General features: G+C 38.2%; 51 protein-coding genes and 2 pseudogenes (2 of these 53 cut by a window edge). 24 read left to right on the forward strand and 29 right to left on the reverse strand.

The window, feature by feature from the left end:
- On the reverse strand, positions 1-314 hold the beginning of the coding sequence (locus AC0VXV_RS17800) for a CsxC family protein (RefSeq protein WP_475529509.1). 445 nt of this gene lie to the left of the window's left edge; 314 of the gene's 759 nt are visible here — the first part of the coding sequence; its start codon is at positions 312-314; the stop codon falls past the left edge of the window.
- Between the two features lie 156 nt (positions 315-470).
- On the opposite strand from AC0VXV_RS17800, the gene AC0VXV_RS17805 reads away from it, so the two are divergent.
- Entirely contained in the window at positions 471-1,658 is a 1,188-nt protein-coding gene (locus tag AC0VXV_RS17805; protein ID WP_475529510.1) for a ParM/StbA family protein, read from the forward strand.
- A 12-nt stretch (positions 1,659-1,670) separates the two neighbouring features.
- Positions 1,671-2,036 carry a dehydrogenase gene (locus tag AC0VXV_RS17810; RefSeq protein ID WP_475529511.1) on the forward strand — a complete coding sequence of 122 codons (366 nt, stop codon included), beginning with the start codon at positions 1,671-1,673 and terminating at the stop codon, positions 2,034-2,036.
- Positions 2,037-2,091: 55 nt separating this feature from the next.
- On the opposite strand, the gene AC0VXV_RS17815 is transcribed toward AC0VXV_RS17810, so the two are convergent.
- Positions 2,092-2,661, reverse strand: a complete 570-nt coding sequence (locus AC0VXV_RS17815) for a CotY/CotZ family spore coat protein (RefSeq protein ID WP_475529512.1) — start codon at positions 2,659-2,661, stop codon at positions 2,092-2,094.
- A gap of 270 nt (positions 2,662-2,931) precedes the next feature.
- Between AC0VXV_RS17815 and AC0VXV_RS17820 the strand changes: the two genes are divergently transcribed.
- The 3 genes from AC0VXV_RS17820 to AC0VXV_RS17830 all read left to right on the forward strand — a co-directional run bounded on the left by AC0VXV_RS17820 (position 2,932) and on the right by AC0VXV_RS17830 (position 5,008).
- Positions 2,932-3,561 carry a nitroreductase family protein gene (locus tag AC0VXV_RS17820; RefSeq protein WP_475529513.1) on the forward strand — a complete coding sequence of 210 codons (630 nt, stop codon included), beginning with the start codon at positions 2,932-2,934 and terminating at the stop codon, positions 3,559-3,561.
- Positions 3,562-3,701: 140 nt separating this feature from the next.
- Complete coding sequence (locus AC0VXV_RS17825) at positions 3,702-4,130, forward strand: MarR family winged helix-turn-helix transcriptional regulator (protein WP_475529514.1); 429 nt, start codon at positions 3,702-3,704, stop codon at positions 4,128-4,130.
- Between the two features lie 161 nt (positions 4,131-4,291).
- Positions 4,292-5,008 carry a ferredoxin--NADP reductase gene (locus AC0VXV_RS17830; RefSeq protein ID WP_475529515.1) on the forward strand — a complete coding sequence of 239 codons (717 nt, stop codon included), beginning with the start codon at positions 4,292-4,294 and terminating at the stop codon, positions 5,006-5,008.
- 86 nt (positions 5,009-5,094) lie between these two features.
- On the opposite strand, the gene AC0VXV_RS17835 is transcribed toward AC0VXV_RS17830, so the two are convergent.
- Both AC0VXV_RS17835 and AC0VXV_RS17840 read right to left on the reverse strand, forming a co-directional pair.
- A complete protein-coding gene (locus tag AC0VXV_RS17835; protein ID WP_475529516.1) occupies positions 5,095-7,353 on the reverse strand; it encodes a S9 family peptidase in 2,259 nt (752 codons plus the stop codon).
- 298 nt (positions 7,354-7,651) lie between these two features.
- Positions 7,652-7,820, reverse strand: a pseudogene (locus AC0VXV_RS17840) (SDR family oxidoreductase); the annotation flags it as partial.
- Between the two features lie 605 nt (positions 7,821-8,425).
- Between AC0VXV_RS17840 and AC0VXV_RS17845 the strand changes: the two are divergent.
- Positions 8,426-8,845: pseudogene (locus AC0VXV_RS17845) on the forward strand (C39 family peptidase); the annotation flags it as partial.
- Between the two features lie 206 nt (positions 8,846-9,051).
- Here the strand turns inward: AC0VXV_RS17845 and tnpA are convergent.
- Positions 9,052-9,525, reverse strand: a complete 474-nt coding sequence (tnpA, locus tag AC0VXV_RS17850) for an IS200/IS605 family transposase (RefSeq protein WP_475529517.1) — start codon at positions 9,523-9,525, stop codon at positions 9,052-9,054.
- A 1,067-nt stretch (positions 9,526-10,592) separates the two neighbouring features.
- Positions 10,593-11,324 (reverse strand): glucose 1-dehydrogenase, encoded by a 732-nt coding sequence (locus AC0VXV_RS17855; protein WP_475529518.1) that lies wholly within the window; start codon positions 11,322-11,324, stop codon positions 10,593-10,595.
- Positions 11,325-11,856: 532 nt separating this feature from the next.
- On the opposite strand from AC0VXV_RS17855, the gene AC0VXV_RS17860 reads away from it, so the two are divergent.
- Positions 11,857-12,441 (forward strand): TetR/AcrR family transcriptional regulator, encoded by a 585-nt coding sequence (locus tag AC0VXV_RS17860; protein WP_475529519.1) that lies wholly within the window; start codon positions 11,857-11,859, stop codon positions 12,439-12,441.
- A gap of 197 nt (positions 12,442-12,638) precedes the next feature.
- Here AC0VXV_RS17860 and AC0VXV_RS17865 read toward each other — a convergent pair whose 3' ends face one another.
- Positions 12,639-12,986 (reverse strand): MBL fold metallo-hydrolase, encoded by a 348-nt coding sequence (locus tag AC0VXV_RS17865; protein WP_475529520.1) that lies wholly within the window; start codon positions 12,984-12,986, stop codon positions 12,639-12,641.
- Positions 12,987-13,109: 123 nt separating this feature from the next.
- On the opposite strand from AC0VXV_RS17865, the gene AC0VXV_RS17870 reads away from it, so the two are divergent.
- Positions 13,110-13,979 carry a recombinase family protein gene (locus AC0VXV_RS17870; RefSeq protein ID WP_475531492.1) on the forward strand — a complete coding sequence of 290 codons (870 nt, stop codon included), beginning with the start codon at positions 13,110-13,112 and terminating at the stop codon, positions 13,977-13,979.
- Positions 13,980-14,007: 28 nt separating this feature from the next.
- Here AC0VXV_RS17870 and rlmD read toward each other — a convergent pair whose 3' ends face one another.
- Positions 14,008-15,381: a 23S rRNA (uracil(1939)-C(5))-methyltransferase RlmD gene (gene rlmD / locus AC0VXV_RS17875; protein ID WP_475529521.1), complete on the reverse strand. Its 1,374-nt coding sequence runs from the start codon at positions 15,379-15,381 to the stop codon at positions 14,008-14,010.
- 189 nt (positions 15,382-15,570) lie between these two features.
- On the opposite strand from rlmD, the gene AC0VXV_RS17880 reads away from it, so the two are divergent.
- Positions 15,571-17,256 carry a methyl-accepting chemotaxis protein gene (locus AC0VXV_RS17880; RefSeq protein WP_475529522.1) on the forward strand — a complete coding sequence of 562 codons (1,686 nt, stop codon included), beginning with the start codon at positions 15,571-15,573 and terminating at the stop codon, positions 17,254-17,256.
- Positions 17,257-17,464: 208 nt separating this feature from the next.
- On the opposite strand, the gene AC0VXV_RS17885 is transcribed toward AC0VXV_RS17880, so the two are convergent.
- The gene (locus AC0VXV_RS17885; RefSeq protein WP_475529523.1) at positions 17,465-18,391 is read right to left on the reverse strand and encodes a diacylglycerol kinase; all 927 of its coding nucleotides are present in this window, start codon (positions 18,389-18,391) and stop codon (positions 17,465-17,467) included.
- Positions 18,392-18,566: 175 nt separating this feature from the next.
- On the reverse strand, positions 18,567-19,124 hold the full coding sequence (locus AC0VXV_RS17890) for a thioredoxin family protein (RefSeq protein ID WP_475529524.1): 558 nt from the start codon (positions 19,122-19,124) through the stop codon (positions 18,567-18,569).
- 353 nt (positions 19,125-19,477) lie between these two features.
- Here AC0VXV_RS17890 and AC0VXV_RS17895 point away from each other — a divergent pair, with 353 nt between their 5' ends.
- The 5 genes from AC0VXV_RS17895 to AC0VXV_RS17915 all read left to right on the forward strand — a co-directional run bounded on the left by AC0VXV_RS17895 (position 19,478) and on the right by AC0VXV_RS17915 (position 25,078).
- Entirely contained in the window at positions 19,478-21,097 is a 1,620-nt protein-coding gene (locus AC0VXV_RS17895; protein ID WP_475529525.1) for a peptide ABC transporter substrate-binding protein, read from the forward strand.
- Positions 21,098-21,244: 147 nt separating this feature from the next.
- Positions 21,245-22,174 (forward strand): ABC transporter permease, encoded by a 930-nt coding sequence (locus AC0VXV_RS17900; RefSeq protein ID WP_008405519.1) that lies wholly within the window; start codon positions 21,245-21,247, stop codon positions 22,172-22,174.
- Positions 22,174-23,106, forward strand: coding sequence for an ABC transporter permease (locus tag AC0VXV_RS17905; RefSeq protein WP_475529526.1), 933 nt, complete (start codon positions 22,174-22,176; stop codon positions 23,104-23,106). Before AC0VXV_RS17900 ends, AC0VXV_RS17905 begins: the two co-directional genes overlap by 1 nt.
- Positions 23,107-23,120: 14 nt before the next feature.
- Positions 23,121-24,167, forward strand: a complete 1,047-nt coding sequence (locus AC0VXV_RS17910; RefSeq protein ID WP_475529527.1) for an ABC transporter ATP-binding protein — start codon at positions 23,121-23,123, stop codon at positions 24,165-24,167.
- A gap of 2 nt (positions 24,168-24,169) precedes the next feature.
- Positions 24,170-25,078, forward strand: a complete 909-nt coding sequence (locus AC0VXV_RS17915; protein WP_079523726.1) for an ABC transporter ATP-binding protein — start codon at positions 24,170-24,172, stop codon at positions 25,076-25,078.
- A gap of 87 nt (positions 25,079-25,165) precedes the next feature.
- Here the strand turns inward: AC0VXV_RS17915 and pruA are convergent, their stop codons facing one another.
- Positions 25,166-26,710 (reverse strand): L-glutamate gamma-semialdehyde dehydrogenase, encoded by a 1,545-nt coding sequence (pruA, locus tag AC0VXV_RS17920; protein ID WP_475529528.1) that lies wholly within the window; start codon positions 26,708-26,710, stop codon positions 25,166-25,168.
- 168 nt (positions 26,711-26,878) lie between these two features.
- Here pruA and AC0VXV_RS17925 point away from each other — a divergent pair, with 168 nt between their 5' ends.
- From AC0VXV_RS17925 to AC0VXV_RS17945, 5 genes are all read left to right on the forward strand, one after another.
- The gene (locus AC0VXV_RS17925; protein ID WP_475529529.1) at positions 26,879-28,174 is read left to right on the forward strand and encodes an AAA-type ATPase lid domain-containing protein; all 1,296 of its coding nucleotides are present in this window, start codon (positions 26,879-26,881) and stop codon (positions 28,172-28,174) included.
- Between the two features lie 301 nt (positions 28,175-28,475).
- The gene (locus AC0VXV_RS17930; RefSeq protein ID WP_475529530.1) at positions 28,476-29,450 is read left to right on the forward strand and encodes a proline dehydrogenase family protein; all 975 of its coding nucleotides are present in this window, start codon (positions 28,476-28,478) and stop codon (positions 29,448-29,450) included.
- Between the two features lie 89 nt (positions 29,451-29,539).
- A complete protein-coding gene (putP, locus tag AC0VXV_RS17935; protein WP_475529531.1) occupies positions 29,540-31,024 on the forward strand; it encodes a sodium/proline symporter PutP in 1,485 nt (494 codons plus the stop codon).
- Positions 31,025-31,105: 81 nt separating this feature from the next.
- Complete coding sequence (locus tag AC0VXV_RS17940; protein ID WP_475529532.1) at positions 31,106-31,957, forward strand: helix-turn-helix domain-containing protein; 852 nt, start codon at positions 31,106-31,108, stop codon at positions 31,955-31,957.
- 75 nt (positions 31,958-32,032) lie between these two features.
- Positions 32,033-33,115, forward strand: coding sequence for an ABC transporter ATP-binding protein (locus AC0VXV_RS17945; RefSeq protein ID WP_475529533.1), 1,083 nt, complete (start codon positions 32,033-32,035; stop codon positions 33,113-33,115).
- Positions 33,116-33,170: 55 nt separating this feature from the next.
- Here AC0VXV_RS17945 and AC0VXV_RS17950 read toward each other — a convergent pair whose 3' ends face one another.
- The 12 genes from AC0VXV_RS17950 to AC0VXV_RS18005 form a co-directional block, all read right to left on the reverse strand.
- Complete coding sequence (locus AC0VXV_RS17950) at positions 33,171-34,031, reverse strand: ROK family protein (protein WP_475529534.1); 861 nt, start codon at positions 34,029-34,031, stop codon at positions 33,171-33,173.
- 150 nt (positions 34,032-34,181) lie between these two features.
- Positions 34,182-35,354, reverse strand: a complete 1,173-nt coding sequence (gene nagA, locus AC0VXV_RS17955) for an N-acetylglucosamine-6-phosphate deacetylase (RefSeq protein ID WP_475529535.1) — start codon at positions 35,352-35,354, stop codon at positions 34,182-34,184.
- A gap of 137 nt (positions 35,355-35,491) precedes the next feature.
- The gene (gene gatB, locus AC0VXV_RS17960) at positions 35,492-36,937 is read right to left on the reverse strand and encodes an Asp-tRNA(Asn)/Glu-tRNA(Gln) amidotransferase subunit GatB (protein ID WP_008409014.1); all 1,446 of its coding nucleotides are present in this window, start codon (positions 36,935-36,937) and stop codon (positions 35,492-35,494) included.
- A 1-nt stretch (position 36,938) separates the two neighbouring features.
- The gene (gene gatA, locus AC0VXV_RS17965; protein WP_475529536.1) at positions 36,939-38,402 is read right to left on the reverse strand and encodes an Asp-tRNA(Asn)/Glu-tRNA(Gln) amidotransferase subunit GatA; all 1,464 of its coding nucleotides are present in this window, start codon (positions 38,400-38,402) and stop codon (positions 36,939-36,941) included.
- A 17-nt stretch (positions 38,403-38,419) separates the two neighbouring features.
- Positions 38,420-38,710, reverse strand: a complete 291-nt coding sequence (gatC, locus tag AC0VXV_RS17970; protein ID WP_079523753.1) for an Asp-tRNA(Asn)/Glu-tRNA(Gln) amidotransferase subunit GatC — start codon at positions 38,708-38,710, stop codon at positions 38,420-38,422.
- Between the two features lie 292 nt (positions 38,711-39,002).
- Entirely contained in the window at positions 39,003-40,178 is a 1,176-nt protein-coding gene (locus AC0VXV_RS17975; RefSeq protein ID WP_475529537.1) for a CamS family sex pheromone protein, read from the reverse strand.
- 18 nt (positions 40,179-40,196) lie between these two features.
- Positions 40,197-42,194, reverse strand: a complete 1,998-nt coding sequence (gene ligA, locus AC0VXV_RS17980) for an NAD-dependent DNA ligase LigA (protein WP_475529538.1) — start codon at positions 42,192-42,194, stop codon at positions 40,197-40,199.
- Positions 42,195-42,206: 12 nt separating this feature from the next.
- On the reverse strand, positions 42,207-44,465 hold the full coding sequence (pcrA, locus tag AC0VXV_RS17985) for a DNA helicase PcrA (RefSeq protein ID WP_475529539.1): 2,259 nt from the start codon (positions 44,463-44,465) through the stop codon (positions 42,207-42,209).
- Between the two features lie 35 nt (positions 44,466-44,500).
- A complete protein-coding gene (gene pcrB / locus AC0VXV_RS17990) occupies positions 44,501-45,190 on the reverse strand; it encodes a heptaprenylglyceryl phosphate synthase (RefSeq protein WP_475529540.1) in 690 nt (229 codons plus the stop codon).
- 166 nt (positions 45,191-45,356) lie between these two features.
- Entirely contained in the window at positions 45,357-45,671 is a 315-nt protein-coding gene (locus AC0VXV_RS17995) for a YerC/YecD family TrpR-related protein (protein ID WP_008408714.1), read from the reverse strand.
- Between the two features lie 18 nt (positions 45,672-45,689).
- Positions 45,690-46,748 carry a DUF3048 domain-containing protein gene (locus AC0VXV_RS18000; RefSeq protein ID WP_475529541.1) on the reverse strand — a complete coding sequence of 353 codons (1,059 nt, stop codon included), beginning with the start codon at positions 46,746-46,748 and terminating at the stop codon, positions 45,690-45,692.
- A gap of 27 nt (positions 46,749-46,775) precedes the next feature.
- Entirely contained in the window at positions 46,776-48,509 is a 1,734-nt protein-coding gene (locus AC0VXV_RS18005) for an adenine deaminase C-terminal domain-containing protein (protein WP_475529542.1), read from the reverse strand.
- Between the two features lie 313 nt (positions 48,510-48,822).
- Between AC0VXV_RS18005 and AC0VXV_RS18010 the strand changes: the two genes are divergently transcribed.
- Positions 48,823-49,053 (forward strand): YgaP-like transmembrane domain, encoded by a 231-nt coding sequence (locus AC0VXV_RS18010; RefSeq protein ID WP_079523760.1) that lies wholly within the window; start codon positions 48,823-48,825, stop codon positions 49,051-49,053.
- A gap of 126 nt (positions 49,054-49,179) precedes the next feature.
- Here AC0VXV_RS18010 and AC0VXV_RS18015 read toward each other — a convergent pair whose 3' ends face one another.
- Both AC0VXV_RS18015 and AC0VXV_RS18020 read right to left on the reverse strand, forming a co-directional pair.
- Entirely contained in the window at positions 49,180-49,797 is a 618-nt protein-coding gene (locus tag AC0VXV_RS18015; protein ID WP_475529543.1) for an exosporium glycoprotein BclB-related protein, read from the reverse strand.
- 170 nt (positions 49,798-49,967) lie between these two features.
- Complete coding sequence (locus AC0VXV_RS18020) at positions 49,968-50,978, reverse strand: hypothetical protein (protein ID WP_475529544.1); 1,011 nt, start codon at positions 50,976-50,978, stop codon at positions 49,968-49,970.
- Positions 50,979-51,228: 250 nt separating this feature from the next.
- Here AC0VXV_RS18020 and AC0VXV_RS18025 point away from each other — a divergent pair, with 250 nt between their 5' ends.
- The 4 genes from AC0VXV_RS18025 to AC0VXV_RS18040 all read left to right on the forward strand — a co-directional run bounded on the left by AC0VXV_RS18025 (position 51,229) and on the right by AC0VXV_RS18040 (position 53,648).
- Positions 51,229-51,861 carry a BMQ_0737 family morphogenetic spore coat protein gene (locus tag AC0VXV_RS18025; protein WP_475529545.1) on the forward strand — a complete coding sequence of 211 codons (633 nt, stop codon included), beginning with the start codon at positions 51,229-51,231 and terminating at the stop codon, positions 51,859-51,861.
- A gap of 121 nt (positions 51,862-51,982) precedes the next feature.
- The gene (locus tag AC0VXV_RS18030; RefSeq protein ID WP_475529546.1) at positions 51,983-52,555 is read left to right on the forward strand and encodes a hypothetical protein; all 573 of its coding nucleotides are present in this window, start codon (positions 51,983-51,985) and stop codon (positions 52,553-52,555) included.
- Between the two features lie 65 nt (positions 52,556-52,620).
- The gene (locus tag AC0VXV_RS18035; RefSeq protein WP_475529547.1) at positions 52,621-52,863 is read left to right on the forward strand and encodes a hypothetical protein; all 243 of its coding nucleotides are present in this window, start codon (positions 52,621-52,623) and stop codon (positions 52,861-52,863) included.
- Positions 52,864-52,877: 14 nt separating this feature from the next.
- Entirely contained in the window at positions 52,878-53,648 is a 771-nt protein-coding gene (locus AC0VXV_RS18040; protein ID WP_475529548.1) for a multidrug ABC transporter ATPase, read from the forward strand.
- Positions 53,649-53,701: 53 nt separating this feature from the next.
- On the opposite strand, the gene purD is transcribed toward AC0VXV_RS18040, so the two are convergent.
- The 4 genes from purD to purM all read right to left on the reverse strand — a co-directional run.
- A complete protein-coding gene (gene purD / locus AC0VXV_RS18045) occupies positions 53,702-54,952 on the reverse strand; it encodes a phosphoribosylamine--glycine ligase (RefSeq protein ID WP_475529549.1) in 1,251 nt (416 codons plus the stop codon).
- A 371-nt stretch (positions 54,953-55,323) separates the two neighbouring features.
- A complete protein-coding gene (gene purH, locus AC0VXV_RS18050) occupies positions 55,324-56,859 on the reverse strand; it encodes a bifunctional phosphoribosylaminoimidazolecarboxamide formyltransferase/IMP cyclohydrolase (RefSeq protein WP_475529550.1) in 1,536 nt (511 codons plus the stop codon).
- Positions 56,860-56,922: 63 nt separating this feature from the next.
- Complete coding sequence (gene purN, locus AC0VXV_RS18055) at positions 56,923-57,492, reverse strand: phosphoribosylglycinamide formyltransferase (protein ID WP_475529551.1); 570 nt, start codon at positions 57,490-57,492, stop codon at positions 56,923-56,925.
- Positions 57,492-57,671 carry the 3' end of a phosphoribosylformylglycinamidine cyclo-ligase gene (gene purM / locus AC0VXV_RS18060; RefSeq protein WP_475529552.1) on the reverse strand. It continues 876 nt past the right edge of the window, so the window shows 180 of its 1,056 coding nt (coding positions 877-1,056); the start codon falls outside the window, past its right edge; its stop codon occupies positions 57,492-57,494. Before purM ends, purN begins: the two co-directional genes overlap by 1 nt.

Genomic DNA, 57,671 nt, shown 5'->3' on the forward strand with positions numbered 1-57,671 from the left:
CAATCGGGTTCTGTCATTGGGCTCGCATATTGAATATTTTTTCGCACGAACCCTTTTAAAAATAATTTATTTGTTGGCAGAAGCAATCTGCATTGTACTATTTTAATCTGTTTTTTTACATCTTTTATTTCCAAGACAGGCTTAGGAAATTTAATACATGCGTCTAAATTTACTTGTACCGTGAGTTCAGCTAATACTACCGGAACTTTTGTATATATTTTCCCAATACTTGCATGGGGTTTATGAGGTTTATTATCACACTCATTTAAATTTGACGGGAAGTTACATACATCACTTTTTTTATCTTCGTACATCTTGCCCCTCCTAAATATCAACTAGTGCATCATATGCGGGCTAAATGCCCACCCTCTGGGCGAATACCTATTGTGATATTTAGCATGAAATTAAAAAGTACAGGCACGTGTGGGCTATTATTCTGCATACAATTAAAAATGAGAGGTGAGTGAAATATGGAAGGGAAAAACCTTCTTGCGGTAGATTGCGGGAATAGCTGGTATAAAGCTTTATCATCTGATGATGGATATTATCGGGATTATCAGATTCCAAATGCAATCTCTTTATACGATGAGGAGTTCCATGAAAAGCCTTATGATGAGGGAGATATCAAATTTGAAGAAAATCTGGTTGTTGAACTCAAAAGTCATGCCATCATCGATAAAAGGGAAATATTCTATATTGGCAAGGCAGCCACTAAAAAACGTGATGTAAGCTTAACCGGATTCAATAACCAAAAGGTCGAGGAAGATCGCACTTATATTCTCTTATTTGGTTTAGCTGCATTTCATGCTACCTGCGTAAATCCTGAGGAAACCGAAATACACTATCACATTGATCAATTAGCGGTATCACTGCCAACTACTCAATATAAGGAAATGAAAGATAAGTTTAGACAACGGTTGTCAGGGACACATACCGTGATTTTCCATAAGGTACCAGGTGTTATTGAACCGAAAGAAATAACAGTTAAATTATATGTAGAAGATGTCATTATCGGAGCGGAAGGTGCCTGTGCTTACCTTGGATTAACACGAGATCAAGAGACACTGGGAATCAAAGACGATGAGCTAGTTAGGGATTCACAGAAAGGGATTATTATCGGGGATTTAGGAGGAGATTCTGTTGATTTTGTCGGAATTAAGAATAATAAACCAGTTGCTTCTGTAGAAGGAGAAACATTTGGCATTAATCAATTCCTCGATAATATTATTCAAAAGGTCAGTAAAAATGAATTATATAAATTTGATTCTCGTGCAGAATTAGAGGAAAAATTGGCTGCCGGACAATCAGAATGGTATGTGGAGCCTTTTGCAGGTGTTAGAAAAGATATAAGTAAATATATTGTTCCACAATTAAAATCACTGGCCATCAAATACTTGGAATATTTTGATCGGATCAGAAGCAGTTCTAGTGAAATCAAGGGAGCTACGCGGTATATCGCAGTCGGAGGTGCTGCCAAACTAGCACAGAAGCAAATTCAGGAGGTTGCTATTCGTTGGGCTGATAGAGGACGTCCAATTCAATTGACATTCCCCGAAAACATGGAGAAATTAAATGTTCATGGTCTGATGATTCTTGCGAAAATGAAGCAGCTCAAAACAGAACAAAAAAACGAAAACCTCATCTCTGTGAGAAATTAAAGGATGATGGAAATGTCTAAATTATATACAGATTACTCCAATCAAACAGCACTAACAGTCCCATCACATTTTATCGATGTTAAAAGCGGGGAGTCACATGAGGTTTCAACAGAAATTTTTGATCAAATCGCATACCATACGGAAAATCAGACCCTCATTCATTTATTATTATCTGCTCTTACAGAATATTTTCATCCAACTAAAAAAAGGCAGCTAAACGATAATATTTTAATGGAACTAATCGAAATCAAACAAATGTTGCAGGGACATCAAGCAGATAACGTATATGTGAATGTTCCAAACAAAAAGGCCCAGCTAAAATCAGCAGAGGTAGATCTAAAAGAAGTTGATGATATTCTAGATGTTTTTGGAGGATAAAGTGTATAGGTGAACTTTAGGGCAGAGTTCACCTATTATTAGGACTTTAATGTTTTTATAATCGTACAGCCGGCAATGTAGTAACACCACAAAAACAGGATAAATCAACAGTGATGCAAATCCCTGTTTTCATTAAATCATCAAAATATTGATGGTTGATTTGCTCACAAGGACTCTTGAACTTATCACAACGATCTCTTCTTGGTTTAAATGTTAAAAGTTCTAATTCAGCGCAATTCCCTTTTAAATCCCTGATCTTGAAAATAAAACTAGTAATACATACGAATTTTTTATCTTTGAATCCTGACTGAAGAGTAGTTACGCCTTCACCTTTAAATGGTTCACAACCGCAATACAGAATAATAGGGATAGTATTTTTATTAAATTTCTTAGGCTCTTTCTCTTCTAACCGTCTTTCAAACGATTCGTCGCATGAAGAACATTTCTTGTCATGATCTTTCTCAACTTTTCTTTGCGCTTTTAAAATTGCTTCAAGAATTTCTTCGACACAAGCGCCATCCTCTTTGCCTTTATGGCAGTTACAATTACCTTTGCCATGCCCTTCTTCTTTGAAATTTGGAAAATACTCCTGATTATAACTACTCTCTTTTTCATGGTTATACATGCCTTTCACTCCCCATAAATATTAATTATTCTTTTTATCTTATGGGCCGGTAAAGTGTTGTGTTTAAACACTTAGCCTATTGAAGGTAAATTTAACATGTAGTGCCGCGCAGAATTCAACTCTTTCTATATACCCACAACAATTTGCTTCCTACTCTTATACTAGGAGTTTTCCAATAAACATTAGCTCACAAACATATGACTTGTCAATTGTTGACTTATCAACTAAAATAAAAACCTATTCCAATTTTAACAAAGAAGGGTGAAAAATATGTTACAACAAAAATCAGCTTTAGAAAAATTAATGGAAGAACGTAAATCGGTACGTAAATATGAACCAGGTGTTGCGATTCCACGCGAGACAATCCAACATATTTTACAGCAGGCAACATCAGCTCCTTCATCAAGTAACCTGCAACCTTGGCGCTTCCTTGTTATTGACGATGCTGAGCAGAAGAAAGAGTTGCGCATTGCCGGATTTAATCAGGAGCAAATCGAAACATCATCAGCAATTATTGCGGTAATCGGCGATATTGAAATGTATAAAAACGCTAAGCAAATTAACGATTTAAATGTTGAGTTGGGCTATATGCCACGCGAGATTGCTGATATGATGATTTCCAATTCCGAAACGGCGTATAGCAGTTTTTCTGATGCTGAACGCAGTAATATTGCACATTTAGATTCAGGTTTAATTTCTATGCAAATAGTACTTTTAGCGAAGGATATGGGTTATGATACAGTAATAATGGGTGGCTTTGATAAAGCTGCATTCGCTAAAAAATATGAACTGCCTGCAAATGAGGTGCCTATGATTTTAATTGCTATCGGAAAGGCTGCTATGCCAGCACGTAATTCATCACGTTTACCATTCGAACAAATTATTCGTTTCTCTAGCTAATGGTTTTACAGGTTCCTTTACCTGACAGGTGTAATTCATATCATATAGTTTGAAATTTATTATGCTTTATCCGTATTAACGGAAATGCTACCATATAGTGATACCTAGAACGAAGAGTAATCGATGTAAGGAGGGTTAGTATGGAAGTTTGTTTGGATGATAAAAAACAGATGATTATGATGTTAAAAAAATTAGACCGTCATGTAACGCAAATTTTTGAAAAAAGAACAGAAGTCAGTTTGACGAGATACGAAATTTTAGTTTCTTTAATTAAAAAAGGAAGCGTTACACAAAAGGTCCTGCAGCAATCCTTAGCTATCGACCAAGCGGCAATTACACGCCATTTAAAGCTGCTTGAAGAACAGCAATATGTCGAACGCAAACGCAATGAAAAAAATAACCGTGAAGTACTTGTAACGATTTCCGATAAAGGACGAGCATTACTTGAAGGTTGCACAATGTTTAAAGATCAGTTTCTGAATGATCTCTATGAGGATTTTTCGGATAGTGAATTACAGCAACTTAAGCAATTTCTTACACGCTTAAATAATAATGTAGAGAATCTTTAATCGTTGCATAATAATAAAGAAAGAAGGACGATTTCCCCCATTCAGGATATCGTTCTTCTTTTTCGTTTCCAACATTACGAATACTTTTAAATGAGAATGTTTATCATCTGTGTTATACTATATCTATAAAGAAAATAATCATTACTTAAGGAGAATGTATTATGCAAATATACTGGACGAAAATAAATAAAATTATTGAAGAAACACCAGAAGTCAAAACGTTTTTACTAGATCTTCCTGAAGGCTTCACTTGGGAAGAAGGTGCGCATACCCATCTTGCATTAGAAGGTTTCAATGCTGGTGATCAACCTAACAAAAGCTTAGTTCGTCATATGTCAATCTCCACATTACCAAATGAGCAATCTGTCGGGATTACAACTCGTATAAGAGAACTGTGCTCTGAGTTTAAATCGATTTTAAGAAATCTGGAAGTCGGCGATAAAGTTGCACTATTTAAAATCCATTCTAATGTACCGCTGAAAAGAGATGATAAAAATATTTACTTACTATCTTCCGGTGTAGGTCTTGCAACGTTCAGACCGCTTGTACTTACTTATTTGGAACGCCCCGATAACATCAACCGCATTCATTCTCTTACTATCGATACAACAAAAGACTACTTATTTACTGATGTTTTTGAATCTGCACCTGATAAAAATTTCACATCACAGTATGTCGATAATCGAAAAGATTACTATGAAGAAGTGAAAAAGCTTGCTGCAGATCAGGACGGTCTATTTTATGTTGTCGGCAGCGATGAGTTTATTTTGCAAAACATTGACGTGTTGCGTGAACAAGGTATTAAACCGGAACAAATTGTCCTTGATAAACGCGAACGACAATTACCTAATTTCTTCCCGGTGGAATCTACAATTTAAGTGATTATATGAAACGGGGCTATCCTAAAAAGTTATACCACTTGTCGGATAGCCCCGTTTTTAATATTCTATAGGTCTTTTATAGTTTACTTTAAATATTCCGCGAAAAAGTCTACCAATGCATTATAAAATTCAATTCGGTTTTCTTCATTTGCAAAGCCGTGTCCTTCATTGTCTTTTACCATATACTCAACTTCCACACCTCTATTTTTAAGTGCCTGTACGATTTGGTCTGATTCTTGCTTATTCACACGCGGATCATTCGCTCCTTGTGCTACAAATAAAGGTGTTTTAATTTTATCGACATGGAATACCGGTGAAGCAGCTTTTAACAGTTCTTTATCCTTTTCCGGGTGGCCTACACGCTCATAGAACATATTTCGTTGTGTTTCCCAATATGGAGGAATTGTTTCCAGTAATGTGAAGATGTTTGAAACCCCTACATAATCAACTGCTGCTGCATATAAGTCTGGTGTGAATGCTATACCTGCCAAAGTTGCATACCCCCCAAAGGAAGCACCGTAAATACCGATTTTTTCTGCATCAGCAATGCCCAAATCGATTGCCCATTGAACCCCATCTGTAATATCATCCTGAATTTTTAATCCCCATTGTTTGTTGCCCGCTTCAAGGAATTCTTTACCGTACCCTGTGGATGATCTAAAGTTCACTTGAAGAACTGCATAGCCTTGATTAGCTAATAACTGTACTTCATTATTAAAGCCCCACATATCACGAGCCCATGGACCGCCATGCGGAATGACAACTAACGGTAAATTTTCAGCTGTTTTATTTTTTGGCAATGTTAAATACCCATGGATTATTAGACCGTCTCTTGCTTCATAGGAAATAGAACGCATCTCCGCTAAATTACCAGCCTCCAGCCATGAGCCTAACTCTGCTAATAATGTCATTGTTTCTGTTTCAGCGTTATAATAATAATACTTACCATACACAGTATCACTTGAAACACTTACTATAAATTTCGTCATTTCCTTATTGTAATCGTTAATCCCAAATTCACTTGCACTTACACCAAGTTGGTCTTTCATTTTATTGAAAAGATTTTCAAACTCGCTATCAAAGAAATTATAGTGAACTTTATCTGTGATATACGCAGCGTAAAGAAGTTGATCTTTTGTTGAGCTGTAAAGCGCACCTGAAATATCTACAAGTGGATTTGAGAAGACGACTTCTTCTTTGCCCTCTAAATCATATTTTACTAGTGCCGCTTTATCTCTACCTTTATCAGATATGGCATAAATAAATTGATTGTCTTGAGAAAATCCTAGTGGTGAAACTGTTTCACCAGCATCAATTGAGATAAAAGGCTGAAACTCCTCTTCTTCTGTTTCACGATATAAAACAGCGCCTACTACACCGTCGGATGCTACAGCCATTCGAATTTGCCCATTGCTATCGGGAATCCAGCTTAAAATATTCCCTGGATTTTTTGCTACTAACTTCGTTGCACCGGTCTTTACGTTCAATTTATAAACATCAAATACCGTTGCATCTTCTTTGTTCATCATGATTAAAATTTCATCTTCAACATCTTTCAAATAATCGATAGGAAGTACGACTACATTCGGGTACGGCGTTAAATCTTTTTCTTCTGCACCGTTAAATGTAGACGAGTAAATATGATAATTTTCGTCTCCCCCATTATCCTTTAAATAATACATATTATTATCTTTCCAGAATAGCCCCGCAATATCTCGGTCAGTTGTACTTGTTACTCGCACAGGATCGCTTTCATCATCCATATTCTTTATAAAAACATTTAATCGACTTTGCCATTCTGCAGCGTAAGCGATGTATTGGCCATCTGGAGACAATTGATAACCTAAACTACCAGGATTTCGCATAAAATCTTCGACTGATATTTCCTGTACCCCTGTGTTATCAATATCTTTGTTCTGATAGTCTTTTACATTACTAAACATTTTGTAAATCTTTGCTTTTGTAATCGGCTGTAAATCCGAAATACCTTTAAATAAGCCTAGTTTTTCAGCTGTTTTTCTATAATCATCCAGCGTTTCCTCATTTGTTTCTGCACCAAGTGCTTTTACTAAAATAAGTGCAGCCTGATTTTCAGTAATATAATTGCTTGTATTTTCGAACTCATAATCACCAAGCCAATTTCCAATGACTTCTGCTCTCATATAGTCTGACGCATGCTGAAATGTTAAAGCTGTAACAGCTTCTTCAAGAAAAGTGTCAATGGTTACCCGTGACTCCTGACTTGCTGCTAACTCAGTAGTTGAATTGTTTGCAAAAGCCGATAATGGTAACGAGACTAATAATGATATCGTTAACATAACAGATAAAAAAGTTTTTTTCACAATATTCCCTCCTTGATTAATATAAATTTAATAATAACTCACAGAATTATTTATGTAACATACATTTCAAATTATTCAATATTTTTACATATTTAGAATTTAAATTCCAAAACAATACATATTTTTGAAACTTCGTTGTAGCACAAACGTATATATTGATTTACTCACTCGAAAACCGCCAGCAAGTATTAAAGTGTTTCTCCAATACCCTTTGCACTGTGCATAGCCACCACGCTAATCCACCGCATTTCAAACTAAAAAGGATGGAATTGAATATTTGATACCTGTAAATTTACAATTAATATTTATATGATTGACCGCCATCAATCGGTACTACAACACCATTGATGAAGTCTGCATGGTTTGAAAGCAAGAATGACTAAGTAGCCAACTTCTTCTGGTTTACCGAAGCGGCGCATTGGGTTTGGTTTAACAAATTCTTTCCCTACTTCTTCCCAATTTTCGCCAATGCAACAACTAGTGACACTTTATTAGTGCAGTTAAAAGTAAAAGCAGAAGGTTAGTTCAAGCCACGCAACCGCTTCACAATGTGCGGAGTGTATGTGGCAACACATGGGTGCTGGTGGGTTTTATTATTTTGGCTCGATTCCTACTTCAATGGAACGAGCCTATTTATTTTATTTAACTTTTCATGGCAGTGAAATAAGTGAAATAAGAAAAGGGAAGCTTTTGCAACAATCGCGCCTGATAGTTGTATAAAGGGTAGCGTCATATTTATATGGATTTTCAACGTTATACAATAAAAATGTTACCAAACGAGGGTTTGGAATGTTATACTTCAAACAACCGCCTAAATGGTTAATTATGGTTACTAATTATCATCTTCATATGAATATTAAGTAATATAGGAGGCAATATGTTTATTATTAGAACCGTTATTTTATGGACTGTTATATCAATTAGTATTAATGCGTATTTAATGACATTACCCATACCTATTTTCCGCAAAAGAGATTATCCACCTAAATATCTTATTCAACAAAAAAATCGAATAGATTTTCAAAAAAACTCGGAATGTGCAGCATTTTCAACAGCGTAACTATTACGTCATTTTGGTATAGAAGCTAAGGGAGAATCCCTATATACACATTTCCCATGTAAAACGAGAGCAGGGAATGTATATCCAAAGGGAATTCGTAAAATATTACAGGAAAAAGGTTTTGAAACTAATTACTATAAAGGGAATATACATACATTAAAGTACGAAGTTAGTAAAGGAACACCTGTAATTGTTTTTATTAAAGTTCAGAAGGAACGTAATAATTTGCATTTTGTCCCCGTTGTAGGCTACGACGAAGAGTATATTTATCTTTCAGAATCTTTAGGTCATCTGGTGAATTATGATGATGACAATAAAAAATATAATCGAAAAGTTCCAATTAAGGAATTTCAGAAATTGTGGAATATAAAGAGAATCCACATGCTTATTTATAGCAATACTTACATAGCTGTAGATGTCACACAGCATTAAGAACAATAACGAAGAAATTTTCAAACTCTCTATTTGGGGTCTCGTCAGAAAAATGCGGATGTACAATGTTAAAAAAAATAAAAACCACCAGTTGAACTGGTGGTTTTCTCTGCGCGTGAAACGCTGGGGTACTGGCCCACGTCTAAAGACGCTCTGAAAGGTCTGCCAACCGCACTACTTTTCCGACTACCGCTAAAGCGGTGTACTTATTTTTTTCTTCGATTTAATTCTTCCCCTGTGAATGGGTCAATGAATTCTTTCATCGTCATTTGATCCTCTAGGATATCTTCCTGCAATTGATTTTTTATATATTCCTGAATGACTTTTCGGTTTCGCCCTACTGTATCCACATAATATCCTCGACACCAAAATTTTCGGTTTCCATATTTATATTTCAAATTTGCATGTCGATCGAATATCATTAAACTGCTTTTCCCTTTGAGATACCCTACAAACGCAGATACACTAAGCTTCGGTGGAATACTCACTAACATATGTATATGATCAGGACAAGCTGTAGCTTCAATGATTTCTACGCCTTTTCTTTCACACAGTTGACGTAATATTTTACCGATGTCCGCTTTTATTTTTCCGTAGATTATTCTTCTTCTGTATTTTGGCGCAAACACAATGTGATACTTACAATTCCATGTTGTATGTGCTAAACTTTTATTATCCAATATTGGAGCTCCTTTCGTACGTAATCGGTTGACCAGACCTGATTTTATTGTACGACTGGAGTATTTTTTTTGTCCATAGCTAAAAGCTTTTTAGAACCCCCCGCATAGCAGGGGGTTTTCGTTTCCATAAGAAAAAACGAATTCCAAAATCGGAATCCGTTCTTCATAAGTTATTATACTAACTCCAACCAAGCAACTGCTTCACAATGCCATGAGTGCTGAGCGTGGACATTTAAATTAATAGATGCAGTAATTTCACCTTTTACTTTCAACGAATAAAGTATACTAATTAGTATGATATTTAATTTAAGATTTTCATATCAGCTAATATTTATCTACTAATCGTTGAGATTGTTTTTCTTCAAAATGATAACTTTACCTTATAATAGAATAGTAATTATTCGGATCAACATATATGTCAAATCCTCGATTTCCATATCATATAGCACCTGTTATATCAACATTCAATTTCAAACAACCGTCATATAATTCATCCGATTTTTCAAGGATATCAAAATAAAAAATCGCCCCCTTTTTTGTCGTAATTCCTATAATAATTATTAACATATTCATGACTATTTTTAGCCAAATTAGCATGCTTATAGTAATATAAGATTTTTTGTATAGTCTTCTACTACCTTATGAATGAGTCACAATATTCAATTACCGCCCATGCTTTTTAATGGGAAGCAGTTATATATATCCCCTTGTACCAATTGGCTCAAGCTAGATACGAGGATTTTGATTATCCCACGAATAGCCAATGAAAGTCGGGTCATATTTTTCAGTAGAAAAATAAATTGCAAAGAATAATGCATGTAGCATCTAAATTAGGTTTTAAAATATAAATCAAAATCTCACTAATGTTAATGGAAGTCTTATTTTTGTAAATCTGCTGTGACCTCCAACATAAAAGTTCAGAGGCATATAGTAAAGGTATAAACGTTGATTAATGAAATATTTTGCAAAATAAATAACAAAGCCATCAATCCGCAATTCGGGAAAGATGGCTTCGAAAATTATAGTTAATAAGAAAATAATATTAAATTACGATCTCTATATTCGTCTTAGATTTTTGCCATTGTTCCGCCATCGATTGTAAACTCAGACCCAGTACAATAACTAGAAGCATCAGATGCAAGGAATAAAACTAAGTTTGAAACTTCTTCAGGTTCTCCTGATCGTTTTAACGGAATAATTTCCTCAAAGTATTTAGTGTCTCCTTTTTCACTCATTGGTGTACGAATAACACCGGGGTGAACAGAATTTACTCGAATTCCGTACTCCGCAAATTCTAAAGCCGCTACTTTAGTCATTCCAGTTACCGCAAATTTTGAAGCAACGTATGATACACAATTTGGTAAACCTGCTAGTCCACCAAGTGATGAAATGTTAATGATTGAACCACCTTTTGTCTTTTTCATTGAAGGTAGTACACTTCTCATCCCTAAGAACATAGAGAATTGGTTAACATTTATAGTCTTTTGATAACTTTCAGTAGATAGTGTTTCAATAGCACCCGGAACGGAAATACCAGCATTATTTACTAAAATATCAATGTTACCAAAAGTAGTTTCTGTTTTACTTACTACTTCTTGCCAATCAGATTCACTTGAAACATCATGCTTAATAAACATCGCATTATCGCCAAGTTCTTTAGCTAATGTCTCTCCAGCTTCAACATTTAAATCTGTAATAACTACTTTTGCACCTTCTTCAACAAATAAACGAGCATGGGAAGCACCTTGTCCATTAGCACCACCTGTAATTATTGCAACTTTACCATTTAATTTCTCCATATTAACACTCCTTTAGATTTATATAAAATCTCGCTAATGTCGTATTAATATAATTCGACACAATTTATTACGCTGAATTTTCTGTAATGAGATTACGGAAAGCTAATGAACAATTAGTGAAACACTTTTATAGATGCCCAATAAAAAGTAACAGTAAAAAATTCTTATTACGCTGTTCGAGTATCTGTATTTTTCTTCATAAACAGACGGGTAAAAAGATTGTGTCAAAAATAATACAACTCTGATATAGCTTTATAACTAAATTTTACTATTAAAAATTGAAATCAACAATTTACAAAAAAGGTGAAATGTACACTATTAGACATTTTACTTCAAATGTCTAATTATAATGAATATTTCGCAACAAATGATGGTAAATGTTTATATAGTCAATTAGGTCGTACGAGATTTTGGTAAAAAAATAATTTAATTATAAATATATTAAGTGTAAGTACTTTAAAATTTGTGATATGTTGATTACATACATTAAATTTAATTTGAGAATTTTGATGGAAATAATTGGAGGCAGTTAATGATGTTAAAGGACAAAAGGGGAATGAGGTCTAGAGCCGCTTTTGAAGATGCTTTTTTACAATTAATTCAAAATAAGAGTTTCTCAGAAATATCCATATTAGAAATAGTAGAGAAAGCTAATTATTCAAGAGCAGCTTTTTACTCAAATTATAGTTCGAAAAATGATTTTGTTTGTTCCATCATAGAAGAAAAATTAGAAAAATTGCTGTTAGAGGTAAAAAAACCCTTTGATATTAAGCCTAATTTAGCAATAGATGAAACGAATCCTAGCACTTTAATGTGGTTAGAACATGTTTATAATCACCGTGATTTCTATAGAATTATTCTTAATGAGGAATTAAAACCTATCATACAAGATAAATTCACATCGAAATTATTAAACTTTTTTAAGGAAGATTTAATTGTAGATTATCCTTCTGAAACGAGTATAGATATTCAGGCAAATGGATATTTTTTTGCTTATGGAGCTTTCGGATTTATTTATCACTGGATAGAGAATGATTATAACTACTCCCCGAAACATATGGCAGGGGAGTTAATGAAAATAATTACTTATAAAGGACAACAAAGTAGATTGAAATAGTGAATAAGTATTACTTGGAGGATATAATCGAACATTTTACCATATAGTCCCAGGTATAGACACACTGATGCAGATACAATTATGAATATTGCATAAAAAAAGCCTTATCAATACAGTATAAAAACTGACTGATAAGGCTTTTCGATTTATTCTGCTGTATAAAGTTCGCGTTAACTAAACTAGCTCCAACCACGCCACTACTTCACAAGGAGACGCTCCCAAGATTTTGTTGCGTATCCTACATCGCTTGTTAGTAAAACAAATTGACCGTTATTTTGACTTATCGTAGCTGCTAATCCAACAGAGTGGCCTGGCGTATGCACAAATATAATAGAGCCATCACCGAATAAATCAAATGAACGCTTTTTAGGTCCAACTCCCGTTTCAATGAATTCAAAGGTTTCTAAATTTATGCCATGCCATTCTTTTTTAATATAATGATTCGGATCATCTAATGTACCATGCCATTCTTCTTTACTTACCATAATCTTTTTCGCATTTTGAACAAGCTTCAATCTAGCGAGGGAAATATAGATTACAACCAATTAACTACATAACTCTTAGAGCAATTACTTAAGACAGTTTGCTAAAATATTAACTGATGAAACATTAGCTCGATATATTAAGAAAATTATCGTACAACAGAACGACTACCTACACCTGCAAAAATTGCCAAGAAATCAAATGCTTCAAAACAATGGCACGGTTCAACGATTAAAGTGATTCTTACGAACAGACATTACACTGGAGATCTCGTGCAAGGTCGCTCTGAAATGATTTCAGTTACTTCTTCACAAAGACGGGAAATAGGTGAAGAAAATCAAATAATTATTGAAAACACTCATGAGGCAATTATTGAAAAAGAAATATTCGATAAAGTACAGGATTTGTTACGACAACGCACAAAATCAGGTACTGCTCCACAAAAAAATCTTTTTACAAACATGCTTTACTGTGAAGATTGTAAAAAAGGCATGTGGTATAAAAAGAATCAAAAGGGCTATAGATGTGGCGGTAACCTGCGACATGGTAATGTATTTTGTACTAACAAAACCATCGTTCGAGAAAAGGCATTGGAACAAATTATTATGGATGATTTAAAACCGTTGTACGAAACAGTAAAAGATGAAAAGTTTATAAGTAGTTTATTAAAAAGACTTGAAACTAAAAAACATCAAATTCAGAAAGACCTTGAACACATCCAAACTGAAATTGATGATCTAAAACAAAAAAAGTTAAAATATCTCGATTTGTTTACCGAAAATGTCATCTCCAAAGAAGAATTAGTTGAAGCACGTGAATTAACTGATCGGAAAATTAACGAACTTCAACTAAAACAGAGTCAACATGATGAACTATTGAATGAATGTGAAAATGAAAATTACGCTATTCATATTAGCGAAAAATTAAAAGACGTAATTTCTTTACAAGAACTAACTTCACAAGTCCTTCATTCATTAGTCAAAAGAATTACTTGTATTCACGACGGCACTATTCATATTCAATATGCCTTCGTGAATCCATTACAAACAGCTTAAAAGCTGATATTAAGGCAACTAGAACTAATCAGTTGCCTTCTTTTAAAATGAGTTGCGAGACACACTCTACATGCGTCGTGTGCGGGAACATATCGACCGGCTGAACTTCCTGCGTTTTATAGCCGCCATCTTCTAAAATGCGGAGGTCGCGTGCAAGAGTTGCAGGGTTGCATGATACGTACACTACACGCTTCGGTTTTTGCTCGATGATTGTATTCAGTAACGCTTCATCACAGCCTTTACGCGGTGGATCGACTACTAATACATCTGCCTCTTTACCTTCTTTGTACCAGCGGGGAATGACTTCCTCTGCCGGACCTGCTTCGAAATATGTGTTTGTAAAGCCGTTTAGTGCAGCATTGCGTTTTGCATCCTCGATTGCCTGCTCGACAATTTCAACACCCATTACATGACCAGCCTTTTGGGCCAAAAACAGTGAAATGGATCCGATACCGCAGTATGCGTCGATTACGCGTTCATTGCCTGTCAGCTGTGCATAATCGAGTGCCTGCTTATAAAGGACTTCTGTTTGAACAGGGTTGACTTGATAAAACGAGCGCGCCGAAATTTCAAAGCGAACATTGCCGATTGTATCTTCAATTGTATCCTTGCCCCAAAGCGTGAATGTATCATTGCCGAAAATTACATTTGTTTTCTCGCCATTAACATTTTGCACAATGGAGATCACATTAGGAATAAGCGCTCGAATTTTTTCGATTGCCGCGCTAGCCTGCGGGAATTTCTTAGACTTTGTTACAAGTACGACCATCACTTCGCCTGTTGCACGCCCTTTACGAACGACAACGTGACGCAGCATGCCTTGATGGGATTTTTCATCATATGGACGCACACCTAAAATCTCTAATTCACGTTTCAAGTCTGCCATGACCACATCGGCTTCCCCTGTTTGAATTAAACAGCGTTCCATATCAACGATTGAGTGTGACTTCGTTTTATAGAAGCCTGCCACCATCTGCCCCGCTTCGTTTTGCGCGAAAGGTATTTGTGATTTGTTGCGGTAATGCCAAGGCTCTTCCATTCCTTTTACCGGAAGGACAGGTGCATCGATTTTTCCAAGACGCTTCATCACATTTGCGACCATATTTTGCTTCCATTTTAATTGTCCCTCATACGAAAGATGCTGTAATTGGCATCCCCCACATTGCGAGAAATAGATACATGGCGCTTCTACACGATCAGGCGATTTTTCCAGTATATTTACTACTTTTGCAAAGCCATAATTCTTTAATGTTTTCATTACATGAATTTCGGCGGTTTCTCCAGGAAGTGCCCCTTGTATAAATAATGGATAGCTATCAATTTTTGCAACGCCATTGCCATCATGTGTTAAATCTTCTATATAAACTGTTTGACGATCATTTTTTTTAATTGGTGCAGACATGTTCATTTCTTCCTCTCATTTCAATCACTTTATTGTACCACGCCCCATATATTTTGCACTTATTATACTTTCTACCACAGCTCTGACTATTTAGAATTATTACTTTTGTTCTAGTATTCAGTATGTATTACCTATATAATTTACCTTATAGCTCTAATAATTCTATTAATTTCAAGGAGAAGAAAAAACATGTCAGTTCGCAAAAAACTTAATATAGGCTTTATTTTAATCGGGATGATTCTTCTACTTTCAATCGGATTTGCAACCGTTCAGTTTTTCCGTATTGGTGATGAAGTTTCCAAAGCAGTTGATGTACAGATGGCACAGGTTATGCGTATTAATGATATTCAGCAGCACATATTATCCCAAGGGATTTATGCACATGCCTATGTAGTAGACCCTTCTCAAAATAACTTGGATTTACTAAACAGCCATACAACAAGCCTCGTTCAATTAATTGAAGATGTGCAGGGCCAGAACATATTGGCAGAAGCAGCACCGATTATCAGCAATTTAAAAGACCAGTCCGAAATCATTGCTGAACAAATGGATAAAGTGATTTCATCGGTACAGACACGTGATATTTCAGGAGCGCTTTCAGTGGTGAATGGTGATTATACATATACGAGTAATTTCACAAGCGAGCTGGCGGAAAAAGTGGAGCAAGTCGAAAATAATGAACTTGATAAAATTGTGAAAAATACGAAAGAAATGATTTCACTTTCTACAATTTTGTCGATTATATTCATTATTATTGCGCTTATTGTTATTGCTTTCTACATGATTTACACAAAATACGGCATTACACAGCGTCTCCAGTCAATCACAAAAGATCTGGATCAAATGGCTGGCGGGAATATTAAAGTTTCGCATAAACCGGTTCACACAAAAGATGAATTCGGCAGGCTGTCGAATGCTTTCATTTCATTGCAGCATAATTTTGAGGAATTGTTAATAAGCATTCAGCAAAACGCAAATCAGCTTGGGAATTCAGCAGATGCACTTATGAAAAATAGTAAAACCATTTCATCTGAAACGGCTCATATTAATGAACTGATCGAGCATACTGCACAGACAGCCTCAACGATGACAATTGGTGCAAGCGAAAGTGCGTTTGCTGTAGATGAGACGGCACAGGGAATTAATTCGATTGCACGAGCAACACAGGACCTGCATAGTGGTGCAGTCACATTAACGCAGTTTGCTAATGATGGGGTAAAAATTATTGATGAAGCGATGCATCAAATGGAAACAGTACATGAATCGACTCAATCGATTTCCAACCTTTCCAATATCTTAATCGAACAATCGGGACAAATCAGTACAATAACGAAAGCTATTACAGATATCGCAGACCAGACTAATCTGCTTGCCTTGAATGCTGCCATTGAAGCGGCTAGAGCTGGTGAACATGGGAAAGGTTTTGCTGTTGTTGCAGATGAAGTTCGCAAACTCGCGGAGCAATCCAAAAAGTCTGCAAATGAAATTGTGCATTTAACCGAAACGATTCAGCACAATTCCCAAAATGTTGGCGAAGCGGTGGAAAACAGTCTCAAGTGTGCAACTGATGGCGTTGTTGTCATCGACCGTGCCGGTCAGTCATTCCATACGATTACCGACAATATTTACAATATAACGGAGCGTGTAGAACATATTTCTGCTACATCACAGCAAATTTCAGCAAGCTCAGAAGAAGTTGCCGCTTCAGTCATCGAAATTTCGCAAGGTACAGAAAAAACGATGATGGATGTAGAGCAAGTAGCTAATGCGACTCAACTTCAAACTGAAATTGTCGTTGAAATGGAAGAGCTATCTAAACGTTTAGCTAATCAGGCAAAACAACTTCAACAAAGCATGGATAAATTTATATTATAGAATGAATTGTTTTTAAATCACCTTCACTTTAACGGTTTTCGCTTGTTGAAGTGGGGGTTTTTTAAAAGTTTCTGGTGGGATATTAGAACAATTTTCCGTTTATTAGAAAAGAAGCTTTCTACAGGGGGTTGCTCGCTCCCCTGCCCCAAACTCTCCCTCCAAAAACAAAAAACTCACAAGGGTATTCCACTACCCTTGCAAGCTTTAGTTAAATTACTTCTTCATCCGTTTCAATTTCACGAATTTTACCGATTGGCACGAATACTTCAATATGCCGTTTTAAATTTTGGAAAACAGCTGGTGCATCGCCGCCGTATTCCCCGTCCAGGTTTAAATGAACTTCCTGATCAGATGATACAACAACACGGCTAGCTTTCCGGTAAACGACACGTTCGTCGGATAAATGCTCGCCACGTAATGCCAGTGAAGCAATTCGTATGAAATCTGCAATATTGCATTCCTTTAAGATCATAACCGTAAACAGCCCGTCATTAATCGATGCATCGGGTGCTATTTTTTCAAAGCCGCCTACTGAATTTGTTAAACCACACAAAAACATCATCGCTTTTCCATCAAACTCTTCATCATCCATTTGAATTTTCATATGTGTCGCTTTAATGGAAGGAATCATTTCAATCGCCTTCAAATAATACGCCATTTGTCCAAGTACCGTTTTCATTCTGCTCGGGACTTCGTATGTCAGCTCAGTGATTCGCCCGCCTGCAGCAATGTTAATAAAGTAGCGGTCTTCATTCAAAATGCCGACATCCACAGGTATCGTATCCCCTGCAACAATAATGTTCAGCGCTTCCTCGACATTTCGAGGAATACGAACAGCCCGTGCAAAGTCATTTGTTGTCCCCATTGGAATTAAACCAAGCTTCGGACGTTTTTCGCATTGACTAATACCTGCGACTACCTCATTTAACGTACCGTCACCGCCTACCGCAATTACGACATCAAATTCGCGTCTTACGGCTTCGATAGCAGCTTTTGTTGCATCACCTTCGCCTGTCGTTGCATGGCATGAAGTTTCGTATCCGGCTATTTCGAGTTTCTCCAATACTTCTGGAAGATGCCTCTTAAATGCTTCACGACCCGAAGTTGGGTTATATATAATTCTCGCTCTTTTCATATTGATCTCATCCTGATTAATTATATTTTTCATCCTGTCCAAAGTATACTGCTGTATGTTTTAGAAAAGCAACAATAGTATTCGGGACATTCTCTTCAATAATACGCTTAAAATAGAAAAAAGTTCCTACTATATTATATAGTAAGAACTCATAAAAGTAACAGGTTAAGTAAAATTATATCGCTGCGCTTACTTTATTTTTAAAATCTTCATATACGTAGCCCCACAGCTTTGAATCGTTTACATATTGTCCGCGCATATTTTCGTATACCGCTTTTTGTGCTTCTTCAAATGACGGATCTTCCTTATCCGGTAAAGTCGCACGTAAATCAGTTACAAGCTGCTGTAATTGCGGTGCACGTGGTCCCCATGTAGTAATTACTTCCCCGGCTTCATTTAAAACTAAATACATTGGAATAGCTCGTCCGCCATTTGTTAAATAACGGTCGATCAAATCTGTATCCGCATCACGTAATGCCGTACGAATTTCCACATCTGCCGCTTCCGCTACTTTACGGATGATTGGATTGTTAATCATCGCATCACCGCACCAGTCTTCCGTGATCGCTAAAACATGGACATTCGCATTTTTCAGCTTTTCAATAAAAGCTGCTTCTTCCGGAAGTTCAAAGCTCTCATAAATCTCAAAGCTTTGTTCTTTCAGTTGAGACATTGCGTCCATATATTCCTTCATTGATGTGCTCTCTTCAAAATATTGTTGTTCAGTTTTCATATATATACCACCTCTCATTTCTCTCTTCTATTTTGCACGTTTTAAAGAAAAAAAGAAAGTTTTATATGTCAAAATCGTTACACAATAATACAATTCTAAATTTTCAAAACAAGTTACATAAAACAGCAATTTTTATTACTTTCAAGAATATAAAAACAACTTAACATTACCTTGAAATAATATTACATTATAGTTAAATAATTAAAAATTTTCTTAATTGTTTTACTTATTAGTATCTATAAAAAATTTTTAATATAGTATATATTTCTCATAAATATTCTGATATATTAAAATAACGCATCAAAAAATTATCAGAAAATTTAATTTACATGATTTTCTAGGAGGGGTTATTTATGAAAAGCAATAAAAAGGTCGCATTGACTGCTACAGCACTTTCATTATCTGCATTACTTGCAGCTTGTGGTGGTGGAGAAGAAACAAAATCTACATCATCTGGAGATGGTGAAAAAGAATTAGATTTACTAATCACTTCGGAGCCGCCTTCATTACATCCACAATTAGCTTCAGATACAACTTCTGGTGCAATTTTAGAAAGTACATTCGAAGGTTTAACAACAATGGTTGATGGCGAGCCAGTTCTAGCTGCCGCTGAAGATTACAAAGTATCTGATGATCTTTTAACTTACACTTTCACTATACGTGACGCACAATGGTCAAATGGTGAAAAAGTAACGGCTGAAGATTTCGCTTACGCTTGGAAATGGGCATTAAACCCTGAAAATGCGTCTGAATATTCTACAATCCTTTACCCTATTAAAGGAGCAGAGGCATACAACAACGGTGAAGGTACTGCTGAAGATGTGGCAATTAACGTAATCGATGAAAAAACATTAGAAGTAACGTTAAACGCTCCCACTCCATATTTCTTGGAATTAACAGCATTCAAAACGTTCTACCCAATCCATAAAGCAACAGCTGAAGCGGATCCAAAATGGTACACAGAAGCAGATACATATGTATCGAACGGTGCATTCAACTTAACTACTTGGAACCATTCAGGCGATATCGTTCTAGAGAAAAGCGATACTTACTGGGATACAGAAAACGTAGATATCGATACAGTAAACATTGCAATGGTTGAGTCTGAAACAACTCAAATGACAATGTTTGACGCTGGGGAAATCGATTTCCTAGGAGCTCCTTACGGGACAATTTCTCTTGATGCAATCGACCGCTTAAAATCAGAAGATAAATTAAACGTTTCTGATATGTCATCAATTTACTGGTACAAGTTCAATACAGAAGATCCAGTAATGCAAAACGAAAACATTCGTAAAGCATTAGCATTGGCAATCGACCGTGAAGGCTTAATCAGTAATGTAGTAAAAGGTGAACAAGAACCTGCATTAGGTATCGTGCCAAACTCTGTAGAAGGCTTCGGCGATGATGAAGGATACTTCAAAGATGCTGATTTCGAAGAAGCGAAGAAATATTTAGAGGCTGGTCTGAAAGAATTAGGCTTAGCTAGCGCTAAAGATTTAGAAGTAAAAGTTTCATACAACACTTCTGAAGCTCACTCTGCAATCGCACAATTCATTCAACAAGGCTGGTCATCGAATTTAGGTATTACTGTTAAACTTGATAACTCTGAGTGGCAAGTATACTTAGATAAAATCGGCAATGGCGATTACCAAATTGGTCGTCTTGGTTGGGGCGCTGACTACAATGATGCGTACACATTCCTGGAAATGTATAACTCTGCTGAAAACGGCAATAACCAAACTGGTTGGTCAAACGATGAATACACTGCATTATTGAATGAGTCAATCTCTGAAACAGATCCGGCAAAACGTACGGAAAAATTAATGGCTGCTGAAGCGGTAATTATGGAAGAGATGCCAGTAGCACCTATTTACTACAACACTAACTTAAACGTTGTATCTGATGAAGTAGCCAATATGGTACCAGATGCTTTAGGTAACATTAACCTTAAATACGTTAAAGTGAAGTAATTTTAACTAGTTAGCATTTACTCCTGCGATGGTCGAAATAATTACAAAAATCATCGTAAATAGGGAGTGCCTCGAAATTATATTTCGGGCACTCCCTTTCATAGTTTTATTAAATTTTCAAAATAGTATAAAAAGGAGGTACGGACATTGCTTAACTTTATTATTAAACGATTACTCTATATCGTACTTGCAATGTACTTAATTATTACAGCGACGTTCTTCTTAATGCAGCTTGCTCCCGGTAGCCCGTTTACGAGCGAACGTGAATTGCCACCTGCTATCGAAGAACAGTTAAACGCGAAATACGGGTTGGATAATCCTTGGTATATCCAATATAAAGACTATTTAGTAGACACGATGACATTTGATTTTGGGGAGTCGATGAAATACAAAGGCCGTTCCACAAATGACATTATCGCAGAAAGCTTCCCTGTATCCCTTGCTTTAGGTCTCCAGGCGATGGTTTTAGCTATTGGGCTTGGGGTTTTACTCGGTGTTGTTTCTGCACTGTATCATAATCGCTTCGGAGATTATGCCGCGACAATTTTTGCAATTTTGGGGATTTCAGTTCCTTCATTCATTTTAGCCGGACTCTTACAGTATTACTTGGCATTTGAAGCTGGCTGGTTCCCGGTAAGTGGCTGGAAAGGATTTGCCTATACAATTTTACCTTCGCTGGCAATCGCAGTTACCCATGCCGGATTTATCGCTAAACTTACGCGTTCTAGTATGTTGGAGCAAAACAATAGTGAGTATGTAAAGCTTGCTCGTGCAAAAGGTCTAGGAAAATGGACAATCGTGTTCAAGCACTCTTTACGTAATGCATTATTGCCGGTTGTAACGTATTTAGGTCCACTATTTGCCGGTGTTATTACAGGTTCGTTCGTCATTGAACAGATTTTTGCGGTGCCAGGACTTGGCCGCCATTTCGTAACAAGTATTACAAACCGTGACTATACGGTAATTATGGGTACGACTGTGTTCTATTCATTAATTTTATTACTGGCTGTATTAATCGTAGACATTTTATACAGTGTCATCGATCCACGTATTAAATTGAAAGGAGCGAAAAAATAATGGCTCAAAACGAACAGCAAATACCAAAAGTATCAGCTGACATGTTCGATGTTGTCGGTCGTTCAGAAAATACAGATGCCCTTTCTAAAAAGCAAGTATCTTATTGGAAAGAAGTATTTTATCGCTTCTCTCATAACAAGTTAGCTGTAGTCGGGTTAATCCTTCTTATTATAATTGCAGGATTTGCAACTTTTGCGCCGATGTTCTCTTCTTATACGTATGAACAGAATGTCGGATTTTACAATACCGCTCCTTCCGCAACACATTGGTTCGGTACGGATGACCTTGCGCGTGATATTTTCGTACGTGCATGGGAAGGTGCCCGAATTTCATTATTCATCGGTATCACTGCCGCTGTAATTGATTTAATTATCGGTGTTTTATGGGGAAGTATTGCAGGTTTGGCAGGTGGTCGTGTCGATAACATTATGATGCGTATCGCAGACGTATTAACGGCAATCCCTTATTTATTAGTAGTAATTATTTTATTGGTAATTATGGAGCCTGGTTTAGTTCCTATGATTATCGCCCTTTCTATTACAGGTTGGGTAAACATGGCGCGAATTGTACGAAGTGAAGTACTGAAAATTAAAAATCAGGAGTACGTACTTGCTGCTCGTACATTAGGCGCAAATCAATGGCACATCATTAAACGTCACTTAATCCCAAATGCAATGGGTGCTATTTTAGTAACAATGACAATGACTATTCCAAGTGCAATTTTCACAGAGAGTTTCTTAAGCTACTTAGGTTTAGGGGTTCAGGCTCCTTTAGCCAGCTGGGGTACGATGGCCTCTGAAGGTTTCAAAGCACTTCAATCTGCACCATGGCGATTATTGTTCCCTGCAGCTTTAATCTCGATTACAATTTTCGCATTTAACGCAGTTGGAGACGGCTTACGTGACGCACTTGATCCGAAATTACGTAAATAAGGAGAGTGTACGCAATGAAGAAAAAAGTATTAGAAGTAAACGACTTACGTATTAATTTCAAAACGTACGCTGGTGTTGTACAAGCCGTACGCGGAGTAAGCTTTGAATTATACGAAGGCGAAACATTAGCAATCGTTGGTGAATCCGGTTCCGGAAAATCAGTAACGAGTAATGCACTAATGAAGTTAATTCCACAGCCACCTGGTATTTATGCCGGTGGTGAGATTAACTTCAATGGTCGCAATATTATCCCTTTATCGGAAAAAGAAATGATGAAAGTTCGCGGAAATGATATATCAATGATTTTCCAGGATCCAATGACTGCATTAAACCCAACAATGCGTATCGGTACGCAAATTACCGAAGTGCTTCTAAAGCATAAAAAAGTTACAAATAAGGACGAAGCAAAAAAACGTGCGGTTGAGTTACTTGATCAAGTAGGTATCCCTTTCCCTGAAAAACGTTATAAAGCTTACCCTCATGAACTATCAGGCGGGATGCGTCAACGTGTTGTTATCGCCATCGCACTAGCAGCGGATCCGAAGCTATTAATTGCCGATGAGCCAACAACAGCGCTTGATGTAACAATTCAGGCCCAAATTTTAGAGCTGATGAAAGAACTTCAAAAGAAATCAAATACATCAATTATTTTCATTACACACGATTTAGGTGTTGTAGCAAATGTTGCGGACCGAGTTGCGGTAATGTATGCCGGTCAAATCGTTGAGTACGGTACTGTGGAAGATATTTTCTACAATCCGCAGCACCCTTATACTTGGGGACTGCTTGGCTCTATGCCGGACTTAAACAACTCTACCGATGAGCTGTTAATGGCGATTCCGGGTTCACCGCCAAACTTAATCGATCCACCTAAAGGCGATGCATTTGCCCCTCGTAACGAGTTTGCAATGAAAATCGATTTCGAAATGGAACCGCCAATGTTTAAAGTATCGGATACACACTATGCAAAAACTTGGCTACTGCACCCTGATGCACCAAAAATGCCTGTTCCTGATGCGGTAGCACGCCGTATTAAAGGCTATCAACAGGAGGGCATGTAATTATGGCAAATAAAATATTAGAAGTACAAGGCTTAAAACAGTATTTTGGCACTGCTAAACAGCCGATTAAAGCGATTGATGGTATCTCCTTTGATGTGTATGAAGGCGAAACATTAGGTTTAGTCGGGGAGTCAGGCTGCGGTAAATCAACGACTGGTCGCTCGATTATCCGCCTTTACGATATTACAGAAGGTCAAATTACCTTTAAAGGCAAGAACATTTCAGAAATGAAATCTCGAAAAGAATTAATGCAATTCAACCGTGAAATGCAAATGATTTTCCAGGACCCTTATGCGAGTTTAAATCCTCGTATGACGGCCGGTGAATTAATTGCAGAAGGCTTTGACATCCATGGTCTGTATAAAAATAAAAAAGAACGCCAAGCTCGTATCGGTGAATTGCTGGAAGCAGTTGGACTGACACGTGAGCATGCTAACCGTTATGCCCACGAGTTTTCTGGTGGTCAGCGTCAACGTATCGGTATTGCCCGTGCACTTAGTCTAGATCCAAGCTTCATTATTGCAGATGAACCGATTTCCGCGCTTGATGTCTCTATCCAGGCACAGGTTGTAAACTTGCTGAAGCAGCTTCAAAAAGAACGTGGGTTAACTTATTTATTCATCGCGCATGATTTATCAATGGTAAAGTATATATCAGACCGAATCGCGGTTATGTATCGCGGAAAGATTTTAGAACTTGGAAGTGCCGATGAGATTTATAACAATCCAATCCACCCTTATACGAAGTCTCTATTATCTGCTGTTCCTCAGCCAGATCCGGCTTATGAACGCAACCGTACACGTATTCCGTACAAGCATGTTGAACATGATCCGGCAGCTAAAGTTATCGAAGCCCGCCCTGGTCATTTCGTCTTTGGCACAGATGCACAAGTAAAAGACTGGGCTAAATAATAGAACAAAACAAAAACTCCTTCACGAGGCAATGTGAAGGAGTTCTTTCTATATAAAAGGAAATTTCCAATGACTATTACTTAATAATTAAAATGCTTCTGATGTTGTTTTCGCTTGCATATGCAATGTTAAATAATCTGGTCCGCCTGCTTTAGAGTCAGTACCTGACATGTTGAAGCCGCCAAATGGTTGGTAACCAACGATTGCTCCTGTACAGCCGCGGTTGAAATAAAGGTTTCCAACATGGAACTCTTCGCGAGCATACTCTAAGTTCATACGGTCATTTGTAATAACAGCACCTGTTAAGCCGTATTCCGTGTTGTTTGCAATATCAATCGCTTCTTCAAATGAATCTGCTTTTGTAATTGCTACAACTGGACCGAATATTTCTTCTTTCATAATACGTGCTTCCGGATCAACATCGGCAAATACTGTCGGGTGTACGAAGTAACCAACAGAATCATCTGCAGTACCACCAGCAACTAAACGGCCTTCTGTTTTACCGATTTCAATATACTCACTGATTTTTTTGAATGCTGCTGAATCGATTACTGTCGCCATAAAGTTGTTATTGTCTGAAGGGTCACCGATTGTTAATGATTTCGTTAACTCTTCCACACGGTTTACAACTTGATCATATACATCTTTTACGATTACTACACGTGAACATGCTGAACACTTTTGTCCTGAGAAACCGAAAGCTGATTTTACAATGGACTGTGCAGCTAACTCTAAATCTGCATCTTTATCTACAACAATTGTATCTTTACCGCCCATTTCAGCGATAACACGTTTAATCCAAATTTGACCTGGACTTAATTTTGATGCACGTTCGTTAATACGTAAGCCGACATCACGAGAACCTGTAAAGCTGATGAAGCGTGTTTTCGGGTGGTCTACTAAGTAGTCCCCTACTTCTGCCCCACTACCAGGTACGAAGTTTACTACGCCTTTTGGTAAACCTGCTTCTTCAAGCACTTCAATAAACTTATAAGCGACAACCGGCGTTGTTGATGCTGGCTTTAATAATACTGTGTTACCAGTAACAACAGCTGCTACAGTTGTACCTGCCATAATAGCAAACGGGAAGTTCCAAGGTGAAATAACAATCCCGATCCCTAGTGGAATATAATCATAACGGTTGTATTCATTTGGACGGCTTTCTACTTTACGTCCATCTTTCATTTCCAGCATTTGACGGCCGTAATATTCTAAAAAGTCGATTGCTTCTGCAGTATCTGCATCCGCTTCATTCCATGGCTTACCTGCTTCTTTCGTTAACCATGCAGAAAACTCATGCTTGCGGCGGCGGATAATTGTCGCTGCTTTGAATAATACGTCTGCACGAATTTCTGGTTTAACTTTTTTCCATGATCTGAATGCTTTATCCGCTTCTTGCATTGCCTTTTCAGCCAAGTCTTTTGAAGCTTTTGAAACAGACCCGATCACTTCTGTTTTCTTTGCCGGGTTATATGATACAATTTTTTCTTCTGTCGTAATACGTTCGCCGCCGATAATTAGAGGATAGTCGGCACCAAGCTGTGATTCTACTTTTTTAAGCGCTTCCAAATAAGCTTGCTTGTTTTCTTCTACCGAGAAATCTGTAAATGGTTCATGTTTATAGTTAATCATTTATCATTACCTCCGATATTAAGTGCAATATTTTTTTGCATCATATTATGTTTCTTAATTTGAATTATGCAATATAATAATGCTTAAATCAATTATTTTTTCTAAATTACGCAAATTATCTCATTTTTACATTCCCATGCTAAAATAAAATGGAGGGGGTTACACCGCATGAATCAACTAGATGGCTCTAGTGTTTTTGAATTTATGATAGAAAAAATAGAAACCGGTCTTTGCGCTATTGACGAAAATGGACGAGTCATCGTTTACAACAAAAAAATGCGCGAACTTACTGGTGAATCACTTGAACAAATTACGCAGCGCTTTTTATCCCAGTCACTTGACTTTAACTTGGAGCAAAATATGCTGCAAAAAGTTTTAGCTTCGGGTCAAAGTTTCAAGCATATCAAGCAAACGTTCTGGAATGCCCGTGGTGAAGAAGTCACAATGATGAATGACTATTATCCATATACCCTTAACGACGGTACGAAAATCGCTATTCAATTTTCCCGTGATATTACACAGCAGGAGTTTTTAATGGATCGTCCTTTAAGTCGTTACGGTGCTCCATTAACTTTTGATATTATTACAGCTGTCTCAAAATCGATGAAGCAAGTAATCCAGCAAGCCAAAATTGCCGCGCTAGGTCGTATTCCGGTAATGCTTGTCGGTGAATCAGGGACAGGGAAAGATATGATTGCAGAAGGTATTCATCATGAGCTGGCAGAAAAAAATGAACGCTTTATTACACTTATTTGCCGCCGCAATGAAGAAACATTGCTCGCTCAAATTGAAAAATATATTGCCGAGGAAAAAAACTATACGTTTTTTGCGGAGCGGATTGAGTTTTTATCAGATGAAGCACAGAACCGTATCGTGGAGCTTCTGGAGAAACATTCCGAACGTAACCATGTATTTATTGCAAGTATTGGTGAAGATCCGATTGATTTAATTCAGAAAGGTCATCTTTCCAAAAATCTGTATTACTTATTTTCTAACTTAACAATTCAAGTGCCGGCATTGCGTGAGCGCCGTGAAGACATTAAGCCTTTTGTGGATGATTATTTCGCTCGCCGACGCATTGCATACGGCAGCCCGGTGAAAGGTCTGGCACCAGAGATCGAAGAAATATTTCTGAACTATGACTGGCCAGGAAATTTGAAAGAACTTGAAGTGTTACTGGATGATATTAGTGCATTACTTACAACAGAAGAATATGTGGAACTTATACATATTCCAGCATATTTCAAGTGGAAGCTCCAACAAGCCGAGCCAACTACTTCCGAGCAGCAAAAATTATTCGACTTCTCCGGACAAACATTGCAGCCTCTTGATGAATATATGCGTAAAGTTGAGGATTATTATATTTCACACGCCTTACAGCTGAATGATGGAAATATATCACAAACAGCTAAAGCACTAGGCATCCACCGTCAAGGATTGCAATATCGTTTAAAACGCAAGTAAAAATGGAAATATATTCTATTAATTACCATTTAACAGACCCACACTATATGGGTCTGTTTTTCATTTCCCAAAGTGCAATATTATTTTGCACGTTTTATAAATAATGTTTTTTAGAGCATGTAAACGTTTCAATAAAGTATTTCAGCAAAATTTTTTTGCATCAAAAACCGTTGCTGTTTCTCGCTTTTCCTTCTAGCAAACATTAATCCTCTCAAATTTTATTTCCTTTTTTGAATTTTTTGTTTTATACTCACGTCAATAACATTAAAATACTTTTTTTATCGCAGGGGGATTGATTAAAATGTCATTAAAAGATTTTTTTATCGCACTTTCAGAGAATCAAACATTAAATTCTGCAGCTCAAAAATACGGATTTAAGCTGGGTGCGCAAAGTGTCGTTGCAGGTACAAATATCGATGAAGTTATAGAAAGCATCAAGCATTTAAATGCACAAGGTATTTCTTGCACTGTCGATAATCTAGGGGAATTTGTGTTTGAAAAGTCTGCTGCGCTTGCTGCAAAAAAGCAAATTTTGGCCGTAATCGAACGCATTCACAGTGAAAATCTTGATGCACATATTTCTTTAAAACCTTCTCAGTTAGGGTTGGATATTGATTTTGAATTTAGCTATGAAAATTTAAGAGAGATCGTTGCATTGGCAAATGAATATCAGATTTTTGTTAACTTTGATATGGAAAACTATGCTCGTCTTCACCCTTCATTTGAGCTTTTGGAAAAAATCCATGCTGAATACGATAATGTTGGTACAGTAATTCAAGCATACTTTTTCGAGTCAGATGAAAATGTCGAACGTTTTAAAGATTACCGTTTACGTCTCGTAAAAGGTGCTTACAAAGAAGACGAGTCTGTCGCTTATCAAAATAAAGCCGATATTGACCGCAAGTTTATTGAGCAAATTGAATACCATTTACTACATGGCAAATTCACTTCGATTGCAACACATGACCACAATGTAATTAATCATGTAAAACAATTTGTCGAAAGGCATAATATTCCGAATGATAAATTTGAGTTCCAAATGCTTTATGGCTTCCGTAAAGAAATGCAGTTGAGTCTTGCAAAAGAAGGATACAACTTCTGTACGTATGTACCGTTTGGTAATGATTGGTATGGCTACTTTATGCGTCGTTTAGCTGAACGCCCGCAAAACCTGACTCTTGTCACAAAACAAGTATTCACAAAAAAAACAAATACAATTTTAGCTGTTGCAGCCGGTGCGTTTTTAGCTGGACGTATGTCTAAAAAGTATAGATAAGTACAGATGCGCCATATTTTATTGCGTTGACGAACATCTATTGCAACATGTTAAACTAGTCAAAAATTATCAATAAAGGAGTTGTCTTTATGTCAGATTATAGCTATCAGTTGTTGGCCATTATTCTTTACATGATTGCGATGCTCGGTATTGGCTGGTATGCCTTCCGAAAAACTAGCAACCTTACAGACTATATGTTAGGCGGGCGCGGTCTCGGTGCAGCTGTAACAGCATTAAGTGCCGGTGCAGCGGATATGTCGGGCTGGCTGTTAATGGGACTTCCAGGTGCAATCTATTTATCAGGACTTGTGGAAGCTTGGATTGCAATCGGATTAACAATCGGTGCTTATTTAAACTGGTTACTAGTTGCACCTCGTTTACGTGTTTATACACAAGTAACAAAGGATTCCATTACAATTCCAAGTTATTTGGATAACCGTTTACGTGATAACACAAAACTATTACGTATCGCATCCGGAATTATCATTTTAGTATTCTTTACATTCTATGTATCTTCCGGAATGGTATCGGGTGGTAAGTTCTTCGAAAGCTCATTCGGAATGGATTATCATACAGGTCTTTTATTCGTATCTGCAGTAGTTGTCGCTTACACTTTATTTGGCGGATTCCTGGCTGTTAGTTATACGGATGTAATTCAAGGTCTTATTATGGTAATTACATTAATTGCAGTGCCTGTATTCGGAATCTTTTTAACAGGTGGTATTGGAGAAACTGTCGATTCCATTAAATCTGTGGATCCCGAAATGTTCAGCCTACTTCCATCTACCGTTACAGCAGCGGCAGTTATTTCTTCCCTTGCATGGGGGCTTGGCTACTTCGGTCAGCCACATATTATTGTACGCTTTATGGCAATCACATCTGTAAAAGAAACAAAGAGTGCGCGTCGTATCGGAATCGGCTGGATGATTTTCAGTTTGCTAGGTGCGATTGCAACAGCACTAGTTGGTGTAGCATACTTCCAGCAACAAGGTACGGAATTAAAAGATCCGGAAACGGTATTTATTGTACTGGGGCAAATTTTATTCCATCCGTTCATCGCAGGGATTGTACTTGCAGCAATTTTAGCAGCAGTTATGAGTACAATTTCGTCACAATTAATCGTTACTTCTTCAGCACTTATTGAAGATATTTATAAAGCTTTATTCAATAAAACTGCGACAGATAAACATTACGTATTTTTAGGTCGTGTCGCTGTACTATTCGTATCTATCTTTGCGGCAATTGTTGCCTGGAATCCTGAAAGCACAATTTTAGGACTGGTAGCATTCGCATGGGCCGGTTTCGGTGCAGCATTTGGTCCAATCATTTTACTATCTCTATTCTGGCGCAAGCTTACAAACTACGGTGCACTTGCCGGAATGGTTGCCGGTGCCGCAGTTGCATTCGTTTGGGGACGTACGGATAGTTTAACAAGCATGCTTTATGAGATTGTACCTGGCTTTATCGCGTGTTTAGTCGTTGCAGTCGTAGTAAGTATGTTGACGTATAAACCAAATGCGGAAATCGAAGAAGAGTTCAATGAAACTCAACGTATTTTAAAAGAAGAGCAATAGTAACAATAAAACGGTATGATCTTTTATAAAGATATACCGTTTTTTTCAATATCCATAAATATTCTTGATGGAGGTTATTTTATGCAACTCGCACAACTATTCCCTTCCCTTAAGCAACATCATACATACCCGACAGCCCATAATTCTGCAACAACGATCTTTTATGATTCACCTAATGCATGCTGGTATGAAATCGCCAAAAGCGAAATAACAGAAAGGGACGCTCTATTATTAAAGCATTTTTATCATGAATGTAGTGAACAAACGGATCCATGGTTACTATTATTGACACAAGGTGTTGTTCCAAAGCCAGCCACTTACTCTTCAATTCGAATTTTACAATATCATATCAATAATGATGCCGAGCAATTAAAATATGCTATCGAACTTTTCTTTATGCATGATGCTTATCTTCTTGAGGTTTCTCCTACTATTTTCTGGATTATTTTGTTTAAAAATTATTCACGGGAAGAACTGGAAGGTTTTATTGCAATACTGGAAAATGACTTCTATTTGCACGGACAACTTTTCATAGGTCAAATACTGCCGGTTTCTGAAATGCTCCACCAATCTTTCTCATCTGAGCAAAAAATGTTTCAGGCCATTTTAGAACGGCAACATCAAACGATTTATACATTTTCTGAATGCTTCCTGACTTTATTGCCTTTGCATTTAAATCTGCCGTTACAACAATACTTGCAGCATACACTGTTCAATAATTTAAACGATGAAATGATCACTACTATTACAACGCTATTTTCCCATAATGGTAATATGTCCTCAGCCGCAAAAGAATTACATATACACCGCAATACGTTGTTATATCGTACACAGCGGTATTTTGAAGAAACTTCATTGGACTTAAAGCGCAGTGACGATCTGTTATTAGCCTATTTAGCAGCACAATTGAATAAACTGACAAAATATCCCTGAAAATTTTAAGCACATTGCACAAAGGCAGCACCCTCTTAATCTTTTATAATATGAAAAAAGGGGGACTGGTTTTTTATGTTAGATTTTGATCACCTTGTAAAACGTTATCCCGATGGCTATGTAGCTGTTGAAAATTTTCATTTAAAGGTTGAACCTGGTGAATTTCTTGTGCTTGTTGGTCCTTCAGGTTGCGGGAAATCTACGACATTGCGGATGGTGGCAGGACTTGAATCGATTTCCGAAGGGGAACTACGCATCGAGGGCAAACGAGTGAATGAAGTGGAGCCAAAAGACCGTGATATTGCAATGGTGTTCCAAAACTACGCTCTTTATCCGCATATGAATGTATATGATAATATGGCTTTTGGCTTGAAGCTGCGTAAATTCTCCAAAGATCAAATTGATAAAAAAGTACGTGAAGCTGCTGCAATTTTAGGGTTATCGGAATTATTGGACAAAAAGCCAAAATCCCTTTCCGGTGGTCAGCGCCAGCGTGTTGCATTAGGACGCGCCATTGTTCGTGATGCGAAACTGTTTTTAATGGATGAACCATTATCGAACTTGGATGCAAAACTTCGTGTACAAATGCGCTCTGAAATCACGAAGCTCCATTACCGTTTAAATACGACGACTATATATGTTACACATGATCAGACGGAAGCTATGACGATGGCTTCACGAATTGTTGTAATGAAAGATGGTGTCATTCAGCAAATCGGAACGCCGCGCGAAGTATACGATACACCTGAAAATGTTTTTGTTGGCGGGTTTATTGGTTCGCCAGCTATGAACTTCCTTCGCGGGAATGTCGTGGGAGAATATTTTGAGATCGCCAGCGAAAAAGTTCGTATTCCCGAAGAAAAATTAAAAGTTTTAAAAGAACAAAACTATACAAACCGGGAAATTATTTTAGGTATCCGCCCTGAAGATATTCATGACGGCAATAAACAAGACTCAAGCAGTATCGTTAAAACAAAAGTGCAAGTAAGCGAATTAACCGGTGCAGAAATGATTGTTTATGCGTCAATTGATGACCAGCAATTTGTAGGGAAAATACATGCGGATGCAGATGTTGCCATGGGGCAGGAGCTTTCACTTAACTTCAATTTATCTAAAGCTCACTTCTTTGATCCGGCGACTGAAATGCGGATTCGCTGATTAGTAAATAATTAAAAGAGCAGTCAGAAAAAATTCTGACTGCTTCTTTTAAATTTTATAGCAGCGCTGCACCTATTAGTCCGGCATTACCTTTATTTAAGCTTGCTTGCACTCTGCCTTTTTTATGTGCAAAGAATGGCAGGCTGAAATACTGATCAACTAAACAGGAAATTTCATCCACAATTTGCGGATGATGATTCATAACTCCTCCGCCTAGTACAACAACATGCGGATCTACCAATAGGATGAAACTATGAACCTTCTGAGCGATTTCTTGCTGCCATTCATGAATGAGCGGCACAATACGTTCATCCTTTTCATAGTAGCGGTCAAAAAATTGCTGTAATGTTTCTTCTTCATTTGTATGCAGCTGTAAATTCTCTAATAAACCAGGTCCAGCACATACTTCTTCAAAAAAAGCACCTGCGCTTGTTAACGAAAAACCGATTTCTCCGGGAATTCCGGCACCTCTTAAAAACTTCCCTTCATGAATGATACAGCATGCAATTCCTGTACTGATTGTGACATAAATGAATGTCTCTTTTTCAAAATGACGGATTTTATATTCTCCATTTGCCGCTGTCATCATATCTGTTTCCATAAAAACTTGAGCTTTCGGAAATGCCATTTCAAGTCTTTGGACGAGCGGAAAATTACGCCATGGCAAGTTTTGCTGAAAGACTACAAGCCCTTGTTGTAAATCCAATATTCCCGGTAGACCGACTGCAACTTTTATAACGTCCCCCTCTTCATCTTCCAGAAGCCTTTGAAAACCCGAAATAATTGCCTCAAATAATGCTTCCGATTGCTGGGGACTCTTTACTTCAATTTGCTTTATTAATTTTTCCGGCTGTTCTTGCTTCGATAAAGCAAGTGCTAATTTTGTCCCTCCGATATCAGCACTTAAAATCCACATTTAGTTCACCTGCTTCACAAAAATTCCGTAGTCTTTCCATACTCTAGTTTTTACGGACCTCCTCTTTCATGCCTGGTAAGCATGTCAAACCAAACTTCGGATAAAAGTCCAATAATGTTTCATTTGCAAACAGGTATAGGATATTCTTTCTTAGTGTTTACTTTTTTCATAAATAATTTCCCCTTCTGAAACTGTCAATAGAACATCTTCGTTTTCATTTATGATATAAAAATCTGCATCTTTACCAATTTCAATTGACCCTTTATTTTCAAATAATCCTAACAGTTTTGCACTGTTTGTTGCAGTCAGCTTAGCCAGTGTCATATCTGATAATCCGAGCCACTCTTTCATATTTTTTCTGGACCTGTTTAAATTGAGCGTACTTCCCGCAAGCAAATCACTTCCGACTAATTTACACAAGCCCTCTTCTACACGAACTTGTTGTCCACCTAAATCATAAATACCGTCTGCTAATTCGGTTGCCCGCATACTGTCTGATATTAATATCATTCGGTCTTCACCAATCGTTCCGTAAATAAAGCGAATCATGTCCGGATGAATATGAAATCCGTCAGCAATGATTTCCAGCATACACTCACTTTGCAGTAAAGCGACCTGCAAGCCTGGCTCCCGGTGATGGATCCCCCTCATACCATTACAGAAATGAGTGGCATTCTGAATAAGCTGTTGTTCCAACAATGCCTTTGTCTCAGCGTATTTGGCATCAGAATGACCGATTGATGCTACAATCCCCTTATTTTTTAAGTACGTTGCAAGCTTGTGGTCTTCATCTAACTCTGCCGCTAGTGTAATAAGCTTAATTTCGTTTTGGGAAGACTCGTTTAGATGGTCAAACATTTCTACAGAAGGCTTTATTATAAACCGATCGGACTGTGCACCTTTTTGAATCGGGTTAATGAAAGGACCTTCTAAATGTATGCCGGCAATTTTGGCACCTCTTACATTGTTCTTCGTATTGGCAATCGATTGTACAACATGCTCGATCTGAGTTTCTGCCGCAGTCATCGTTGTAGCCAAAAAGGTAGTCACCCCGTATTTTGCAAGCGCCTTACTGATTGTATTTAGACTGCTTTCCGTTCCGTCCATAACATCAGCACCGGACATTCCGTGAATATGCTGGTCAATCATTCCCGGCATCATTTTATACGCTGCCTTTGTTTCCACAAGACCAATTTGTTCAGGCAATTCGTCTTTTTTACAAAACCGGACTATTTTTTTGCCTTCAATAACGGCGTAACAATCTTCTTCTATCCGCTGTTCCCGCACAATTTGGAGTGGTCCAATACACCATATTTTTTCCATGAACATTCCCCTCCTCTACCTCGCCTTATATATTCCCAATTATTAGCCTATACTTGTCATTTTTCAAGAAAATTCCTTTTAGAACAAAATAAAACGACAGTCCAATTTAAGAATGGACTGCCGTTTCTAAGAAAAAATTAACGTTTATTAATTTCTTCCATTAAGATTTGGTTTGTTAATTGTGGGTTTGCCTGACCTTTAGAAGCTTTCATAATTTGGCCAAGAAGTGCTTTAATCGCACGGTCTTTACCAGCTTTGAAGTCTTCTACTGATTTTGCATCGTTATCAAGAACAGTTGTTACGAAACCACGGATTACTTCCGGATCAGAAATTTGAACTAAGCCTTTTTCCTTCACGATTTTCGCAGCGTCTCCACCATTCGTTACTAACTCAGTGAATACTTTTTTCGCGATTTTAGAAGAAATTGTACCGTCCGAAATTAATTTCACCATACCAGCCAAGTTTTCAGGTGTTAGAGCTGTATTTTTCAGCTCTTTTTGTTCTGCATTTAAGTATGCAGAAATATCACCCATTAACCAGTTAGCTGATAATTTCGCATCAGCACCTGCATTTACAGTTGCATCAAAGAAATCTGAAATCTCTTTGTTTACAACAAGTACGTTTGCATCATAATCATTTAAGCCTAATTCAGAAACATAACGTGCTTTACGAGCATCCGGTAATTCTGGAATCTCGTTACGTACGCGCTCTACCCATTCATCAGAAATTGAAAGACGCACTAAGTCCGGCTCTGGGAAGTAACGGTAATCATCTGTACCTTCTTTAACACGCATAAGAATTGTTTTACCTGTTTTCTCATCAAAACGGCGTGTTTCCTGCTCAATAACGCCACCAGCCATTAATACTTCTGCTTGGCGGATTTCTTCGTGCTCTAAACCACGACGGACAAAGTTGAATGAGTTCAAGTTTTTAAGCTCAGTTTTCGTACCGAACTCTTCTTGACCGTATGGACGGATTGAAATGTTCGCATCACAACGAAGAGAACCTTCCTCCATACGTACGTCAGAAACGCCTGTATATTGGATGATTGATTTTACTTTTTCAAGATAAGCATACGCTTCGTCCGGCGTGCGGATATCCGGCTCGGAAACGATTTCTACTAATGGCGTACCTTGACGGTTTAAGTCCACTAAAGAATAGCCATCAGCATGCGTTAATTTACCAGCATCTTCTTCCATGTGAAGACGTGTAATGCCGATTTTCTTTTTGTAGCCCGGTGTGTCACCTTTAGCTGGAATTTCGATTTCTACCCAACCGTTTTTACCGATTGGCTTGTCAAATTGTGAAATTTGGTAAGCTTTCGGATTGTCCGGATAGAAGTAGTTTTTACGGTCGAACTTAGTTTCTTGTTCGATTTCCATGTTTAATGCTAAAGAAGCACGCATAGCGTAATCTACTACTTGTTTATTTAATACTGGTAAAACACCTGGATAACCAAGGTCGATTACTGTTGTATTTGTGTTTGGTTCCGCACCAAAGTGGTTTGGACTGCTAGAGAAGATTTTTGAGTTTGTTTTTAACTCAACGTGAATCTCTAAGCCAATGACTGTTTCAAAGTTCATTTTATTTTACCTCCCATAATGCTGGAGTTTGTTTAGCGAAATCTGTCTGTTGCTCATAAGCATAGGCCACACGGTAAAGTGTTTCTTCATCGAAATGCTTACCGATAATTTGTAAACCTAATGGTAATCCGCTTTCAAAGCCGCATGGAACTGAAATTGCCGGTACACCAGCCAAGTTGATTGGAATTGTTAAAATATCGTTTGCGTACATTGTCATTGGGTCATCAATGTTTGCGCCAATAGCGAATGCTGGTGTTGGTGCAGTTGGCCCGATGATTACATCATAGTTTTCGAACACTTTGTCGTAATCAGCTTTGATTAGAGTACGTGCTTGTTGTGCTTTTTTGTAGTAAGCATCATACGTACCAGCTGATAATGAATATGTTCCAAGCATAATACGACGTTTTACCTCATCGCCGAAACCTTCAGCACGAGATTGTTTGTACAGTTCCAATAAGTTTTTCGCGTTTTCTGAACGGTAGCCGTAACGAATACCATCGAAACGTGAAAGGTTTGAAGATGCTTCTGATGAAGAAAGAATGTAATAAGCTGCTAATGCATATTTAGAGTGTGGTAAAGATACCTCTTCTACTGTAGCACCTAAGCCTTTTAATACTTCCAATGCATCTAGCACCGACTGTTTTGCTGCTTCGCCAACGCCTTCACCTAGGAATTCTTTTGGTACAGCAATTTTTAAGCCTTTAACATTGCCGTCTAAAGCGGCTGCATAGTTTGGTACCGGCACATCTGCAGAAGTAGAATCCATTTCGTCTACACCTGAGATTGCTTCAAGTAATAATGCATTGTCTTTTACATTGCGTGTAATTGGTCCGATTTGGTCTAAAGAAGATGCGAATGCAACTAAACCGAAACGAGATACACGACCGTATGTAGGTTTCATTCCTACAACACCACAGTAAGCTGCTGGTTGACGGATTGATCCACCCGTATCAGAACCTAATGAAAATGGTACTTCACCCGCTGCAACTGCTGCTGCAGATGCACCTGAAGAACCACCTGGTACATGCGAAAGGTTCCATGGGTTTTTAGTTGTTTTATAAGCAGAGTTTTCGTTTGAAGAACCCATTGCGAACTCATCCATGTTCAATTTACCGACTGTGATCATGCCTGCATCACGTAATTTTTTTACGATTGTTGCATCGTAAATTGGCATAAAGCCTTCCAGAATTTTAGAAGCACAAGTTGTTTCCAATCCTTCTGTTACGATGTTATCCTTTACGCCAATCGGCATACCGAATAATGGACCGCGCTCCTCAAAAGGAACTTGATCTAATTCAGCTGCTTTTGCAGTTGCTTGTTCTTTATTTAATGCTAAGAAAGCTTGTACATCGCCGTCCAACTTTTCAATGCGGTCAAACGCTTCTTTTGTTAAATCCGCAATTGTTAGTTCACCCGACTTTAAGCTCTCTTGCAATTGTGCTGATGTGCGCTCAAATACTGTCATGCGAGTGGTTCCTCCTATTACTCCATAATTGATGGTACTTTAATTTGACCTGCTTCTTGTTCTTTTACATTCAGCATTACTTTTTCAAGAGGTAAGCCTTCTTTTGCTACGTCCTCGCGAAGTACGTTCACTAAAGGTAAAACATGTGAAGTCGGTTCTACATTTGTTGTATCTAACTCATTTAATTGCTCTGCGAAATCAGTAATTTTACCTAATTGTTCAGCAAATTTCTCTGCTTCCTCTTCTGTAATAGCAAGGCGAGCTAAGTGTGCTACGTGTTTTACTTCTTCTTTCGAAATGTTTGCCATTTGTTACACCTCCAAGTTATCGAATCAAATATACCTCGGCAAAATCGGATCATCCGCCGGGTCTATATGTGGAGTCAGTGATTGTTTTGGATACCCGCTGATTCTACATAAACCATGCCCATAATGATAACATTTTTCCTAGTAAAAATCTCCGCTTTAGGAAAAAATCCAGCAAACAATCCCCCACTTATGACGATTTTTCGCCAAATTAACGCATTAACGTAGTGAAGTAGATATCCTATGCAAAAAGAAAATACCACACTCGTAAAAGTATGGTATTTTTCGGAAGATTTTACTCATAAATATGAACAAAAGGCTTATCTTCATTCGGTTCTTTAATAATTAGTACTTCAGGTCCGTTAACAGAAGTAATACTCACCGAAATATACAGGTCAAGAGGTAAATGATTAAGCATTAAGCCGGTCAAATACTGTGTAAATCCTGTAATTTCAGCTGTTCCGTAAAACTGGATCGGGATTTCGATATCAAGCTTCTGGACTTTTTTGTTTTGGTAAAATCCAGTCGCAAATACACTCGTGAAGTTCGAGAAATATTTGTCGACATCTTGCTTGAAGTTTTGGAAATTCGTATTCAAGTCTCGGTATACATCATCCGGCGAACTCATCGGGAAAGTAACGTATTTTTCATCGATCGCTTTCCACTCACCCAATTCTGTTTTTCCTATATCCGCGAAGTTATAGTCAGTATATGTCCCTGGAACAATCGCATTTCTTTCAGCTTGTTTAAATAAACCAATGACAATCGGAACATCTGCCAGTTCCGGACGGGCACGCAATCGATTGATAACTTCCTGCGCTATTTTTTTACCTTCTGCATCTATTTTCGCATCGGGAATTTTTTGTTCAAAAAATTCTCCATACTGCTCTTTTTGATAATAGTAAACTGAATTTAAAGCTAAACCAATTGAAACACCAGCCAGCTTTACTTTGTTCTCATCGGTTTTTGTTAAATAATTTTGTTCCACAATATGGGCCAAATAAACCGGAGCTTCTGTCGCCTTTACAGTAGGTTCCATTTCCTTGCCTGTCGCCTCATCCACACTTGACGGGTTTAGACCTTGTAACTCCGGGCCTTTGTCTTCTGTTTGGTTTGGACGGGCTAACCAGTATTTCAATGTTTCTTCATCTAAATACTGACCTTCCTGGAAATAGTAGTTTTCCGTATCGAAATGATTTTGTGAAATACGCATTAAGCCTGTTTCCACTTCTTTCATATCGTACTTCGTATAAATATTGGAAACAACTAAACCACGGCTTGCACTTTCCTTATAAGGAATCAATGTGCGATAAAACTTATCGTTTATTTGCATGTTCGGGATAATTGTTGTTTCCACAGCTTGTTCTGTATCTGATTCTTGCGTCAGTTCTGTATCAGGTGTAAGGTTTGGCGCACACGCTGACAACATCGCCGCTACAATTATCGCAGGTATCCAGCGATAACGTTTCATGAGAGCAAGTCCCCTTTACTATATTAATTGTTCGATTAGGCGCACTTCATCCCAAATTTCAATGCCTAAGCTTTGGGCTTTTTCAAGCTTCGAGCCTGCATCTTCTCCGACAATTACAAGGTCTGTTTTTTTACTGACACTCCCTGCAACCGTACCACCTAACTGTTCTATTTTCGCCTTTGCTTCGTTACGTGTCAATTGCTGCAATTTACCTGTCAGTACAATTGTTTTTCCTGCAAAAGGATTTGCCCCTGCTTCCACGACAACTTTCTTGCCTTTATAGGACATATTCAAGCCAAATCCTTTTAAGCGTTCGATTAATTGTTGTACCTGCTCGTTTGCAAAATACGCTACAATCGACTCAGCCATTTTATCACCAATTTCATGAATATCTTTCAATTCCTCTTCAGTAGCGACCATTAGTGCATCGATTGTTTCAAAATGAGCTGCCAAAATCTTGGCTGCTTTTTCACCAACATGGCGTATGCCAAGACCGAACAGTAATCGTTCCAGCGAATTTTCTTTTGACTGAATAAGCGCTTCAACTAAATTCGTCGCCGACTTTTGCCCCATTCGCTCCAGTTTGATCAGCTGCTCTACTGTAAGTTCATAAAGTCCTGCTACATCTTGAATATAGCCTTCGCGCAGCAGCTGTTCGACTACCTTCTCGCCAAGACCATCGATATTCATCGCATTACGGGATACGAAATGCTTCACACCTTCTGCAATTTGCGCAGGACACTGAGGGTTAACGCAGCGTAATGCCACATCAGTATCAATACGTACAACTTCTTCACCGCAAGCAGGACAATGTGTCGGCATTTTATACGGTACGGCGTCATCCGGGCGTTGCTCCAGAACGACTCCTACAATTTGGGGAATAATATCCCCTGCTTTTCGTACGATGACCGTATCATCGATTCGAATGTCCTTTTCACGAATCAGGTCTTCATTGTGCAATGATGCACGGCTTACAGTAGTCCCCGCAACAAGTACCGGTGTTAAAATCGCTGTTGGAGTAATAACACCCGTGCGGCCTACCGTCAATTCAATATCCAATAATTTTGTTATAACTTCTTCAGCCGGGAATTTGTAGGCAATTGCCCAGCGCGGCGATTTTGCTGTAAAGCCAAGCTCATCCTGATGAGCATAGCGGTTCACTTTGATGACGATACCATCAATTTCATATGATAAATTTGGGCGCGCTTCTGTCCACTTTTCTATAAACGCCAAAACGTCCTCAATAGTTTCGCAATACTCACGCTCTTTATTTGATGGGAAACCTAGCTCCTCCAAATACTTGAGCATTTCCCAATGCCCGTCGATGCCATAGCTTTCTCCGTCCCCGCCAACTGCATATATAAACGTCGATAAATTTCGGCTTGCCGCAATTTTCGGATCTAATTGACGCAACGATCCTGCTGCCGCGTTTCGAGGATTTGCAAATAGCTCTTCTCCATTTTCGGCACGACGTTCATTCAGTTTCTCAAAAGATTTTTTTGGCATATAGGCTTCGCCGCGCACTTCTAATGTTACTGGTTCTTTTAAACGTAAAGGAATGGCACGGATTGTTTTCAGGTTGGCTGTAATGTCTTCCCCTACTGTTCCGTCACCACGTGTAGCACCTTGTACAAACACCCCGTTTTCATAGCGCAGAGATATGGCCAAACCATCAATTTTCAGTTCACATACATACGAGTAATTTTTACCGATTGCCTGCTCGATTTTCCGGTCAAAATCACGCAAATCTTCTTCATTGAAAGCATTCGACAAACTGAGCATCGCTGTTTCATGCGTTACCTTTTTAAAGCCTTCCAATACCATACCACCGACACGCTGAGTAGGAGAATCAGGATAAATAAATTCCGGATTTGCTTCTTCTAATGCGATAAGTTCATGTAAAAGCTGATCATATACGCTATCTTCTACTATCGGTTTATCCAGTACATAATACGCAAAGCCATACTCATGAAGAAGCTTGTTCAATTCCGCAATTCTTTGTTCTATTTCATTCATCAAGTGTTCCTCCTAAGCTTTCGTAATCGGCGCAAATTTCGCTAGTAGACGTTTTATTCCAGTTGGTGATGGGAAAGCGATGTCCAGTTCCATACCATCACCTTCACCTTTTACGCTTACGACCATACCGACACCCCATTTACCATGGGCAGCTTTGTCGCCTACTTTCCAGTCAAACTTATCCCCGCCAGTAGAATTTAGGCGTGACGTTTGCGAAGCAGGTGCCTGCACACTTCCTAATGAACGCTTCGGCATACGGTCATAACTGTTCGATTTAAACGGTAATGAATCATCACGATATGAAGTAGTATTTGCTTTTGAAACTTGCTCTAACACATTTTCATCAATTTCGCGTAAAAAACGTGATGGGGCGTTGTAGCCTGTACGACCAAAAATTGTACGAGAGCCCGCACAAGACAAGTAAAGACGCTGTTCTGCCCGAGTCGCACCGACATACATTAAGCGTCGTTCTTCGGCCATTTCATCTTCACTTTCCAATGAACGTGAATGCGGGAATATATTTTCCTCCATCCCAATAATGAACACAACAGGGAATTCCAGCCCTTTTGCGGCATGCATCGTCATTAAAATAATCGTACCTTTTGCCTTTTCTTCTTCATCTAAAGAATCAATATCTGCAATGAGTGCCAGGTCTGTTAAAAAGGCTACTAATGACTGGTCTTCACTGCGCGCTTCAAAAGCCTGTGTTACCGTTAGAAATTCTTCGATATTTTCCAGTCGGCTTTCCGCTTCAATCGATTTTTCCGCTTTCAGCATTTGGCGGTATCCTGATTTTTCAAGCACTTCTTCCACAATCTCTGTTACCGATAATTCCTGCTGACGTTCACTTAATGAACGAATCATATTGTAGAAATTTTCAGCGGAAGTAGCTGCTTTCCCAGAAAGCCCCATAAATACAAGCTCATCCATCGCATCGAAAATCGAACGATCGCGTTCCATCGCATAGACAAGCATTTTATCAAATGAAGTCGCACCAATCGCACGTTTTGGTTCATTGATAATTCTCGCCAGCGACAAGTCATCATCATTGTTCGCAATTAAACGCAAATAAGCAAGCAAGTCTTTAATCTCTTTACGATCATAGAACTTTGTACCGCCAACGATCTGGTAGTTCATATTCGATTTTACGAGCACATCCTCCATTACACGTGACTGTGCGTTTGTACGGTATAAAATCGCAAAATCATCCAGCTTGTAATCTTCGTCCTTCATAAGCTTTTGAATCGTACGTACGACATACTGCGCTTCATCCTGCTCATTTCCCGCTTTGTAAAGCTGAATCTTTTCGCCTTCTGGATTTTCTGTTCGCAGTACTTTTTTATAGCGGTCTTTATTCTTTTCAATGACGCTGTTTGCTGCTTGTAAAATACGCTTTGTCGAACGGTAGTTTTGCTCGAGCATAATAACCTTTGCTTCTTTGTAGTCTTTTTCAAACGATAATATATTTGAAATATCGGCACCGCGCCAACGATAGATCGATTGGTCCGAATCCCCTACAACACAAATATTACGGAATTTCTTCGCAAGTAATTGCACAAGCAAGTATTGAGATTTATTCGTATCTTGATACTCATCAACGTGAATGTACTGGAATTTGTTTTGGTAAAATTCAAGCACGTCCGGCGCTTCATTGAATAGACGGATTGTCAGCATAATTAAATCGTCAAAATCGAGACTTTGATTTTGTCTTAATCGTTTCTGATAGCCTTTATATACTTGTGCGACAATCTTTTCAAATGGATTATGCGGATTCATGTTCGCTTCAAAGCCGTCCACAGTAATGCACTCGTTTTTTGCCGAACTGATCGTATTTAAAATTGCACGCGGATCATATTTTTTCGGATCGATATTATCCTGCTTCAATATATTTTTAATAACCGTCAGCTGATCTGAACTATCTAAAATCGAGAAGCTTTTCGAATAGCCGATCCGGTCAATATTACGTCGCAAAATGCGAACACACATCGAGTGGAATGTGGATACCCACATGCTTTCCGTTGTTCCGTTTCCTAAAATCCCGTCAATTCGTTCACGCATTTCGCGGGCGGCTTTATTTGTAAACGTAATGGCCAGAATTTTCGAAGGATACACTTCACGCTCAACGACTAAATAGGCGATACGGTGTGTCAATACCCGTGTTTTCCCAGAGCCGGCCCCTGCCATAATCAGAAGCGGGCCTTCTGTTGTTTTCACCGCTTCAGCTTGCTGTGGATTCATACCCGCTACTAAATTTTTTGCTATATGCTCCATATTGCACCTTCCTATCTAAAGAACATTTGTTCCTATTATATAACACTTTTTACTGCTTGTACGGTTTTTAATGCCACTTTTAAATCATCATAAATAATATTTCCGACAACTACGGTATTGGCATATGCAGCCATTTCCTTCGCTTGTTCTACGGACCTAATTCCGCCTCCATAAAAGAGCTTTGTTTCATTTAAAACTTCGGCTGTTGCTTTCACCATTTCGATATCACCATATGCACCGCTGTACTCTAGATAAAAAATCGGTAATTTAAAATAGTTTTCGGCCATTCGTGCATAAGCCACTACATCTTCCACCGTCAAATCCGTTTTCGCATCTGTTGCTTGCGCTACTTTACAATCCGGATTCAATATACAGTAGCCCTCCGCTACAAGCTCTTCCCAAATTAGGACATCACCGTATTCTTTAATCGCTTCATGATGCAGATCTTTCACCCATTTTGTATCTCGACTATTCAACACGGACGGAATAAAGTAATAATCATATCCCGGTGTAATGCTGTCTACATTCGAAATTTCCAGCGCAATAGGTACTGAAAAACGACGGACACGGACGAGCAAATCCAGTACACCATCCAACGTTACATCATCTGTCCCGCCAACTAAAATAACATCCGTACCCGATTCGCAAATCTGCTCTAATGCCTCATCCGAAATTTCCTTTGCAGGGTCCAGTTTAAATACATGTCTCCAGTTTAAATATTCCATGAATATATCCACCTATTCTCAAATTTTTTATATTGAACTTTTCATTATCTTAGTTTTTATTGACCATCTCTTAGTATAACGAAATTCGATGAAATATTAAAAGACTGAGCGGATAAATCTGCTCAGTCTTTTAAGCTTGCTCATATATTTATGATCGGGCGCTTCTTTACTTTGACGTAAATGGCTTTTCATCTGGATAAAGACGGCCCAGCATTTCATCATAAGTGTCATTTCCGTAATCAAAGCAACGGCGTACACGGGAAATTGTTGCTGTTGAAGCACCTGTTTCCTTTTTGATTGTTTCATACGTTTTTTTCAAACGTAATAAATGTGCAACTTCAAATCGCTGTGCCAATGACTGAATTTCACTAATCGTGCACAAGTCATCGAAAAATTTATAGCATTCCTCAATATCTTTTAACTCTAGGACCGCTTTAAACAACTGATCTGTTTGATGACCGCGAATTTTTTCAATTTGCATGTGCCCACCATTTCCTCTCTACTCTGAATATATAACAGATGCCGCTAGACCTGGAGATGTTGGTACGAAATGTATCCATGTCTTTCCTTGAACTAACTTTACTTCCGATCCATCTTCTTCGACTGCCACCAGCAGGCCATCTGCATTTTTCCATTTCACTTCACGTATCATCCCTGCCTGGGCAACATACGCGTTGCCGCCACCAGTAATTGTAATGTCGCGTCGACCAGCATTGTCTACAATTCGATGAGGCATTTCAAAAAATAAAATGTTGGCTAATTCGATAGATTCATTTGTTTCGTAATCTATTGTTTCTACATTTGCAGAATAACGCTTGTACTGATTCGTTTCCGCATTGTAAACGTACTGACTATTAAATGAACCACTATTATTGTATTTTACCGATACTTCATTAGCCGTTGTTCCTATTTTAACATTATCTTCGGCTTCATAAAATGGGTAGGCCACTTTTTTCTGATAAAGTAGTGAAGTCCCCACTTTTTCAGCACCTGCCTTTACATTTTCGCCTGAAATATAAGAATTGTGAGGAGCCACACGTGTTGATGAACGTTTAAAGTAAGTACCATCATAGTGCATTCCATTTATATTATCGACAACTCTTTGTTCAAGCATCGATTTCGCTTCAGGACTGTATCCGTGCGCAATATAAAACGCGTCAAGCCCTTTTGCGATATCAATAAAGTACGATCGCGCACTACGAATCGGTCCGATAGATTCAGGAAGTTCAGACTGGTAAAGTGCTAAAAAGCGTGTCACATCACCTTCCGCCAGCATTTCATATACAACATCCGCCTGTGCAAGTCCAGATTGCGGTCGTGCTTGCGGATGGTTATTGATCGTTGCAAGTATTGGGCGCATCGTTACTTCTTCCGCTACTCGTTCCCCTGTAAAAGGTGTAACAAATGGCAGTATTTCTTCCGCCTCCGCTACAATAATATCTTCCTCTACTTCCGTTTCTTCTATCTCTACAACAGGTTCCTCTGTTTGTTCTTTATCGGAACAACCTGTCGTTAAGGTTATGCCTAATAGCGCTAACATAAATATACTGCGTTTCATCGTGCTACTCCTCTCATTTTTATAGGTTTATCGCATTACAGCAGGTAGCATAACCTTATTTTTCATGACATCAAAAATCCCACGTGTCGTAATTCGAATATATGGTAAATGTGTCGATTGTAAAAACAGCAATGTGTAAATTGCATCTGTATGGTGATAACCACGTTTTTTCAAAGCACTCTTCAATTCCAGTTCAAGCGGAATTACTTCATCCACTGTCCCATCGTAAATAGAGCCGGCCAATGTTAAAGGAATACTTGTTACGATTTGATCATCTTCAACAAGCACAATCCCGCCATTCATTTTCTTCAGTTCTCGGAACGCATGCTGCATATCGTGCATCGATTTTCCGATTAAAATTATATCTCCAGTATTGGAATACGATGAAGCAAAGCCTTTTACATGTGTAGCAAATCCTTTAATCATCGTATTAATGCGCCATTTCCCATTCCGGTCAACTAGCATTAAATAGCTTTCATCATGTTCTGTAGATAATGTATGATGATGATGTCCGAGATTTTTTATACTATACGGCTTCGTAATAACATCATTCACCATTTCAACGCCAATCGGCATCGAAAATTGAAAATCTCCTTCATGCAAATCAAAATCAATTTTCAAATTACCGAATAGTGATAAGTCAACTTCCGGAAATGCTTTCAAATCTTTATTGTCGCGCTTTAGCCATACTCCTTTTGAAATGACTGCTTCAGGTGTCGGCGAATATTCGTCCGATAAAATATTAATATTTGCATAACGTCCTGTAGCAAGCAGCCCATGCAGATTTGACATATTATAATAGCGTGCAACATTATAACTTGCCATATTATAAGCGTCAACCGGACGCACACCTGCTTCAAGGGCGGCCCTAATACATTTATCCATCACACCATCTTCATGGAAGCTCGGTGTGGATCCATCTGTCGTCATCATTAACTGATCAAATATTTCGTAGCCTTTATCGACAACCGCTTTTAATAAATGCGGCAAATCCGGGCGAATTGAAGAATAGCGGAGAGTTACAGCATAACCATGCTGCAAACGCGCTTCAATATCTTCAATCGTCATTGATTCATGGTCACCATCGACTCCTAGTAAACGCATTTTAGCCAACGTTTTTTCGGATGCTCCCGGTAAATGTCCTTCGATTTTTTTCCCCTTATGCTTAGCTGCCTGAATCCAGTAGAGCATTTGATCATCCCCGCGCATCAAACGTGGCCATCCTGTCAGTTCCCCGCCGAGCAGTACGTCATGACGGTCAAGCCATTCCAATACTGAGGCATTTGAATATAATTCCCTTTCATTTTCAAGCTCCGTTTGTGAATCGAAGCGACTCCACCAGTAAAATGAAAATGGCAATTTAGCAAGCTCATCCATAAAAGAAAACGCTTTCTTATTTTTCATTAAAGAAACAAGAGTCATATTGTCTGAAATGAATGTAGTCGTGCCTGTCTGTGCACTGAATTCTGCGAAGCTGTGGGGATTGTACAATTGAAAAGGATGTACATGCGGCTCGATATAACCTGGTACAACTACTTTTCCGACCAGATCAATAACCTCTGTACCTTCTACATTTGCAGGCAGTTCCTTCCCAACATAAATGATGCGGTCATTGGATATCCAGATGTTCCCTGTTGTCCAACTTTTCATCATACTATGTAAGTACTTTGCATTTTTTAAAACTAGACTCGGAGCAGCATGCCCATCAATGATACTCACTTGCTCTCGAATATTACTTAACTTCCAACTAATTTCCGGCATATTCTGCACTCCTTTCAACTTTTCCACCATAATATAAGGACGCTCATAACTTTTCCAAGATGCTTATACCAGCTCTAAAAAATATACTGCTGCGATTCAAGTAGCTTCAGCAATTGTCTATAACAGCTGCTGAAGCTAGATTAATGCGTATCAATTTAAAAGAAAAACACATACTTAATTCAATATATTTTGCTTTATGTAGGCAATTGCTACAATATTCCTTTTGGTGAATTAATCGTAACATAGCACTTTCATAAAGCAAAGTGTTTCCAAAATAATTTTGAAATTTTCTAAAAAAAGGAGTGAAGTATAATTGCTAACCCCCAATATTTCTGAAACAAACGCTTTCATCCGTATGATGTGCGGTGTTGCAATGACCGCATTTGGTGTCGGGAGAATTGCTCATAAACCTCAATGTACAGTTGGTCGTATGATGATTCTTGCCGGCTCAATGAAAGTGGCCGAAGGATATTATCAATATTGTCCAGTAGTCGCAATGGCCAAATCAGAACAGATGAACGAAATGATGCCCGTCAATGATTAAGAGGTGGATCTAGGGTATGTTGATTAATTTTATGTATGGTCAGTGTTCACATTAAAAAAAAAGCGCTATATTGTTCGATTGAATATAGCGCTTTCTACGTATTATTAGGATTTTTTATATTTAAAATTAAGAAATTGTAATACCAGCACTTGCCGTACCTGTAATTGCAGTAACTACAGTGATTCCTGTTCCAGTAAGTGAGTAAACCATTACTAAACGGTCACCTTGTGCTACAGGAACTGGTGGCACATTTGCTGATCCATATGATGTTTGACCTATAGATAGAAGGCCTGTAAATGGTGGTGTCAACGTAACTCTAGCATTTGTAGCAGTGAAGATCGAACTTCCTGCAGGTGCACGGTAAATTTGAGCAGTAACCGAGACAGATCCTAAACCAAGATCAAGCGCAGCTAGTGAAGTGAATGATGCAGAAATTGCTGTAATACTGCCATTGCGTGGAACTGAAAAAGCTTCAGTGAATACACCTGTTAAGTCAAGTGTATTCCCTACAATTGTTACCCCAGGAATCGCAGTACCAAATCCAATTAAACTCGATGTACCAACTAATCCTCCAACAAGTGTAGTTAAAGCAACTGCCGTAATACCAGAAGAGAATGGAATGATCGATCCTGTATTTGGTGGTGTACAACCCGGTCTAACAGCTCTGAATGGTCCTAGGTTAACACAGTTTGATCCACATGGCTGTATATTACAAATATTCATACTTTTAGAACACATACACATAATTTTCACCTCCTTCGCAATTATTCTATTCACCAATCAATAGAATCCAAGGGCAATTAACTAGTAATCAAATTTTGAATTTAGTTTTTTAAATCAGCAAATTGACAGCTTGTTCGGGCAAAAAAATAAAATCATCCTATCACTAGGATGATTTTAAAATGGTTTTCTATTTATTTTCGAAAAATATTAAAGAATGATGAATTCCACTGTTTCTTCGTTTTTTCTTCTCCAGAATCTGTATTATTTATGCTTTCTTCAATCGATAATTCAAAAATTTCCGGCTGTGCATCTTCCTTCATTGAACTGCCTTCATTTACATCACTTAAATCGATTGTTTGTATTTTTTCATTTATAGACTCTACTTCATGAAGTTCAGGACTTACGATGCTACTTTCAGTTACATTCCTTATTAGTGTAGGAATCGTTTCTTCGGGCTCATTCGCTGGCTCAGAGGAACTAGAGGCTTTATTTAAATTCGGCAAAAAGGCGACTTCACCTTTTGATGATTTATTAGGTTTGAGAGAAGCTTTGTTCAAAGAATTTCTATTTACATTTTGATGTGTCTGTTGGTTGATTGTCTGGAAATAACGCTGATTAAAATAACGATCATCAATTTGATCTGCATTATATTCTATACGCTCTTCCGGTTTTGTCTTCTCTTCTTCATTTTGTAGTTGGATGACTTGATTTGTTAAATTTCTCAACTGTATATACGATGGTTGATTCGGCAGGGACGGTGCAGGTACATTTTCCGGAGTTCCGTTATGAATATATTTCATCGTACTGGCCGGCTTCGGCGTACTTGGTTTTTCAGCTAACGGCTGCTCTTTCTTTACCTCTTCCGCCTTCTCTTCTTTAACATTATTTAGCTTCTTCGATATTAATACAATTTCTTTACCCATTTCTTCAACCGTCTTATTTAATGAAGCAATCTGCATTTCAAATTGTCTTGCTTGTTCTTCATATATTACATTTTGAGTATGTTGTTTTACTTCCATTGTTTTTGTTAAGTCTTCAATATATGCTAATTGACTTTTTAATGTTTCGAATTCATTCTTCATCATTTGAAAATCTTCAAACGATGTCCCCATTTTCAGTGTCATCAATGTATTTCTGTACCCAGAGATTTTCAATTTCAACTTTTCGATTTCCTGGAGAGTATAGGTTGTGGATTCTTCCATTATCATTCACCCCTTTCAATCCGCATCTCTTCATATTTTATTGACGTTAACTGATGTATGTGACAACACTTCACCTTTGCTGTCATTTTTAATTATAAAGTCACACATATAGGCTATAAGCTTTCATTCTTCCAAGGAACCTGTTTTACAGAATTCCCAATAGCTAAACTATTTCTTTGCCTATGCACTTCTATTTAAGCGTCATAAAATACAAACGAAAGATAAAAATATAGAAGGAGGTGACAAGAACATGAAGGAACAAATGCCATCGCAACAACAAGAACTTATCTGTATCAATGTGGAAAAAGTTTATGACTGGGTAGTGAAAGATATGTCGTTTGAATTCACTCCAACAAGCCCAATTACTTTTCCAGGTTTGCCAGTAGATGCAGTTGTCGGAGGAGCGCAAGTTACATGCCAAGTAGTACCATCAGCAGTTAACCCTGTTGTTATTATGAGCCGTGAAAATCGTACATTTACGATTGACGGAACATCTGTTTATTTACAGCAGCTTATGATTCAAAAGAACTTCACTGTGACAATTTGCATCACGTTAGCAAATGGAACAACTTACACAAGTAACGGATTTGAAATTTCACGCTGTGAACATGTTGTAATGTGTGCACCTAAAGGGACAAATGTTGATGTGACATATACAGATCTTGATTGCTTCGTATGCTCAACTGGTCCATTCTTCAACAATGGAGACGGGACAATTACATTTGAAAACCTATCACTTTCAATCGCAGTTTGCCAAAGCATTCAATCAACATTCCCAGTGACAGTAGAATTTTTGGCAGACTACTGTGAACCACGAGCAGATTTACCATTTGCTTGTTCACCAGCATCTCGCCCTAACAACTGTGCTGTTGTTTTCCCATAATATTATGAATCAGTGTTATCACCAACTGCATCATCATATAATAAAGAAAGGGAGAAACACCCTTTCTTTATTTTGCTTACATAAGCAAATAAAATTTAACCGTAAGGAGGAGGCATTTCCAGTGCCCAAAAGCTCCCACCCTTTCGAGGTAAAGTTAAATGCGCTGCAAAATCAAACCCAAACCTATTTCCACGAAATAAAAGAACTCATCGAAAAACTCCCTAACTCCAACAACACCAAGGTTATTAGCTATTTCACTTCCACTTTTAATATATCCCATCAATTAGATCAGGAGAGTTTATGTTTAGGCTCTTATCATATTTACAATATCGGTAATGAACCATTACTAAACCCTTCTATTTGTATAACATTGCCTGAATCATCACCTTTTTCATTTAGTGGTCGGTATGTACATGAAAAGCTCCAACAAAGGCTAAAAGGGCAGAATGAATGGTTGCGATTCTCAAAAACGCCGAATAAAAACGAATACTGGCTTAAACCAGTTAGCAAAACATCAATCGAGCCGAACGAAATCATTTCTTTTACAAATTTCCAGATAAGATGGTCCCCAAATAAATCTTATGCCGGAAGCATCACAGGCTTCACTTATTGTGATCAGTTTCAAGATGGGATTGCTGTTGTAAACCCTATTAATTTAAGCGTCATTCATTTGGAACAGGAGGAAACAACATAAACGAATTTGAAGATAAACAAGGAGAATCCGAAGTACTAACAATTGAAAAGATATTAAAGCAATTCATGAAAGAACATTTTTCATCGATAAAAGATGAGCTCCAGGAAAATAATAATAGCTTTATTTTTCTGGAAAAAGGTTCACTCAATTTATTATTGGCCTATTTATTATCAAACAATAAATATGAAACTTCATATCCTGTCAGTGAAGAAGATGAAAAAAAAGCTGTAGAAAAAATAAATCAGCTCATTAATGAAAATGAAAAAGAATTTCAGGAGATTATAGGCTTACTGAAAGATATGACTTGATAGGAGGGAACCATGTGGATATTGAAAGCGTGAAAAATAAGGATTTACTACAATTACAGCAAACCATCATCTTTTTAAAATCAGAAATCGCGAAATATCAAAACGAAATATCCACCCTACAAAGTATGGACTATTATTCAATGGTAAATAGTCTTGAGCAGGAACTGAGTCAGTTAGTAAATGAGAAAAAAGAACTTTCACTGGAATTAATGATGTTGAGGAAGAGCTTTGAAAAAGAGCTTAGCGAGCTGCATGAAAATATTCAGTTACGCGAGGAGCAAAGAATAAAACTGATTTCTTCCATTGAATCACTTGTGGAAAAAAAAGAAAACTTACAGAAAGAAAACAAACAGTTAAAAGAAACAATCGAAAAAACAGCCGAAACTCCTGTTGCCCGTTCAGAAAACTATATACAGGCCGTAGAAGAACTTGATCATTTACTGCGTTCTTTCATGAACAGTAATAATGAACAATTACTTTCTCTACGTGAAACGATCAATCAACAGCACGATCTATTAAAAAACATTAAAGATAAAAACGATGAAATTTATTCTACCCTTGAAGAAATGGCACAAATAAAAGAGCCTGAACATAATAATAATTCTCCAACTAATGAACAATCCGTAACCCGAATCAACCTTGAAAACCAGCTCCATAATCTATTCATTCAAGCAACCAGTTTTGAAACAGAGCTTGATGAAAAATTACGTATACTGGATGAGTTTGATGACAAGTTACTACTACTCGCCATTGAGATTGAGAAACATAAAAAAGGTGATATATAACAGACAGCTTAGAGAGTAGGAAAGGCGACACGTATGCACGTATCGCCTCTCCTTTATTTAAATGTTCTCCAACCAATATCTTTGCGGAAGAAGAAATTCGTCCATTCCTTTTTTGCAAGTTCAGCATATACTTTTTCCTGCGCTTCTTTTAACGTAGCTGCTTCTGACGCCACTAATAACACACGGCCACCGTTACCGACGAACTGGTCACCCGCAAGTTTTGTCCCCGCATGGAATACCGGCAGTTCAATATCTGAAAGCTCCGGTAGAGCATTTCCTTTTTCTACATCACCCGGGTAGCCTTCAGCCGCAACAACAACTCCTAGCATAGCCTCTTCTTTCCATTGTAAATCAAATGGCTGCTCGTTCATTAAGCACATCATAAATTCACCGAAGTCTGAAGCCATCCGTGGTAACACAACTTGTGTTTCCGGGTCACCAAAACGTGCATTGAACTCAATTACTTTCGGGCCTTTCGCAGTTAAGATTAAGCCTGCATACAGGATACCAGTGAATGATACCCCTTCTGCATCCATAGCTTTTACAGTTGGCTCTACGATTGTGTCATACGCAACTTTTACAATGTCCTCAGAAATTTGTGGTACTGGTGAATAAGCACCCATTCCACCTGTATTTGGTCCTTTATCGCCATCATATGCACGTTTATGATCTTGAGCAATGACCATTGGGTAAATTTGCCCTTTATGTACGAAACTCATGAAGCTGAATTCTTCGCCATCGAGGAACTCTTCCACAACAACACGGGAAGAAGAATCACCGAAACGTTGGTTACCGATCATATCTTCCACAGCTTCAATTGCTTCTTGTTCTGTCATCGCTACAATAACACCTTTTCCGGCAGCTAACCCGTCCGCTTTAATTACAATTGGCGCACCTTGTTCTTTAATATAAGCAACCGCTTTATCAGCTTCCGTAAATGTTTCATGCGCTGCCGTCGGAATACTATATTTGTTCATAATCTCTTTTGCATAAGACTTCGAACCCTCGATTTTAGCCGCCGCTTTTGTTGGACCGAAAATAACCAAGCCCTGCTCATTGAAGTAGTCAATGATTCCTTCTGCTAATGGCTGCTCCGGACCTACAAATGTTAAAGCTATATCATTTTCTTTTACAAACTGTGCAAGTGCTGCGAAATCTAGTGCATCTATGGCAACAACTTGTGCATCCTGCTTCATTCCGTCATTTCCTGGTGCTACGAATACCTTTTGTACAGATGGTGCATTGTTGAATTGCTTCGCGATCGCATGCTCACGACCACCACTACCGATTACAAGAATGTTCATATTAGCGTCTCCTTTTATAGAAAGATGGATAAAAAAAACGCCCGCCAAATTTTAGGCGAGCGTTTTTCATTAATGGTCGTTTACACTGCGCTACCCGACCAAAAGTAGTGCTGTGCATCTTACAATCAATGATTATTCTATTATTAACAGTGCATCTCCCGGCCAAAGTCGATACAGTTGTTAATAAAATTTGGTTACGATGGGGACCCGGCCAAGAATCGCCCAACCGTCTTATTTATCCCTCTTCCGGCCAGAAAGAAGAATAAATAAAGCATTTGCAAACGCTTCTGCTAACGTCCGGCCAGAACATTAGCGAAACTTTATTCTATTATAACGTAAATTTAATAATTTCTCTACTGCTAACTTATTAATTAATGTTTAAAGTGACGAACCCCTGTAAACACCATTGCAATTCCGTATTTGTTCGCTGCATCAATTGATTCCTGGTCTTTAATCGAGCCGCCTGGTTGAATGATTGCTTTAATACCGGCTTTTGCCGCTGCTTCCACTGTGTCGCCCATAGGGAAGAATGCATCCGAAGCCAATGCCGCGCCCTGTGCTTTTTCTCCCGCTTGTTCAAAGGCAATTTTTGCTGCGCCTACACGGTTCATTTGACCAGCGCCAACACCTAATGTCATTTGTTTATCCGTTACAACAATGGCATTTGATTTAACATGCTTCACAACTGCCCAGCCTAGTTTTAACGCTTCCCACTCTTCATCAGTCGGTTCACGGTCAGTCACAACTTGAATGTTTGCATCTGTAAATTCGAAACGGTCCGGCTCCTGTACAAGTAAACCACCTTCAACAGCTACAACATTGAATTGATCCTGCTTTTCCTGTGCGAAATCGATTGTTAACAGACGAATGTTTTTCTTTTGCGTTAAAATCTCTAATGCTTGTTCAGTAAAGCTTGGCGCAATGATGATTTCAAGGAAAATACCCGATAACTTTTCTGCAGTTGCTTTGTCCACTTCTTTATTTAATGCAATGATACCGCCGAAGATCGATGTTGGATCTGCTTCATATGCTTTATTAAATGCTTCTTCGATTGTTTCACCAGTACCGACACCACATGGATTCATGTGTTTCACGGCAACCGCTGCAGGCATTTTAAATTCTTTTACGATTTGCAATGCTGCATTAGCATCCTGAATATTGTTGTACGATAATTCTTTACCGTGTAGTTGTGTTGCGTAGGCAATCGAGAAATCCGAACCTAAACGTTTCGCATAGAACGCAGCTTTTTGGTGAGGGTTTTCACCATAGCGTAATGTTTGCTTCAATTCATATGTTAATGTCATGTTTTCCGGGAATTCTTCGCCAATTGCATTTGATAAATGATTGGAAATATACGAATCATAAGCAGCTGTATGGCGGAATACTTTTGCTGCTAAACGACGACGTGTTGTTAATGTCGTTTTTCCATCTGCCTTTAACTCTTCCAATACGGCAGAATAGTCATTTGCATCAACAATTACCGTTACATAATCATGGTTTTTTGCTGCTGAACGTAGCATTGTCGGACCGCCAATATCGATGTTTTCGATTGCATCATCCCAAGATACATCCGGTTTTGAAATCGTTTCGACGAACGGATATAAGTTGACACATACAATTTCGATTGGGCGGATGCCATGTTCGTTCATTTGCGCAACATGGCTTGGCTCATCAAACTTACCTAATAGACCGCCATGAATCATCGGGTTTAATGTTTTTACACGGCCATCCAAAATTTCCGGGAAGTTTGTTACTTCATCTACTGCTGTTACCGGAACATTGTTTTGTTGTAATAAACTTTTTGTTCCTCCAGTAGAAAGTACTTCATAACCAAGAGCTACTAATTCTTTTGCAAATTCTAAAATACCATTTTTATCTGAAACACTAATAAGTGCACGTTTCGTCACGATTAGGCCCTCCAATTCATTTTTTCGGTGAGCAATGCCCTCACTGGAGCGGCTCATGCGAATTTACTTTTCGTTAAATAATTGCTGTAAAGTTTTCGTGTATAGCGCATGTTCTAATTTATGTATACGCTTTTCTGTCGCTTCACGGTTACCATCGACAACGTCAACTGCCCCTTGCGAGATAATCTTTCCCGTATCCATTCCCGCATCTACATAATGCACCGTCACACCCGTAACTTTTACGCCGTGAGTCATCGCCTGACCAATGGCGTCTTTCCCGGGAAATGATGGCAGCAGCGATGGATGAATATTGATAATTCGATGCTCATACGCCGATAATAGCGTTTCCCCAACAAGGCGCATATAACCTGCTAATATAATCCATTCAATCTCTCGTTCTTGTAACAGTTCAACTAGTTTTGCTTCGTACGCTGCCTTGTCGGCAAAGGTTTTCGGTGCAAGTTCCATAACAGGTATACCGAAATTTTGTGCGCGTGTCACTACATAAGCACCCGGCTTATCCGTAATTACAAGTTCGATTGTCGCGTTAAGCTCACCACGACTAATCGCTTCTTGAATTGCCTGGAAGTTACTACCGCTCCCAGAAGCGAATACGGCAATTTTCGTACTCATTACACTAAGCTCCCGTCATGTTCGCCGTTGAAAATAACACCTTCACCGTTCACAACGCGACCGATTGTGTAAGCTTTTTCACCTTCAGCTTCTACTGCAGCGATTACCTTATCTGCTTCACTCGCTGGAACTGCAATAACAAAGCCGATTCCCATGTTGAATACGTTATATAAATCTTT

It is taken from the genome of Solibacillus sp. iso_87, assembly GCF_056173085.1.

What these genes read in the sequence shown, in the direction of transcription:
- AC0VXV_RS17805 (WP_475529510.1), top strand. Translation starts at nt 471, where the DNA reads ATGGAAGGGAAAAACCTTCTTGCGGTAGATTGCGGGAATAGCTGGTAT.
- AC0VXV_RS17810 (WP_475529511.1), top strand. Translation starts at nt 1,671, where the DNA reads ATGTCTAAATTATATACAGATTACTCCAATCAAACAGCACTAACAGTC.
- AC0VXV_RS17815 (WP_475529512.1), bottom strand. Translation starts at nt 2,661, where the DNA reads ATGTATAACCATGAAAAAGAGAGTAGTTATAATCAGGAGTATTTTCCA.
- AC0VXV_RS17820 (WP_475529513.1), top strand. Translation starts at nt 2,932, where the DNA reads ATGTTACAACAAAAATCAGCTTTAGAAAAATTAATGGAAGAACGTAAA.
- AC0VXV_RS17825 (WP_475529514.1), top strand. Translation starts at nt 3,702, where the DNA reads ATGGAAGTTTGTTTGGATGATAAAAAACAGATGATTATGATGTTAAAA.
- AC0VXV_RS17830 (WP_475529515.1), top strand. Translation starts at nt 4,292, where the DNA reads ATGCAAATATACTGGACGAAAATAAATAAAATTATTGAAGAAACACCA.
- AC0VXV_RS17855 (WP_475529518.1), bottom strand. Translation starts at nt 11,324, where the DNA reads ATGGAGAAATTAAATGGTAAAGTTGCAATAATTACAGGTGGTGCTAAT.
- AC0VXV_RS17860 (WP_475529519.1), top strand. Translation starts at nt 11,857, where the DNA reads ATGATGTTAAAGGACAAAAGGGGAATGAGGTCTAGAGCCGCTTTTGAA.
- rlmD (WP_475529521.1), bottom strand. Translation starts at nt 15,381, where the DNA reads ATGTCTGCACCAATTAAAAAAAATGATCGTCAAACAGTTTATATAGAA.
- AC0VXV_RS17880 (WP_475529522.1), top strand. Translation starts at nt 15,571, where the DNA reads ATGTCAGTTCGCAAAAAACTTAATATAGGCTTTATTTTAATCGGGATG.
- AC0VXV_RS17885 (WP_475529523.1), bottom strand. Translation starts at nt 18,391, where the DNA reads ATGAAAAGAGCGAGAATTATATATAACCCAACTTCGGGTCGTGAAGCA.
- AC0VXV_RS17890 (WP_475529524.1), bottom strand. Translation starts at nt 19,124, where the DNA reads ATGAAAACTGAACAACAATATTTTGAAGAGAGCACATCAATGAAGGAA.
- AC0VXV_RS17895 (WP_475529525.1), top strand. Translation starts at nt 19,478, where the DNA reads ATGAAAAGCAATAAAAAGGTCGCATTGACTGCTACAGCACTTTCATTA.
- AC0VXV_RS17905 (WP_475529526.1), top strand. Translation starts at nt 22,174, where the DNA reads ATGGCTCAAAACGAACAGCAAATACCAAAAGTATCAGCTGACATGTTC.
- AC0VXV_RS17910 (WP_475529527.1), top strand. Translation starts at nt 23,121, where the DNA reads ATGAAGAAAAAAGTATTAGAAGTAAACGACTTACGTATTAATTTCAAA.
- AC0VXV_RS17915 (WP_079523726.1), top strand. Translation starts at nt 24,170, where the DNA reads ATGGCAAATAAAATATTAGAAGTACAAGGCTTAAAACAGTATTTTGGC.
- pruA (WP_475529528.1), bottom strand. Translation starts at nt 26,710, where the DNA reads ATGATTAACTATAAACATGAACCATTTACAGATTTCTCGGTAGAAGAA.
- AC0VXV_RS17925 (WP_475529529.1), top strand. Translation starts at nt 26,879, where the DNA reads ATGAATCAACTAGATGGCTCTAGTGTTTTTGAATTTATGATAGAAAAA.
- AC0VXV_RS17930 (WP_475529530.1), top strand. Translation starts at nt 28,476, where the DNA reads ATGTCATTAAAAGATTTTTTTATCGCACTTTCAGAGAATCAAACATTA.
- putP (WP_475529531.1), top strand. Translation starts at nt 29,540, where the DNA reads ATGTCAGATTATAGCTATCAGTTGTTGGCCATTATTCTTTACATGATT.
- AC0VXV_RS17940 (WP_475529532.1), top strand. Translation starts at nt 31,106, where the DNA reads ATGCAACTCGCACAACTATTCCCTTCCCTTAAGCAACATCATACATAC.
- AC0VXV_RS17945 (WP_475529533.1), top strand. Translation starts at nt 32,033, where the DNA reads ATGTTAGATTTTGATCACCTTGTAAAACGTTATCCCGATGGCTATGTA.
- AC0VXV_RS17950 (WP_475529534.1), bottom strand. Translation starts at nt 34,031, where the DNA reads ATGTGGATTTTAAGTGCTGATATCGGAGGGACAAAATTAGCACTTGCT.
- nagA (WP_475529535.1), bottom strand. Translation starts at nt 35,354, where the DNA reads ATGGAAAAAATATGGTGTATTGGACCACTCCAAATTGTGCGGGAACAG.
- gatB (WP_008409014.1), bottom strand. Translation starts at nt 36,937, where the DNA reads ATGAACTTTGAAACAGTCATTGGCTTAGAGATTCACGTTGAGTTAAAA.
- gatA (WP_475529536.1), bottom strand. Translation starts at nt 38,402, where the DNA reads ATGACAGTATTTGAGCGCACATCAGCACAATTGCAAGAGAGCTTAAAG.
- gatC (WP_079523753.1), bottom strand. Translation starts at nt 38,710, where the DNA reads ATGGCAAACATTTCGAAAGAAGAAGTAAAACACGTAGCACACTTAGCT.
- AC0VXV_RS17975 (WP_475529537.1), bottom strand. Translation starts at nt 40,178, where the DNA reads ATGAAACGTTATCGCTGGATACCTGCGATAATTGTAGCGGCGATGTTG.
- ligA (WP_475529538.1), bottom strand. Translation starts at nt 42,194, where the DNA reads ATGAATGAAATAGAACAAAGAATTGCGGAATTGAACAAGCTTCTTCAT.
- pcrA (WP_475529539.1), bottom strand. Translation starts at nt 44,465, where the DNA reads ATGGAGCATATAGCAAAAAATTTAGTAGCGGGTATGAATCCACAGCAA.
- pcrB (WP_475529540.1), bottom strand. Translation starts at nt 45,190, where the DNA reads ATGGAATATTTAAACTGGAGACATGTATTTAAACTGGACCCTGCAAAG.
- AC0VXV_RS17995 (WP_008408714.1), bottom strand. Translation starts at nt 45,671, where the DNA reads ATGCAAATTGAAAAAATTCGCGGTCATCAAACAGATCAGTTGTTTAAA.
- AC0VXV_RS18000 (WP_475529541.1), bottom strand. Translation starts at nt 46,748, where the DNA reads ATGAAACGCAGTATATTTATGTTAGCGCTATTAGGCATAACCTTAACG.
- AC0VXV_RS18005 (WP_475529542.1), bottom strand. Translation starts at nt 48,509, where the DNA reads ATGCCGGAAATTAGTTGGAAGTTAAGTAATATTCGAGAGCAAGTGAGT.
- AC0VXV_RS18015 (WP_475529543.1), bottom strand. Translation starts at nt 49,797, where the DNA reads ATGTGTATGTGTTCTAAAAGTATGAATATTTGTAATATACAGCCATGT.
- AC0VXV_RS18020 (WP_475529544.1), bottom strand. Translation starts at nt 50,978, where the DNA reads ATGGAAGAATCCACAACCTATACTCTCCAGGAAATCGAAAAGTTGAAA.
- AC0VXV_RS18025 (WP_475529545.1), top strand. Translation starts at nt 51,229, where the DNA reads ATGAAGGAACAAATGCCATCGCAACAACAAGAACTTATCTGTATCAAT.
- AC0VXV_RS18035 (WP_475529547.1), top strand. Translation starts at nt 52,621, where the DNA reads ATGAAAGAACATTTTTCATCGATAAAAGATGAGCTCCAGGAAAATAAT.
- purD (WP_475529549.1), bottom strand. Translation starts at nt 54,952, where the DNA reads ATGAACATTCTTGTAATCGGTAGTGGTGGTCGTGAGCATGCGATCGCG.
- purN (WP_475529551.1), bottom strand. Translation starts at nt 57,492, where the DNA reads ATGAGTACGAAAATTGCCGTATTCGCTTCTGGGAGCGGTAGTAACTTC.